The following is a 57,671-nucleotide window of genomic DNA, read 5'->3' as shown; positions in this document are numbered from 1 at the left end:
CACATCGAGATCGGCATGGGAAAAGGTCAATTTATTACGGAAATGGCGAAAGCTCATCCCGAAATCAATTATATTGGGGTAGAGATGCAGATCAGTGTCGTTTCGATCGCATTGGATAAAATGATCGAGCAGGAGATCCCAAACTTGCAGCTGCTGCATGTGGATGGTTCGGCTTTGACCAACTATTTTGAAGACAATGAAGTAGACCAGATCTATTTGAATTTTTCTGATCCATGGCCTAAGAAGAAGCATGAGAAGCGCCGTTTGACTTCTAAAGCCTTTTTAGCGGTGGACGAGCAAATTTTACGACCTAATGGCGAAATCCATTTCAAAACGGACAACCAAGGATTGTTTGAGTATTCTTTAGCGAGCTTTTCTCAATATGGCATGATCATCAAACAAGTTTGGTTGGACCTGCATAACAGTACCTTTGAGAACAATATCATGACGGAATATGAAGAAAAATTCTCAAGCCGCGGGCAGCGAATCTATCGGGTGGAAGCCCAATTTGTGGCAAAAGACCCGCAGGAATAAAGAAGTGACGAAAGACGAAGCAAATTTGCTTCGTCTTTTTTTTCTATTCTCAAAAGGCTTGCGTATTTCTTTTTAGGAGGGATAAGTCGTGGATATTCAAGCATTCTCAGATGAGTTGATTCACTATGGCAGACAAGAACGCATGCAGGATCTGGCCATTTTTCCGAGCGGTACACAGATGGAGGTGATTTTCAGTAAAAGCTATCTCAGAAAGACCTATCAAGTACTGACCAACGAAGAAGCCCAGCAGCTGATCACTCGCTTCAAATTTTTAGGAGGAATGGAGGTGGGAGAACGACGCAAAGCTCAGTTAGGAGCAGTCAGTTATCCGTTAGGCGATCAGCTGCAGCGGCTGCGCATCTCCGCAGTCGGTGATTACCAAGGGCGTGAAAGTCTCGTGATGCGGTTTCTTTATCCTTTGACTCAGGAGCACCTGCGCTATTTTTTTGCAGAAGACGTCCAGCAGATCCAACAGGCAACCAAACAAAGAGGGCTGTATTTGTTTTCTGGCCCCACTGGCTCAGGGAAATCGACCCTCATGTATCAATTAGCTCGGGCAACCAAGGGGCAAATCATTACCATCGAAGATCCTGTGGAGATCGAGGAGCCGCGCTTTTTACAGCTGCAAACCAATTTGAAGATCGAACAAGACTATGATGAATTGATTCGCTTGTCCTTGCGGCATCGTCCAGACCTGCTTTTGATCGGCGAGATTCGTAACAAAGAAACGGCGCAAGCCGCTGTACGAGCCGCTCTGACAGGTCACCGAGTATTTGCCACGATCCATGCCCGAGGTGTAGCAGAAACCAAGACGCGGCTGCTGGAATTGCTCGGGACAGACGATCGTCTGGCACATGCGCTGCAAGGGATCATTTATCAGCGATTGTTGCCAAATGAAGCGAATGAACCTCATGGATTGCTGGCATATCACTTTTATGAGGGGCAAGTGGAAAAACAGTGGCAGCAGGTATTAAAACAAGTGAAAGAAAGTGGGTGGATCAGCGATGAAGTTTATGAAAAAGAAACCCCAGCTACCACGCCGTGCAACTGAAGCCCTCTTAGTCACCTTCACGGTGTTATTGGAGAGTGGCTTTTCCCTACAAGAAAGCCTCCAAGTGCTGCTGCGCAGCCGCCAGTTTTCTGAACCTGTGATCGAACAGCTAATTGTCCATCTCGCCCAAGGGCAAAGCTTTGCAGCAGCGGTAGCGCCGTTGTCGATATCGGCTACTGAAAAAAGTCAGCTTCATTTAGCAGAAAATCATGGGGATCTCACGGCGACCTTGCGGCGGATGGTCGACTACCATAAATTGGTCAACAAGCAAAAACAGCTGCTGTACAAAGTAGCTGCCTATCCGCTTTTGTTACTGGTCTTTTTAATAACTGCGCTTTTTGGGATGCACCGCTTTTTATTGCCCCAATTGCTAGCCTCTGGCATGATCGACGAAGGTCATTGGGGCATTCGCGCCATCACTTGGGCACCAGCAGTACTTATCCTCTTCTTGTTGTTAAGTGTGCTGCTTTTTGTGATCAGCCGCTGGGTGTTTGCCCGCCGCACTGCCTTGCAAAAAGCTGTGTTTTTCAGCCACCTGCCATTGTTCGGAGCATTGTACACGAGTTATCACACGAGTTTTTTCGCATTGGAATGGGGCAAGTTGTTTCAGCAAGGGTTAGATATCCAACAGATCATCGAGTGTATGGAGCACACCAATAAAGCTACCTTGATCCAAGAATTAGCACGAGAACTGCGAGTGACCTTGACACTTGGGGGCGAACTCCCAGAAAAACTTCGTCATTTCTCGTTTCTCACACCCGAATTTTCTTTGATCGTCTTTCAAGGAGAAGTACGAGGAAAGTTAGGAGAAGAGCTTTTTTTATACAGTCAATTATTGATGGAACGCTTGTTTCAACGAATCGAAAAAGCCATTCACTGGGTTCAGCCTCTGATTTTTTTGTTGGTTGCTTTAATGATCGTTGGGATCTATGCCGCTATGTTTTTACCAATCTATGGAAATATCCAAGGAGTGATCGAATGATAGAAAAGAAAGTAGAATCTCCTCGCAAGCAGGGGATTTGGCGTGTCAAAAAAGGCTTTACATTGGTTGAAATGCTAGTCGTTTTATTAGTGATCAGTATTTTGGTTTTGTTGTTTGTCCCAAATCTTGCCAATCAAAGAGGAATCATTGATGAGAAAGGAAATGCGGCGATTGAAAAAGTAGTGGAAACCCAGATCGAACTCTTTCGTCTAAATGAAGATCGGGTGCCTTCGAAAGAAGAATTGATTGCAGAAGGGTATGTATCTGAGGAACAATATGCGATTTATGAGCAGAGAAAGTGAGAACAATGGCACTAGGGGATTTTCTGGGTTTACCTTGATGGAAAGTCTCTTGGTACTCTTGGTCAGTAGTCTCTTTCTCTTTTTCCCCGTCGTGGCTATCGAGTACTATCAACGCTCTGCGGAAGTTTTCGGCTTTTGTGCTCGCTTAGAAAAAGGACTTTATACCTTGCAGCAATCGGCCATCATCGATAACACACAAACCCGAGCAATCTATCAAGCAGAGCCAACACCAACTGTTGCATTTTACGGCGCTGCAACTGAGCCAGTCACCAAGATCGACGTTCCTCCTCAACTAGCGATGCAGGCGTTTCCCGATATTCTTTTTAGTAGTCAATCCGGCAACAACAGCAGTCTGCGAAGGATCATTTTCTATTGGCAGGAGAAAAAGCAAACCATCAGCTATAAGTTTTTATTTGGGAGTGGCCGTTATGAAAAAATCGTTGAATAGTGGGTTCATCTTAGCAGAAAGCCTGATTGGCTTTGGGGTCTTGGCAACTTGTGTGTTACTGTTTTTAGCAATGCAGACCGCTTCACTGACGCAAAGTGCGGCATTGCAAGAAAAAGCCCAAATGCTGCGGGTGCTGTATGAAGAAGTCCAGAACCACTCCTTTGATGCGCCAACCATTACCTACACGACGCAGCGTCAGGCAGTCTATCAAGTTCGCTTTTGGCAAGCAGCGCAGCATCAACAAGCACGCATCCAAAGCTGCGAGCAGCTCTGGGAGATCGTGTATGAAGAGTAAAGGCTTTACTTTGTTGGAGTGTCTGTTGTCTTTATGGGTATTGGCGATCTGCTTATTGCTGATCAGCGGGATCGTTAAGCACCTCGCACCCGTCAATCAGCAGATCATGGCTCGCAAAGATCAAGAATGGCATGTGTTTTTGTTTCAGCTGGAACGGGAATTAAGTACCTGTACCTATCTATCGGTCAGTGAGACCACACTGTATTTGAGAAGCAGTCAAAACAATTCGGTCACCATCGATCGCATCAATCGCGTGCTGCGAAAGCGGGACAACAATGGGTATCAACCACTATTGACAGAAGTAACGGATGTGTCTTTTGAGAAAATTGGCGCAGCGATCCGCTTTACCGTTTCCTTTGAGAATGGAGAGCAGAAAATTGGACAATGGAAAATTCACACACAAGAGGCGGCATAAAGGCGGTATTTTACTCACAGCATTGTTGTTTGTGCAGCTGTTGAGCTTGATGTTATTGCTAGTGTTAGAAAACAGCCGCACAACAGCCCTTTTTTATACAAAAACCATTGAAACCTATGAAGCCCGCATCATGAGCGAACTGTTTCATGCGGAATTCTTGCAAAACGAATTGGCAGATCAAGGGTCACGACTTTATAATGTAGGAAAGTTAACCTATGAACGGCAAGGACAACTCTTACAGATCGAGTGCCATGTCAAAAGCCGCCGCTTTACATTTACCTTTTTGTTACCCGAAGAAGAGCCTGAAATAGACACAGATGACCAAGAAGAATAGTACAGGAAAAGGATGGTTGTTTCGACCATCCTTTTTCATACAGAAATAGAAAAAGAATGTTTACAGCTTCACAAATTATTCTAAACGAAAGCGATTGATTATTTTGGATGAATCGGCTAAAATTAAACAGGTATATATGTTGTTATAGTTTTGAAAAGAGGTGCAAGATGTCCGCAGAAAAAATGGAAACGTCTTTTCATTTGACCGTTGAAGCGATCCAACTGCTTCAAAACGCATTGGAAACGTCTTTTTTTGATGCTTACGTAGAGACGATCGAAAATTTTGTTGATCAATACCAAGTTCGCGTGATCGATGGGGTACCAGATGAAGCAACTGCTGCTCGTTTAGAAACCATCTATCAAGAAATTCGAGCAATGGAACTATCGGCAGAAGAAAAACGCAAGCTTGCGCAGTTGGTTTTGTTGAAAGGCAGCCAAACGGAGCGCCTGCAGGCCAATCACCAACTGACACCAGATAGTCTTGGGTTTTTATTCGTCTATTTGATCGAGCAGTTGAGTAGTGCCGACCAACCAGTGAAACTTCTTGATTTATCGGTAGGCATGGGGAATCTCTTATTGACAGTCTTGCTGAATCTGCAATTAGCGAAGCGTCCAGTAGAAGGAACCGGTGTGGATATTGACGAAACCTTGTTGGCGATCGCAGCTGCGACTGGCGAATGGACCAAAGCGCCCTTGCATTTGTTCCATCAAGATGGCTTGCAAGAGCTTTTGATCGAACCGATGGATCTGGCGATCAGCGATCTACCGGTGGGCTATTACCCACAAGATGACAAAGCCCGCAGCTTCATTACGGCGGCTCCAGAAGGGCACAGTTACGCCCATCATTTGTTGATGGAACAAGCGATGAACTATGTCAAAGCTGGCGGTTACGGTTTGTTCTTAGTACCAAGCAACTTCTTGGAAACGGAACAGAGTGAATTTTTGAAAAAATGGCTGAAAGAAAAGGTTTATTTGCAAGGAATGATTCAGCTTCCTGAAGAACTCTTTAAAAATGAACATTCACGTAAAAGTATTTTGCTTTTACAAAACCATGGAGGGACAAGCAAACAAGCAGACGAAGTCTTGCTGGTCAAGCTAGCCTCACTGAAAGAACCAAAGAACATCACAAAACTTTTTGAACAATTTGCGGCTTGGAAAGCAGCAAATCTGTAATATAATTCGGATAAGGAGATCATCATGTCAAAAACAATCGCAATCAATGCTGGAAGTTCAAGTTTAAAATGGCAATTATATCAAATGCCAGAGGAAACAGTTGTCGCTAAAGGAATCGTTGAACGAATCGGTTTGAAAGATTCTATCTTTACCATCAAATATGGGGAAGATCAAAAATTCGAACAAATCATCGACATCAACGATCACGAAGTAGCTGTAAAAATGTTATTGGATCAACTGATCGAATTAAACATTTTAGGTGCCTATGATGAAATCACTGGCGTCGGTCACCGCGTCGTTCACGGCGGAGAAGATTTCCCTGATTCAGTTGTGATCACAGACGAAGTGATGGAACGCATCCAAGCATTGGCTGAATTTGCGCCATTACACAACCCAGCAAACTTGATGGGGATCACTGCTTTCAAAAAAATCTTGCCAGAAATCATCAGTGTCGCTGTTTTTGATACTTCTTTCCATGCAACGATGCCAAAACACAATTACCTATACAGCTTGCCATTAGAGTACTATAACGAATTTAAAGTACGTAAATACGGCTTCCACGGTACAAGCCACCGTTATGTTTCTGAGCGTGCAGCAGAAATGTTAGGTAAACCAATCGAAGAATTAAAAATCATCACTTGCCATCTAGGGAACGGTGCGTCGATCACTGCGGTTGACGGCGGAAAATCAGTAGATACATCAATGGGCTTCACGCCATTAGCTGGTGTAACGATGGGCACACGTTCAGGTGACATCGATCCTGCTGTTTTGCCTTACTTAATGGAAAAATTAGATTTGAATATCGATGAAATGGTGGATGTTTTAAACAAAAAATCTGGTTTATTAGGTTTAACTGGTATTTCCAGCGACATGCGCGATCTAGAAGCAAACTATGACAAAGAAGAAGTCAAAGTTGCTTATGACGTCTTTACTGACCGCATCCGTAAATACATCGGTGGCTATGTCACAACCATGAACGGTGTTGATGCGATCGTCTTTACTGCTGGTATCGGTGAAAATGATGCCCACGTCCGCAGCGAAGTTATCAAAGGCATGACTTGGTTTGGTTGCGAATTAGATGCCGATCAAAATGCAAAACGCGGCGAAGAATTAGTGATCTCAACTGAAGAGTCAAAAGTCAAAGTACTTTTGATCCCAACAGATGAAGAATTAATGATCGCTCGCGATGTGGAACGTTTACGCGGCTAAGCGAAAACATTCTTTAGAAATAGAAGCTGAAACACATGCAAGAGAAATGCTTGCATGTGTTTTTTTTGTAGGAAAGTCCGCAAAATGGGGCTAGAGAGAAAAATTGGTGAAGACCATTTTCTAATTTTTTAAACAGATAATTTAATAATTATACATATGAGAATTGGCTCATACTGCACCTAGGTGGAGGGCTTCTCATTTTGCTTTCATTTGAATTTAAATTTCCCTCCTTTTTTACAAGGTGTTCTCAGAGAAATACCCTTGTAAAAGTTGCCAAATGGGAATAAACTGGCATTTGTGAATTTTCAGAAAAATTCCGCTATTTTATTTTCATTAATTTTTATAAGGGGCCATTACATATGGAAAAAGAAAAAACATTCTTAGGTCAGCCGCGAGGGCTGTCGACTTTATTCTTCACGGAAATGTGGGAACGATTCAGTTATTATGGTATGCGGGCGATTTTGGTGTACTTCATGTACGATGCAGTTGCCAACGGCGGCTTAGGATTGCCAAAAGGAACGGCTGTGGCGATCATGTCGATTTACGGTTCCTTAGTGTATATGTCAAGTATTGTTGGCGGCTGGATCTCGGACCGTCTGTTAGGATCAAATAAATCCGTCTTTTATGGTGGGATCTTGATCATGTTAGGACACATCGTTTTGGCAACACCTTTAGGGATTCCAGCGTTGTTTGTGTCCATGATGCTGATCGTCATCGGAACCGGACTCTTGAAATCCAACGTGTCGGGTATGGTGGGGCATTTATACAGCAAAGACGATATCCGTCGGGATGCTGGTTTCTCGATTTTCTACATGGGGATCAATATTGGCGGCTTGTTAGCACCGATCATCGTCGGGATCTTAGGACAAGAGGTCAACTACCACTTAGGCTTTTCGATTGCTGCTATCGGGATGTTCATCGGTTTGGTGCAGTATTATGTGCAAGGAAAAACCACGTTGAAAAGTGTAGCGATCGCGCCAACGAATCCCTTATCGGCAGCCGAAAAGAAAACCTTCTTCCGAGCAGTCGTTCTGGTTCTTCTCGCATTGGCAGTGTTGTTTGGCGCAGCAGCTGCAACTGGCCATCTGACGGTTGATTTCTTCATCAACTTTATCAGTGTTCTAGGTATTTTCTTACCGATCTACTACTTTACCAAAATGCTCCGTTCGAAAGATGTCACACCAGATGAAAAGAAAAAAGTGTTGGCCTACATTCCGCTGTTTTTGTCAGCGATCGTCTTTTGGTCATTGGAAGAACAAGGCTCATCGATCTTGGCATTGTTTGCCGCTGACCGTACGCAATCAACGTTATTCGGCATCAATATTCCAGCAAGTTTGTATCAAACCTTAAATCCACTTTTTGTCGTCTTATTGACACCTGTCTTTGTCTGGTTGTGGACCAAACTAGGCTCTCGTCAGCCACGGACAGAAGTGAAGTTTGCCATCGGTTTAGTCTTAGCCGGTTTGTCCTTTCTATTGCTAATGCTGCCAAGCCTCTTGTTTGGAGTAGAAGAACGGGTCAGCCCATTATGGTTGGTATTGAGCTTCTTCATTATGATTGCAGGGGAAATGTGTCTTTCACCGGTGGGCCTGTCGGTGACGACCAAACTAGCGCCGAAAGCCTTCGAAGCACAAACCTTGGCGATTTGGTTGTTAGCAGACGCTTCTTCACAAGCCATCAATGCGCAAATCGCTCGGTTCTACACACCGCAAACAGAAGGGATGTACTATGGCATCGTCGGCGGAGTAGCCGTTGTTGTCGGTATCATCTTGTATTTAGCTAGAAAACCGATCCGCAACTTGATCGGCAACATTCATTGATCAAAAAATAAAAACTTGATTTTCCGCCTATGCATGGATTGAACAACCCATGCATACGGTAGGAAAATCAAGTTTTTTTGTTGCGAATCAATCTCTTAATCAATCAAGGGGCTCAATGGCTGGCGCGTGATCTGCTGCTGTGCAATGACCAGGGCTTCTTGGAAGTGCTGCTGTAAAAAGTAGCGGTCATGGCTGACCGCCAACAGGGTCCCTTGATAATCTTGCAGCATTTCTTCAATTTCTTCTCGGGCATAGCTGTCGAGATGATTGGTTGGTTCATCCAAAATCAGGACGTTGATTTTTTCTAAAAAGAGTTTCAGTAACGCCAAACGGATTTTTTCACCACCAGATAAATCTTTGATTCGTTTGGCCACATCACTTTGATAAAACCCACTTTTGGCCAATTGCCGACGAGCAGCCTCTTCGTTTCCTGTCAACGTCTGTACGTAGGCCAACAAGCGACTCTCAGGATCGGCAAACTGCAGCTGTTGGGGCAAATAGCCGATTTGTAAGCTGCTGCCGCGCTTGATAGTGCCGCCGCTAGGAAGCTCCTCACCGAGAAGTAATTTGAGTAAGGTTGATTTTCCGGTACCATTGTCGCCGATGATGGCTAGATGCTCCCCACGGTAGATTGCAAAACTACTGTCTTTGAATAGGAGCTGATCGGCATATTGCTGGTGCAAGTCGCGAACGATGAACACCTCTTTGCCTGATTTTCCGCCATTTGCCAAGCCTTGCAGCCGATTTTTCGGGGGCGCTGGCGGTTTGACCAGCGTAAGTTTCGCTAGGCGGCGTTCCAATTCTTTGGCTTTTTTGAAGAAGGATTCATTGTCTCCTTCATGGCCCCACTGACGAAACCGACGAATCATGACTTTCAGCCGCTGGACTTCTTTTTGCTGCAGTTCGTAATTTTTGGTCAGCTCCGCCAAGCGAGCTTCTTTTAAGACACGAAATCGGCTGTAATTTCCAGGATACTCAACCAAGGCGCCTTCTTCCAGTTCCCAGGTCTTGGTGGTGACTTGATCGAGAAAGTGCCGATCGTGCGAAACGACTAGAACCGCTTTTTTCGTGTTCTGTAAATAATTTTCTAACCAGCGGATACTGGAAAGATCCAAGTGATTGGTTGGTTCATCCAGTAACAGCAGGTCAGCATCAGCAACTAATACTTTGGCTAAAGCGACTTTAACCCGTTCACCGCCGCTAAGCTCTGTTAAGCGTGCGTTCTGTCGATGGGGAATTCCTAAGCCTTGTAAGATCGCGGAAATTCGGTCTTCTAATCCATAGCCGCCCAGCTCTTCAAAGCGCTGCTGCAACTCGCCATAACGGATCAGACACTTCTCTAAATCAGTATCGGGTTCTGCCATCAAGGCTTCGTAATGGCTCATTTGCTGCTTGAGTTCTTGAATGGTAGCAGCAGAATGGAGCAGGTAGTGGGTAACGGTTGCTTCAGAAACTGTCAGCTCTTGCTCGACCGTCCCGATCCTCAAGCCTTTTTGGCGGCTGATAACGCCGCTATCGACGCCTTCACTGCCAGTCAAGATTTGTAAAAAGGTTGATTTGCCCGTTCCGTTGATGCCGACTAGGGCAATTTTTTCCCCAGCTTCGATTTGGCAGGATAACTCCTCAAATAACGGATTCCCGCCGATGGTTTTTTTAATAGCAATTGCTTGTATGATCATGATCTCTCTCCTTGAGACCACTCAAAAAGGCCATGGATATCCATGGCCAGTGTTATTTAAACTCAGATTCTCTTGAGAAAAATACCTTGAGATGGCCATTGATTTTACGTGAATTTCACTGTTTTGGACAGACTCGTCCCGTCAACAGCAACTGTAAAACCAATTGCATGGCTAAATGCGATATGGTATCGTTGGTAATTTTCATTACTTGTTATTTTAGTCATGCGCATCATGGTAGTTTCCCCTCCTTTGTGTCTTTGTCTTTTCAGTGTACCTGAAAGTATTAGAAAGTTCAACCAGTACTGGCGGTTTCTTAGCGTTCCTCGATGCGTAATTCTGTCAGAGAGCTTTCTTTCATCTGACCGATGACTAATGGAACAGTCTCATGAACCACATCGCTGTATTCTAAGCCGAACCAGCGTTCAGGTGAAATGGTATGGCGTTTGATAAAAAGCTTCGTCTGCATGACTTGCTTCTGCCATTTGCTTAATGCAGTTGCATTCGACAGCTCTTCTTCGATCATCACGAATTGGAAATCGCCCACATTGCGTCCAGGCGTTAAGGAGTAGCGTTGCGGCTGCAGCGGCAAGCGACCATCTTTCATTAATTCTTGAATGATTTGGCGAATGTAGAGATTGACTTCTTGCGGCACCCGAAAGCCGAGATAAAGCTTTAGTTTAACGATAAAATCGGTATCTGCCATCGAAACTTCATATTTTTTCGTATAGGGTTCATCGGTGACTTCCACATTGACGAACCAATACACTTTGGCACGCTTCGGTCGTTTGTCTAAAATGGAATAGATGAACTGCTGACCGATCTGATCGTCTTGCAGCTTAGGAACCATGAAGACGACGTTCGTCTGAGATAACGGCAAAGAATCATCTTCCCGCAACTGTTTCAATTGAGGGATGTAGGTAGAAAGTGTAACTTCTTCGGCAGCATTTTCTTGAATACGATTGCCCCATTCCCAAATCAGCATCACGCCGATGATCACGCTGGCTAATAAGATGGCAACGTAACCGCCATGGAAAAATTTGGTCGCACTGGAGATAAAGAAAATCCCCTCGATCGCTGCAAAAAAGAGCGTGATGAACGGTGCCAAGAAACGGGTCTTCTTGTTTTGGTGCAAGTAGAAATACAGCAAAATAGTGGTCATCAACATCGTTACCGTAATGGCCAATCCATAAGCAGCTTCCATCCGAGTAGAGGTCTGGAAGAACAAGACCACGCCAGAACAGGCGATCCACAGCAAGGTGTTCAAGGCAGGAATGTACATTTGCCCGATAGACGCCCCCGGATAGATGATTTGCATCCGCGGCAATAGTTTCAACTTGATGGCTTCAGAAACCAAGGTAAAGGAGCCAGACAGCAGGGCTTGCGAAGCAATGATGGCAGCGAGGGTGGCAAAGCTGACGCCAAAGACTGTCCACCCTTGCGGCAACGCTTGGAAGAATGGATTCAAGTTTTCGATTTCTTGATAAGTCGGGTTTTGATAGACTTGCAGCAACCACGCCGCTTGACCAAAGTAATTCAGCATCAAGCAGATTTTGATATAGGGCCAGCTGGCATAAATGTTTTTCTTGCCCACGTGACCTAAGTCTGAGTAGAGGGCTTCCGCACCAGTCGTTGCCAAAAAGATATTGCCGAGAATAAAGAGACCGGCACTGTTATCGGGACTAAAGAGCAAATTGATCGCATAACGGGGATCAAGGGCGCGAATCACCGAAAGGTCACCAGCAAAGTTCATCACCCCGACGATGCCTAAGAAGGTGAACCAGCCTAGCATAATCGGTCCGAAGGCTTTGCCGACAAACTCAGTCCCAAAACGCTGCAGGGCAAAGAGGACCAATAAGATTGCTAAGGTGATGCCGACGATGATCGATTGGTCATTGCCGAAGCGATCAAAAAAGGCTGGAATCCCCCGTAATCCTTCGATGGCAGTGGTTACGGTCACGGCTGGCGTCAATACCCCATCTGCTAGCAGGGCTGCGCCCCCGATGATCGCTGGAATAATCAAGTAGCGGCTGTTTTTACGAACTAAGGTATAAAGGGAAAAAATCCCGCCTTCTCCATGGTTATCCGCGTTTAATGCGATCAAGACGTACTTGATCGTCGTTAACAAGGTCAGCGTCCAAAAGACGAGTGAGACGCTGCCTAAGATAAAATCGGGCGTTAAGGTGCGGAGTCCGCCATTATCCTCCACCAGGGCATTCATTACGTAAAGCGGGCTCGTACCGATATCACCGTAGACCACCCCCATGGCGACTAAAAGTCCGCCGGCGGTCACTTTTTTCATTTTACTTGAACTCATTGACTGTTTTCCCTCCATTTTAAACTGCAAAAAGACCTAAGCGGCCCCTTGCCACTTAGGTCTTGCAAGAAACATCTTAAACCAGCGGATTCCCGCTTGCTGTTGATCTAAGATCATGGAACGATCCATGTGCTACTCCCCTAAAGTGCTCTTATTATCTTTGTTTTTACAGCTCCTGTCAATTGATTTGTTAAAAATGGCAATAAACATTTTTCATTTCCTGCTTTTCAGCGTAAGATAACAATAGGTATGGAATAAGGAGGCAGGAAAATGATTGAGATCAAGAATCTGACGAAACAGTATGGACCAAAAAAAGCGTTGTCTGATCTTTCCCTGACGATCCGTCAAGGGGAGATCTTTGGCTTTCTGGGACACAACGGAGCAGGGAAGTCGACCACGATCAAAAGCTTAGTGAGTATTTTGCAACCGACGAGTGGGGAAATCTATTTTGATGGCCAATCCCTCGTGGAACATCGCGAAGCGATAAAAAAACAAATTGCTTATGTGCCGGACACGCCAGATTTGTTTTTACAGCTAACGGCAGGGGAGTATTGGGACTTGATTGCCGCCGCGTATGAGGTGCCAGCAGCGGAAAAGGCCGAGCGTTTGCAAAAATTAGGGCGCTTGTTTGATATGCTGTCTCATGAAGAAGAGACCATCGCCAGCTTTTCCCATGGAATGCGGCAAAAAACGCTGCTGATTGGGGCATTGATCCCCGATCCGGACATTTGGATCTTGGATGAACCGTTACAAGGCTTAGATCCCCAAGCGGCGTATGATTTAAAAGAAATGATGAAACAGCATGCTGCCAAGGGCAAGACCGTGATTTTTTCCACCCACGTCTTAGACACCGCCCAGCAGTTGTGTGATCAATTGGCGATTTTGAAAAAAGGCGAGCTGCTGTACAATGGCTCAGTGGCAGATTTGCTGGCACAGCATCCGTCGCTTTCTTTGGAAACGATCTATCTGCAAATGACTGGGAGAAGTCAAGAAGAAGCGATTCTTGCAGAAGCGGAGGAAGCGTAGATGCGAAAACAACAATTTCTGACGCTGACCTCCGTTAATTTGCGGTATGCCAATCCCCAACTAACAGACAAAGCCCGCAAAAAAGGCAAGGCTGGTTCGACCTTGACCAGTTATCTGTTGTTTCAATATGCGCTTTCTGGGGTAGTGTTTCTCCTAATCTATGGCTTGACGATGATCACATTGGATTTTAGTCAGATGCCGGGCTTTTTTACCTATTATGTCGCTTTGTTCGGAATCTTAGGCTTTTCCCAAGGGATTTCGTCCATTTACAATGTCTTCTTCGAAAGTCAAGACCTGCCAGCGTATTTGCCGCTGCCCTTTCGACAGAGTGAAATTTTTCTGGCAAAGATCGTGGTGGTATTTCTTACCGTTGCGCCGTTTATTTTTCCTTTGTTGGTCTTATTTCTCCTGACAGGGATTCGGGCAAACGTCTTTTTCTTGCTGACGATCTTATGGGCGTTCTTGCTGTTCGGCTTGTTTTTAGTCTTGATCTTCAGCATTTGCAGCTTGATCGTCTTCAGCCTGACCCGCACCAAGTTTTTCTTGAAGCATAAAAAATTGGTCACTAGTTTATTGCTAGGCGTGACGATGCTGGTTGTTGTGATCGGGGTCTTAATGATGAATCAGGTGAATACTTATGAGACAGACGTGGTAGACCGGGGAGCGATCAGCTTTTTATTGCCTTTTTATTATGTGATGGTGGCACCGTTTCAAACGACCGGTTTGCTTAGCTTGCTAGGGATCATCGCCACAGCAGGCGTGCTGCTTTTTGCCCTCTATCGATTGATCTTGCCGAAGTTTTATGAGCAAGTGGCAGCCGCGGCGCCTAACCAAGGGAGTGTTCGTCGGAAACATAAGCCCAATCAAGGCTTGGGCCAGCTGTTGTTTAATTACAATTCGCAGTTGATCCGTGATCCGAATTTGATCATGCAAGTCTTTTCTTCTTCGTTGCTGATGCCCATCATTTTCTTAGTGTCTTTTGTGTTTACAGGAGCGATTCAGTTAAGTGAATTGGATGAGCGGTTTATCGGTGTTGTTTTCGTGGCGGGGATAGCCTTGGCGGCACTGATGGTCAACCCGACTTCTTTTATCAGTAATTTGATTTCATTGGATCAGGAGAATTTCTTGTTTGTCCGCTCCTTGCCGCTATCGATGAAGCGCTACTTGCGGGAAAAATTCCGCTTTGGCGTCGTTTTGCAGCTGAGCTTAACGGCAGTCATCGTGCTGGCAGCAGTGCTTTTATTCAAAATGCCGCTGATTTTGGCTATCTCTTTCCTAGTAGGAGCACTTTGGAGCAGTTTTCTTTTGTGCTTGAAATATTTTGCTCGTGATTATCGATTGCTGCTTTTGGATTGGACCAATATCAGTCAATTGTTTACGAGAGGGGCGGGGAGTCTTGGGTTAGCCATTGGAACAGTCGCAACGCTATTTCTTTCCGTCATTGTTATCATCCTTTATGGCTTTGCTGCGACTTCGGTTGATTTTTGGTTATTGAATGGTCCGGTTTTCTTTGTGATCCTCTTGACCAGCGTCCTTTGGATAGCCCATTATCACCATAGATTTTGGCGTCGTTTTTCCTAAGGGAAGCGACGCTTTGCTTTTTTTATTTAAGGATGGGTAAATTAACTATTTATTCAGAAAATTCAGAAAAACTATTTACAATCAAAAGGAAACATGGTTAGATAGGAGTACCTATTACTTTGCTTTCATTTTTTGCTGTACAAGTTTGGATAACCGACTTGTCAAAGAGCTGTGACCAAAGGCAAAAAGACCAATGAGACCTAAGTGCTCGTTAACTCTTTTGCTTTTGTCACGGTTTTTTTTGCACAAAAAAACCTGCCAAGCAGCGGCAGGTCGTCTCACTATTAAGCTTTCGTGTGGTCTTTTGCTGGGACTTTGTTTTCTAGGTCTGTCCGTACAACTAACACATCACAGCCGGCATGGCGAATGACATATTCAGAAACGGAACCGATAAAGATTCGTTCCACGGCATTTAAACCAGTGGCACCGATCATAATCAAATCGATGTCGTGATCTTCTGGCAATTGTTTGGCAATGATCGGTTTTGGCGAGCCGTATTCGATCACAGTTTTGACCGCAGTTACTTGATGCTTGCGGGCATAATCCTCATAGTCTTTCAAGGTTTGTTTGGCCATTTCGGTTGCTTGTTCAGCAAGCATGCCGTCAAAAGAAGAAACGGTTTGAAAGGCACGAGTGTCGATCACATGTGCTAAAACCAATTCAGAATCATTCCGCTGTGCCACGTTCACGGCTTTTTTGAAGGCTAATTCTGACTCGCTAGACCCATCGACGGCTACCATGATTCGTTGATATTGTTGTAACATAAGAAACACTCCCATCTGTTATCTTCTACTTTTATTGTAATGCTTTTTTCTGGAAAAAGAAAACCTAATCTTTCTTTTTTTTCATTTTTTGTGCCAGCAAGATGCTGAAAGATGCGGAAGAGAGCAGCAATAAAGCCAAATAAAACAAGGCAATCAGCTCCTTATCGACAAAGCCCACAACCAATGCCACCACGCCTAAAAGGAAATGAATGAGACTATAGGTTTTTAAGAAGACCTTATTCGCCTCGGTGGTAGGGATCAAAGTGAAAAAAATCGCTTGTTTGGCATAAAGCAAATAACTGGTGCCGAATAATACGAGTGCCACGATCGTAAATAATAGAAGAATCATAAACATACGCCATCCTGTCCTAAGTTGATAAGTTTAGTATAGCGAACCCTAGAAAGAATAGCAAAAGCCACCCTTACTCTGATGTCAGGCAAGGACGTTTCACTGTTGCTATCGGTTAGAAAACGCAAAAAAGCCATCTGTTAAAAACAGATGGCACATTCTAAAAAGAATGGGTAATATCCGTTGATGCCGTTCTTTTTCCCATAGTATTGATCCCGCAAATTCTAGCAGGTGGGTTCCACGGTCTAAGCTTCGAACTACCAAAGGAAAAGGCATGTTACCAGCATTGACACAAGACGGATCCCAAGATATCAATAAAAATGTTCGGTCAACACACAAAAGGGACAACTCGTACATCACAGAATTCCCACCCTTATAGTAGCATAGGAATGACGAAGGTGCAATAAAGTTGTTTGAAAACGATACCAAAAAGTCGCTATTTTTTTTAAGTACCTAGTTTTTTTTCTTTCGCTGCTGCAATTGTTGGTACCGTTGACCTAAGGCTTGCTCATATTTACCAGTGGCTTTTGGTTGGTAATAATGAGTATTTTTCAGCTTATCAGGTAAGTATTGCTGATCGACCCAGGCATCATCAAAATTATGTGGGTATTGATAGCCGACACCCCGATTCAAGCTTTGGGCACCCTTGTAATGACTGTCTCGTAAATGATCCGGGACATCGCCAGCTTTACCGCTGCGAATATCTGCGATCGCTGCATCCAATGCCATGTAGGCAGAGTTGGATTTTGGTGACAGACATAGATCGACCACTGTATCGGCTAACGGAATCCGAGCTTCTGGCAAGCCCAAACGTTCAGCGGCTAACACAGCATTGACGGTTCGAGCAGCGGCTGCTGGGTTAGCTAAACCAATGTCTTCATAGCCGATGACCATCAAGCGCCGACAAATGATCGCCAGATCGCCTGCCTCTACTAAACGACCTAAGTAATGCAGCGCACCATCCACATCGCTGCCGCGAATCGATTTTTGAAAAGCAGAGATCACATCATAGTGCGCATCCCCATCTTTATCGTGGGTCAATGCTTTACGCTGGACGCACTCTTCGATGATCGCTAAGGTCAAATGAATAATGCCGTCTGGTCCTTTTGGGGTGGAACGAGCAGCGAGCTCTAAGCCGTTTAGCGCACTTCGTAAATCACCGTTGGTCGCTCGCGAGAGATGCAAGCGGGCATCATCGGTCAATACGATGGTTTCTGATCCAAGTCCGCGAGTTTCATCTGCTAAGGCTTGATCAATGGCGGTCAAAATGTCTTCTTCTTGGAGCGGTTTGACTTCAAAAATCTGTGTCCGACTGCGAATCGCTGGATTGATCGTAATGTAGGGATTTTCCGTCGTGGCACCGATCATAATGATCTTGCCGCTTTCTAAATGGGGCAGTAAAAAGTCTTGTTTTGTCTTGTCTAGTCGATGGACTTCATCAAGCAATAAAATGACAGTACCGCTCATTTTGGCTTCCTCTGCCACGATCTGCAGGTCTTTTTTTGTATCTGTGGCGGCGTTCAGCATGCGAAACGCATAGCGTGTCGAGCCGGCGATCGCACTGGCAATGCTGGTTTTTCCGGTTCCCGGCGGTCCGTATAGGATCATCGAAGAAAGCATTTTGGCTTCGACCATTCGGCGAATGATTTTCCCCGGGCCAACCAAATGCTGCTGTCCGACGACTTCATCTAAGTTCCGTGGCCGCATTCGATAAGCAAGTGGCTGCTGCATAAAACGATCCTCTCCTTTTCCTGTAAGTATAACATAAGAACGTATATTCTCATAAACAAGCTGATTTGCGTCTTTACAGAAACAAAAGGGCGCTTATTTTCCACTCAGTCAGCAAAAATCAGGTTCGTTGAAAAGAAATCGTTGAGATCGTCGTAACTCTGTAGTCAAAGATAGTAAGTTCGTCGAGAATTGTGTAGAATAAAGAGGGTGATGAGAATGGATGAATTAATGGCACTTTTTGCGACACAGCCGACAACGACCATCGCACGTGCCTTATTAGGAATGTATTTGGAACATGAGACCCCAGAAGGAACAGTAGGTGGGTATATCGTGGATTGTGAAGCGTATCTAGGTCCCGATGATTTGGCGGCTCATAGTGTGGGCATGCGAAACACACCAAGGGTTCGGGCGATGTATCAGGAACCAGGTACGATTTATTTATATACGATGCATACGCATCGAATCGTCAACTTTATTACGCAGCCAAAAGGCATCCCGCAAGGAATCATGATTCGCGGGCTAGAACCGGTGGATGGGATCGCTTTGATGGAGCAACAACGACAAAAAACAGGACCGGATGTAGCCAACGGCCCCGGGAAACTGGTACAGGCACTGCAGATCCCCGCTGAGCTTTATGGAGAATCGATTTTTACAAGCCCACTGCATTTGGTTCCTGAGCGCCGACGTACCCCAAAAGAAATTTTGGCATTGCCTCGGATCGGTATCCCAAATAAAGGGGAATGGACCCAGATGCCGCTTCGTTTTGCGGTGGCTGGCAATCCGTATTTGACAAATATACGAAAAACCGCTGTTCAGCAAGACCATGGATGGTGTTAAGAAAGAAGGAATAGTGATGGCGAAAGAAACGATATTGACTTACTTAGATCAGCGATTAACGAAAAAAATCACCGACTATGATGTGGCGATCGATTGGGATGCCAAAAATCATACGATCGAATTGGTGCTGCGCTTGTTTGCTGAAAATCCTCACCACGTGCAGATCGACGATGCACAAGGTGTGGCATCAGAAGAAGCGATCATTGAATTTGAAGATGGGATTTTGCTGTATGATCCACAAAAATCAACGTTTGATGAAGAAGATTATTTAGCGACGATCCCTTATGCAGGGAAAAAAGGGATCCAAAAAGCCTTGTTAGACGGATTGGTTGATTACATTCAAGAAATTTTAGAAGAAGGCCAAAGCGATCTGCTTGATTTCTTGAACGATGACAGTGAAGAAGCGATCTTTGAATTGCGATTCAACGAAGAAGAATTTGTGGAGAAAATGACGAACTATCAAGCGGGAGCTGGGGAAACCATGATCCCGTACCCTAGTTACTAAGGAGAACGAACATGAAATGGAATGAAGTAACCGTAGCGACAGCTAGCGAAGCAGTGGAAGCAGTCGCCAATATTTTAATGGAACACGGAGCAAGTGGGGTAGCGATCGAGGACGTTTTAGATATCGAAAATTTTAAAAGCGATGCGTATGGCGAAATTTTGGATAAAGAAACCTATACGACCTTAGAAGAAGGCGCCCAAGTCAGTGCCTATTTCCCAGAGACGATCTTTTTACCAGAAGTGCTGCCGACGATCAAAGCAGCCATCGACCGTCTGCCAGAATATGGTTTGGCGATCGGCAAAAACACCATCACAACGAGCGAGGTCGTGGAAGAAGCATGGGCGACGGCCTGGAAAAAATATTACCATCCAGTCCGTATCTCCCGCTATCTGACGATCGTGCCGAGCTGGGAAAACTATCAACCGCTGCAAGAAGAGGAAAAGATCATCACCCTTGATCCGGGGATGGCTTTTGGAACCGGCACGCATCCTACGACACGCTTGACATTACAAGCCCTAGAAGTCTACTTGCGAGGCGGTGAAACCGTCTTAGATGTCGGGACGGGTTCAGGCGTGTTGAGTATCGCCAGTAAATATTTAGGTGCCAAAGACGTGTTCGCTTATGATCTAGATGAAGTCGCTGTGAGGTCCGCCCAAGAAAATATGGCGATGAACCCTATTGCTCACGATGTGACCGTGCAGGCCAATGATCTCTTGCAAGGAGTGACGGTCCCTGCTGATCTTATCGTTGCCAATATTTTAGCGGACATCATTCTATTGATGATCCCTGATGCGTGGCGTCTATTGAAGCAAGAAGGGACCTTGATCGTTTCTGGGATCATTGAGACGAAAAAACAATTAGTGATCGATGCCATGATCGCACAAGGCTTTGAGATCGATCAATTGTTCAATCAAAAAGACTGGTATGCGATCGCCTTTAAAAAAACAGAGGTAGAGTAAGATGCAGCGATATTTTTTACAGGAGCCTTATGAAGCAAAAGCGGTGTTTGCCGTTTCGGGAGAACCCTTCCACCATATGATCCGAGTGATGCGCATGACTCCCGGGGCAAAAGTCGGTTTAGTGTTTGAGGATCATTTGGCGATCATTGCCAAGATCAAAGAAGCCGATGAAGAAACGGTGTACTTAGAGGAAGTCGAAAAAGAACAGCAGGACAAGGAATTGCCGCTGCAGGTCACGATCGCTAGCGGCTACCCGAAAGGCGACAAGCTGGACTTGATCGTTCAAAAAGGAACGGAGCTGGGGGCGGCAGCCTTTATCGGTTTTCCTGCGCAAACTTCGGTCGTGAAATGGGATCAAAAGAAATTACAGAAAAAGCAGCAGCGGCTGCAAAAAATCGCCCAAGAAGCGGCGGAGCAATCCCAACGGCAGATCGCACCAGCCATCACGCTGCTGGATAACGCCAAAGCATTTTGGCAAAGCCTCAGTCAGTATGATGCGGTCCTAGTGGCTTATGAAGAATCAGCCAAACAAGGAGAAGCAGCGATGCTGCTGCAAGTGATCACCGCATTGCCTGTTGGCAGCAAAGTTTTAGCGATCTTTGGTCCAGAAGGCGGTCTGACCCCCTCCGAAATCGAAGAAGCCCAGCAAAACAACGCCAAATTATGCGGGTTAGGCCCTCGAATTTTACGAACAGAAACAGCACCATTTTATTTTTTAAGTGCTGTCAGTGTGCTAACGGAATTAAAGAGGATGTGAGTTGATGAATAAGAACCAAGAAGCAATCAGTGTCCGTTTGTTGACGGCCGATCTGACCGACTGGGTCTTGAAGGATTTTATCAATCAATATAAGACGACCTTAAAGGAAGTCGTCGTTTTGCCTAGTGCCATTCGACGGGCGAAAATCTTGGCACAAGGCTCTTCCCTACAAATCGGCGCAGTGATCGATTACCCCCTTGCCCAAGGAACATTGGCAAAGGTGGCGTTTGAAATCGGTCGGGCGTTTATGGAAGGCGCCGATTTTTTGGAAGTCTGGCTGCCAGCTTCTTCCTTCATGGAAAATGATCGTGGCTTTGCGGAGTTGACTGAAACGATCCGCTCCTTGACCTTGACAGGAGGAGAGATCCGCTTAGCTGTGCAAACCGAGATCATGAATGAATTGACGAAGATCCAAGTAGCACAACGCTTGAAAGAAGAAGCTTGGTCAAAGATCGTGTTAGGGCAAAAACAACCGCTAGCAGAAGCATTGCATGACGTGAGCTTGTTTTCCTTAGATGGTGGTAGTCAACTGTCGATCCAGATCAATCCTGACACAGTAGATGAACAAGCGCTGCAATCACTACAGGCTGCTGGCGCTGAGAAAATCGGGCTCTCGTATCATGTTTTTGAAGAATTGCTTAAGGACCAGCCGTCGCCCGATGTGCTTTGAACAACAGCGATTGAAAAATAGCTGAAAAATTTGTATAATAATACTACTAAAATAAGAACTGCAGGTTAGACAGGAGTCCCATGCTTAGAACGTTTGTCCGCAAGGCTTTGGGTGCGTGACGAAACGTTAACAGCGACTTCTGTCTGCCTTTTTGATAGCACAAAAAAGAAAAGCAGGAGGCGGAATGAATGGCAAAAGAAGTTATATTGACCGGGCCCAATGTCATCAAATTGGTCGCTCATTATATGAGTGAAGAGCATGTTGCCTTTGTCCAAAAAGCATTAGATTACGCGACAGAAGCCCATAAAGAACAATTCCGTAAATCCGGCGAGCCTTACATTATTCATCCAATCCAAGTTGCGGGGATCTTGGCAGAATTGCAGATGGACCCTCATACCGTTGCAACTGGTTTTTTGCATGATGTCGTCGAAGATACCGATGTGACGTTAGCCGATCTGAAAGAAGAATTCGGTGCCGATGTAGCGATGCTAGTGGATGGCGTGACCAAGCTGGGTAAGATCAAGTACAAATCTCATGAAGAACAATTAGCAGAAAATCATCGAAAAATGTTGATCGCCATGGCGCAAGATTTACGGGTCATCATGGTCAAACTGGCTGACCGTTTACATAATATGCGTACGTTGAAACATCTGCGGGAAGACAAACAACGCCGCATCGCCCAAGAAACGATGGAAATCTATGCCCCATTGGCTCATCGTTTAGGGATCAGCCGCATCAAATGGGAATTAGAAGATATTTCTTTGCGTTATTTGAATCCACAGCAATATTACCGAATCGTGCATTTGATGCAGACAAAGCGAGAAGAACGGGAATCTTACGTTTCTGAAACCGTAGAAGAGATTCGGATCGCCACCGAGGAACTAGATATCTATGCTGAGATCTATGGCCGACCAAAGCATATTTACTCAATCTATCGCAAGATGAAAGACCAAAAGAAACAGTTCAATGAAATCTATGATTTGTTGGCGATCCGAGTGATCGTTGACTCCATCAAAGATTGTTATGCGGTTTTGGGAACGATCCATACAAAATGGAAACCAATGCCTGGGCGGTTCAAGGATTATATCGCGATGCCAAAAGCCAACATGTACCAATCGCTGCATACGACGGTCATTGGTCCCAAAGGCAATCCTGTCGAGATCCAAATTCGGACCCATGAAATGCATGAGATCGCTGAATTTGGGGTTGCTGCGCACTGGGCCTATAAAGAAGGCAAGACCGAAAAAGTCAGAGCCGACAAGATGACCCAACAAGTTGGCTGGTTCCGAGAAATCTTGGAACTGCAAGATGAAAGCTATGATGCTTCTGAATTTATGGAAGGTGTCAAAGGCGATATTTTCAGCGACAAAGTCTATGTTTTCACGCCAAAAGGTGATGTGACGGAGTTGCCTCAAGGCTCCAGTCCCCTGGATTTTGCCTATAGCATCCATACCGACATCGGTAACAAAACCACCGGCGCCAAGGTCAACGGCAAGATGGTCCAATTGGACTACAAGCTAAAAAATGGGGACATTATCGAGATCTTGACCTCACCAAATTCCTTTGGTCCAAGCCGCGACTGGGTCAAACTAGTGGCTACCAGCAAAGCGAAGAACAAGATCAAACGATTTTTTAAAGCCCAAGATCGTGATGAAAACATCATCAAAGGGCATGAGGCAGTGGTTCGTACCTTACAAGATATGGGCTTTGTGCCGAAAGAATTTTTGACGAAAAGCAAAATGGCGGAAGCTTGCGAACGGTTCAACTACCAAACAGAAGATGATCTATTTGCCTCTGTCGGCTATGGGGAAGTTAGTCCCACGACTTTAGCCAACCGTTTGACCGAAGAAGAACGGCGCGAGAAACAAATCGAGAAGCAAAAGCAGCAAGTCCAAGAGATGATCAATCAACCGACGAAAAAAGAACCAGAAAAAATGAAGGTTCGTCACGAAGGCGGCATTGTCATTGAAGGGGTCGATAACTTGTTGATCCGTATCTCCCGCTGCTGCAATCCGGTCCCTGGAGATTCGATCGTCGGCTACATTACCAAAGGCCGAGGAATCTCGATCCACCGTAGCGATTGTCCCAATGTTCAAAACAAAGACGCCGCGAACCGTTTGATCGATGTTGAGTGGGAAGATGCCACCGACATCAACAAAGAATACGATGCCGATCTTGAGATCTACGGCTATGATCGTTCTGGGTTGCTCAATGATGTCTTACAGACAGTCAACACTGTCACGAAGCGCTTAGTGAGTGTCGAAGCCAAAACCAACAAAGACAAAATGGCAACGATCCGCATCACGGTGGCGATTCAGAATTTGACCCATTTGAAATCGATCGTTGATAAGATCAAGCAGATTCCAGATGTTTACAGCGTCAGACGTACGAAGGGATGAGAAAGAATGCGGGCAGTGATCCAGCGAGTCAGTCAAGCAAGTGTGTCGATTGAGGAGAATATCGTCGGTGCGATCCAACAAGGGTTTATGGTTTTATTGGGGATCACCCATGAGGATACAGGCGACGATGTGGCTTATCTCGTAAGAAAAATCAAAAATCTGCGGGTTTTTGAAGACGAAGAAGGTAAAATGAATCGGTCACTGGAAAGTATAAATGGCGCCGTCTTGAGTATTTCACAGTTCACCCTCTATGGGGAGACCAAGAAAGGCAATCGTCCCAGCTTCATTCAAGCGGCACCGCCAAGTATTGCGATCCCGCTTTACGAAGCTTTTAATGAAGGCTTAAAAGCAGAAGGGATCACTGTTGCTACTGGAAAATTTGGTGCAGATATGCAAGTCGCCTTGGTCAATGATGGCCCGGTGACGATTGTGATCGATACGAAAGAAAAATAAGTGATACAAAACGAAGGATTTTCTCGCTGGGAAAGAGTGAGAGAATTCCTTCGTTTTTTTATACTCTCGAAAGCGCCAAGCATTTTTGATGGAATCCAAGTAAAATTTAAGTTGAAATCGGGAAATCTTACAAAACTGTTAGCAAAAATCCCATTCTTTTATTTGTTATTTAACATCTTTTTCTTGTTCTTTTATAAGGGTTTTTAAATGGAAATATCGTTTGTACTCGTTTTTTAATATTTAAAATTCGAAAAACGACCCTTTATTGCGATTGTTCTTGAGGGAGAAGTATGGAATAATTGTTAAAAAATAATGTCACTGGAGGAAAAAACAATGAACTTTTGGCAGCGTGCATTAAAAAGTATCACCAGAAGAAAAGGGAAATCATTTATTTTATTTTTAGTTCTATTTATTTTAGGCAATGTGATCGCTGGTGCTGTAGCAATTCAACAATCCACTGCTAACGTGGAACGAGAGACGAAACGCAAGATGGGGAACGTAGCTACGGTGGAAATGGATTGGGAAGGTTTTGAAAAAGATCATGCGGATGCTTCGGACGAAGAGCGGTCTCAAGAAGATTTTTATCCGAAACCACCAGCACTGGATGTTTATGAGCAAATCGGTCAATTAAGCTATGTCAAACATTATGACTATCAAATGATGGGCAGTTTAGAAACGAAAGAACTGAAAGCGTATGTACCAGAAGATGGTTCAATGGAGATGGGCGGTCAATACTTCACATTGAAAGGCGGCAATTTGACACAGCCAATAGATATGCAAGAAGGATTGATTCGTCTGGATGAAGGCGAAGGCCTAACGGAAAAAGATTTAAATGAACTGACGAATGCGGTATTAATCAGTAAAGAAGTTGCTGAACTGAACAACTTGAGTGTCGGTGATCAGCTCGTTTGGGATATCCGGACAAATTCCATGATGGGTGGTGGAAGCGAGATCGTGGATGACGAAGAAAACGATGGCACAGAAGAAACTAGTGATGACAGCAACAGCGCCAGCTTTGATTATCCTGTGACGATCGCTGGGATTTTTTCGGTAGTTAAAAAAGATCAGAGCAATCAAAATGATTCATCGGATCAAAGTGGTAGTCAAAACTCCGATACGATATGGCAAGTGATGGATCAAATCAATACGTTTTATGCCAGTAATAATTTAGTCCTCGATTTTACCAAGATCCAAGCAGAGAAGCTTTGGGGTGAAGAAATCGATGAAGATGCAGATACCTATTATCAACCGATCTTTGTCCTAAATTCAACGGATGACGTCGAAGCCTTTAAACAAGAATCCGGTGCATTATTGCCGCAATACTATCGTGTCATTGCCAATACGGATCAATACGAGCAGATCGCCGGTGGTTTTAATCGTTTAGGGGTGATCGCAAATTACATCGTGATCATTGCCTCGATCGCTACCATCTTTATTATTTCCTTAGTGGTCTTGCTTTTTTTACGAGATCGGAAACAAGAATTGGGCATCTATCTCTCCTTAGGGGAAAGCCGTGGGAAAGTCATTGGACAGATCGTGATTGAAGTCTTGCTGGTTAGTTTGGCCGCACTGCTATTGTCCTTAGTGACCGGGAACTTATTAGGTGGTGCCGTTTCAAACACCTTGATGCAAAACGATTGGATGAGTAATCAAAATGAGATGGGCGGTATTTACTATGGCGGCTTGATGGCAGCTGATATTGATTATATGGATATCAAAAATGCTTATCAAGTATCCTTCTCAGCCGGCTACATCATCACGTATCTGCTGTTAGGTCTAGGAACTGTCTTACTCTCAGCGATTTTACCGCTATTGTATATTTTACGCTTGAATCCAAAGAAAATCATGATGTAGGAGGAACCAACGATGACTTTATTAGAAACGAAAGCAGTCGATTACTATTACCAAGACGGCGATCAGCGCCGCTATATACTGAAAGAGACCTCTGTTTCTTTTGAAAAAGGGACTTTCTATGCCATCTTAGGACAATCTGGTTCGGGAAAAACGACGTTTTTATCCTTGATCAGTGCGTTGGATAGTCCGAAAAGCGGTCAAGTACTTTATGAAGGCACCGATATCGAAAAAATCGGGCATGAGAATTATCGCCGCGACGACATCAGTATCATTTTCCAAAGCTATAATCTGATTCCCTATTTGAGTGCAGTCGAAAATGTCTTAGTGCCGATGGCGATCACGAAAAATCAGCTACCAGACAATCAACGAGAAGTGGCGTACAATTTGCTGGATTATATAGGCATCACTAAAGAAAAAGCCGATCGTCTCGTCAATCAATTATCTGGTGGGGAACAACAACGGGTAGCGATCGCCCGGGCGTTAGCCACCAATGTCGATATCATTTTAGCGGACGAACCAACCGGGAATTTGGATGAAGAAATGGAACAAGAAATCATCGATATCTTTAAAGAGCTGGCACACGTCCACAACAAATGTGTGATCGTCGTGACCCACGCCAACGAGATCGCTCAACAAGCGGATGAAGTCTTGTATTTACGTAAAGGTGTGTTGAGCAAACATGAGTGATTTTTTATCAAATTTTAGCCCGGACAACTATGATGGCAAAAAGAAACCCACGCCCGATCGCGAGAAAAAAAACAGCGAACCTGTCGTAGATCAAAACGCAAGTGGCGCGGAGCAAGCGGGCAAACCAGCAGAGCCGACGACGGTTCACCAATCAGAAGAGTCGACCGCTAGTGAGCCACTGAGTCGTTCGGCAGCCCGTCAACAAACACAGACGACTGAAGCAAAAGCGGCGAGTTCTTCGACGGAAAAGGTAGCATCAAAGGAACCAGTCAGCCGGTTTGGGAAAGAAGAAACGGAATTTGATCCGACCTACAAAAAGCGTAAGCAGAAAAAAATCTTGCTGATTGCCCTACTGACCGCCTTGGCGGTTGCCGTGATCGGGATCGTCTACTATCAAATGACCCATGTGAAGGTGCCAGATTTCACTGCCCAAGATTTGTCAGAAGCGCGGACGTGGGGCATGGAAGAAGGCGTCGCTATCAAAGTGGAGCAAGAATATGATTTTGACAAAGACGTCAACCAAGTGATCGACCAAAGTGTTGATCCTGACAAAAAGATCAAGAAAGGTGCCACATTGACACTGACGGCGAGTCTCGGGCCTGATCCTGAAGAACGCTTAGAGCTGCCAGATTTTTCAGCGATGCAAGTGACCGAAGCAAAAGAATGGATCGCCAGCAATAAAGCCGAGAACCTCTCTTTGATTGAACAATTTGACGACAACGTAGCTGCAGAAGCCTTTATTAAACAAGAGGCGGCCAACAAAGAGCTTGACTTGGCGGAATACAAACGCAAAGACCGTTTGAGTGTCTATTATTCAAAAGGGAAAGAGGTCTTTGAAAAGAATATTGAAGTACCTGATTTTACGGGCAAAGCCAAGAGTGAAGCTTCTGAATGGGCGAAAAAGAATGACTTGAAATACAAAGAAGAAACCGTCTTTTCTGACAGTGTCGCCCTGGATCTGGTGGTTTCACAAGAACCAGTCAAAGGCAGCAAACTCGCGAAAAAAGATGAATTTGTGGTGAAGGTCTCAAAAGGCCAAGCATTGACCGTTCCAGATTTTTCACAATACACGATCGAAGAAGCCCAAGGACTAGAATCGAAAATCCCGCTGCAAGTCAGCACAGTCTATTCCGATCAAGTGGCGTATGGTAGTTTCTTGAGCCAGTCGGAAGAAGCAGGCAAAGAATACAGCGAAAGCGATACTTTGCCAACCGTCAAAGTCGTCTACTCATTAGGCCGACCATATTTAAAAGACATCCGTTTTCAAGCAACGGAAGGCGACTTGCCAAAACTATTCTTTGATGAATACAAATCAAAAGGCGCCAACGTCTATTATGAAATCTACTATGTCGATTCGGCGGAACCAAAAGGAACCGTTGTTGAAATGAGCCGCTACGGCGAGTTTATTCCCCTAGAAACGTGGATCACCATCGGGATCAGCCGCGGCAATCTGCAAGGCAGTACCCAAACACCGCCGGCAGATGATGGCGGTGACGATGTCGATGAACCGATCAGTACCGCTGGTTCAAACGCTACCGAATAATCCTTACTAAGTGCTTTTTCAAACCGCATCAAAAAAGCAAGCACCCTTCTTTTTGGAAGGGTGCTTTTTACTTACTAATTGTAAAAAAAACACAAGCGAGCCGCTTGAAATCGCTGGGTCGATAAAGTAAACTTGATGGTAACGATAAAAAATGGCTCCGCAGTGCCATCTATAGAAGGGACGAAACAAATGATAAAAAAATTACTCGCGAATGTTGGCAGCTATAAGAAGGACAGCTTGCTGACCCCTGTGTATGTAGCAGGAGAGGTTGCCTTAGATGTCATTATGCCCCTGATCATGGCCATGATGATCGACCAAGGGATCGAAAAAGGAGACGCCGGTGTGATTCTAAGAGATGGCGGCTTGCTTTTTTTATGTTCCTTGATCGCATTACTTTTAGGAACGCTTGGCGGACGAACGGCAGCGATCGCTTCGGCTGGTTTTGCCCGCAATCTGCGGCACAATCTGTTTCGCCGAATCCAAGATTTTTCCTTTTCAAACATTGACCGCTTTTCTTCCTCCAGTTTGATCACCCGCTTGACCACTGACGTGACCAACGTCCAAAATGCTTACCAAATGATTATTCGTATTCTGGTCCGTAGTCCGTTAGTTCTGATTTTTTCACTTGCAATGGTTAGCACCATCAGTCCAGAACTTATGACGATCTATCTGGTTGTTTTACCGATCTTAGCGATTGGTCTGGCTTTAGTTATACGTTTTGCCCACCCGCTGTTTCTAAAAGTATTCCGCATTTATGACCGCCTGAATAATGTGGTGCAAGAAAATTTACAAGGGGTTCGCGTCGTGAAATCGTATGTTCGGGAAGAACAGCAAGAAGAACTGTTTGGCGAAGTGTCCACCGATGTTTATCGGAATTTCACGCTTGCGCAACGAATCGTCTCTTTCAACATGCCATTGATGCAATTTTCTGTCTATACGTGTATGCTGCTCCTGTCATGGTTTGGTGCTCAGCTGATCGTGGAACAAAGCAGCCTGACCACTGGGGAGTTAGTCAGCATGTTCAACTACACGATGCAGATTTTGATGAGCTTGATGATGATGTCGATGGCTTTCGTGCAGATTTTGATCGCACGAACGTCGGCAGAACGGGTCGTAGAAGTATTAGATGAAGAAAGTGACTTGAAAAATCCCGCCGATCCAGTCAAAGAGATCAAAGACGGCTCCATCGTTTTTGAGAATGTCGGCTTTAGTTACGCCAATGACAAAAACAAGCTGGCGCTGACGGATGCAAATCTGCGTATCGAATCCGGGGAAGTCATTGGAGTCATTGGCGGGACCGGGAGCGGAAAATCCACCCTCGTCCAGCTGATCCCGCGCTTATATGATGTGATTGAAGGGCGTGTCATCGTCGGCGGTCATGATGTTCGCGACTATGATTTAGAAGCATTGCGGAACCAAGTAAGTATGGTCTTGCAAAACAATGTCCTTTTCAGCGGCACCATCAACGACAATTTACGTTGGGGCAATGAAGAGGCGTCGGATGAAGAGATCCAGCGCGTGGCAACGATCGCACAAGCCGATCCTTTCATTCAAGAATTTCCTGATAAATATGAAACGCAGATCTCACAAGGAGGAAACAATGTTTCTGGTGGACAAAAACAACGGTTGACGATTGCTCGTGCCTTGTTGAAGAAACCGAAAATCTTGATTCTCGATGATTCTACCAGTGCCGTCGATACCAAAACCGACCGCAGTATTCGTGAAGGCTTGAAACGAGAAATCCCGGGAACGACGACGATCATTATTTCCCAACGGATCAATTCGATCGAAGACGCCGATCGGATCATCGTAATGGATGATGGCAAAATCAACGGCATCGGTACCCATGAAGAATTATTGGCAAACAATGCCATCTATCAAGAAGTGTACCATTCGCAGCAGAAAGGATTTGGTGAAGGTGAAGAATAGACAAGCAGCAAATCCCAAGCGCACATTGAAACGCTTATTGCGGACGATGTTTGGCGACTACAAAGGACAACTCCTATTCGTCGTTGTTATGATCTTATTAAGTGCCTTTGCCAACGTTCGCGGTTCGTTGTTTTTACAAGTCGTGATCGACGATCATATCACACCGCTTTTAGGGCAAGCCAATCCTGATTTTGGCGGCTTGTTTCGGGCGATCGTTCAAATGGCGATCATCTACCTGATTGGGATCTTGGCCGCACTGATCTATAACTTTATGATGGTCAAGATCAGTGAAGGAACGCAGAAAAAAATCCGTGACCAAATGTTTACGCATATGCAGTCTCTACCCGTCGGTTACTTTGATGCCCGCTCAGATGGCGACATCATGAGTCACTTTACCAACGATACGGATACGTTGCGCCAAATGATCTCCCAAAGTATTCCAAACTTGATGATGGCGGCGGTAACCTTTTGTTCTGTCTTTATTGCCATGTTCTCCATCAGTGTCCCATTGACTTTGTTCGTGATGCTGTCGGTTATTTTGATGCTGAATGTGATCCGCATCATTTCTCGCCGCAGCGGCCGCTTCTTTGGCGCACAGCAACGAGATTTAGGCGCTGTCAACGGGTATATCGAAGAAATGATGCACGGACAAAAAGTCGTCAAAATCTTCAATCATGAAAAAATCGTCATGGAAGAATTTGATGCCTTAAATGATCAACTGCAAGAAAGTGCCACTAAAGCCAATGTCAATGCCAATACCTTGATGCCGATCATGATGAACTTACTAAATGTCCAATATGTCTTGATCGCCATCATTGGTGGCCTGTTTGCCATCAATGGTGTTTCTGGACTGACGGTCGGGATGATCGCTTCTTTCTTGCAACTGAGCCGTTCATTGAATGGCCCTATCAGCCAGGTGTCACAACAAATCAACTTTGTGATCATGGCGTTAGCTGGTGCCGAGCGGATCTTCCATCTATTAGATGAAACGCCAGAAATCGATCATGGCTACGTCACACTGGTCAATGCCAAATGGTCGCAAGGTCAGCTAGTTGAAACCAAAGAACGAACAGGCACGTGGGCGTGGAAACATCCCCACGAGGATGGGACCATTACTTATACGGAAGTGACGGGAGACGTGCGATTTGAAGATGTTGATTTCGGCTATGTCGACAATCAACTGGTCTTACATGAGATCAATCTGTATGCAGAGCCTGGGCAAAAAGTTGCTTTTGTCGGTGCCACAGGTGCTGGTAAGACAACGATCACCAATCTGATCAATCGGTTCTACAACATCCAAGACGGGAAGATTCGCTATGATGGCATCAATATTGAAAAAATCCATCTTGAATCCCTCCGTCGCTCATTAGGGATCGTGTTGCAAGACACCCATTTGTTTACTGGAACGATTCGCGAGAATATTCGCTTCGGAAAACTGGATGCTAGTGATGAAGAAGTGCTGGCAGCAGCGAAACTAGCCAATGCCGACATGTTTATCAACCATTTGCCAGAAAAATACGACACCGTGATCACGGGCGATGGCGAAGGGCTTTCCCAAGGGCAACGTCAGCTGTTAGCAATTGCGCGGGCAGCGATCGCTGATCCGCCAGTGATGATATTAGACGAAGCCACCTCAAGCATCGATACCCGTACAGAGCGGATCGTCCAATCAGGGATGGATCGTTTGATGTCTGGACGGACCGTGTTTGTGATCGCCCATCGATTGTCTACAATCCAAAACTCCGATGCCATCATGGTGATGGATCATGGCCGTATCATTGAGCGGGGAACCCATGAAACGCTGTTGGCGGAAAAAGGCACCTATTATCAGCTATATACTGGGAAAATCGAATTGGATTGATTCTGCCATTGCTACGGCTTGAAGCTGCAGCGACTGGCGATCTGCCTATTTTCCCCTTGTTTGCAACGACCGATTGGCAGTAAGCCAGTCGGTTTTTTTGCGCAGCTCGAAAAAATGGTATACTGTCACTGAGACAGCCGCACAACGGCGGCAGCACATAAGCAGTTGTGCTGCGAAAAATGGATTCCATGAGGTGAAAATATGAAACTAGCATTGGCAAAGATCGTTTTAGATGATGAGTGGTATGAAGTGGTCCAATCGGAAAAAGGGCTAGTTTATTTTGGTCGGCAGCAGGATCATCATGAATTACTCAAGTTCTTTCCATTGGCTGAAATCAGTAGTACAGTTGACCTTGATCCAGTAATTGAAGCGCAGCTGCAAGCTTATTTTGCAGGGGAACCAGTGACATTTACTTTTGCGTTTGATTTTGTCGGGACACCATTTCAACAAACCGTTTGGCAAGCACTGACCCAAATTCCTTATGGGCAAACCACTACGTATAGTGACTTGGCGCTGCGCATTCAACGACCGACTGCTGTCCGCGCTGTCGCAAATGCAGTGGGGCGTAACCCGATGATGATCGTGGTTCCTTGTCATCGGGTGTTAGGAAAAAACGGCCGCTTGACGGGGTACCGGGGCGGGTTAGCAACCAAACGCCGACTACTGCAACTGGAAGGGATTCCGTTTAAAGAGTAAGGGAAGCAAACTATTTATAGTAAAAAATACTAAAAAGCAATTTCATTTCCTTTTTTCTCTGGTATAATAAAATTGATTCCGGTTACAAGAAGGGGTGGAGGAAATGAACATCGTTGATTTGCAAAATGGTTCTGATATTCGAGGAATTGCGATCGCAACAGAAAAAGAGCAGGTGACACTGACAGAGCAAGCGGTTCGGCAAGTTGCTTCGGGCTTGCGCAACTGGTTGGCAACAAAGGGCAGCGGTCCTTTTCGCGTGGGAGTCGGTCGTGACAGTCGCTTGAGTGGCGAAGCACTGCAAGAAGTGTTGATGGCACAGCTGCAGCAAGAAGGCGTGGCAGTGATCGATTGCGGCTTGGCAACGACACCTGCCATGTTTATGAGTACACAGTTTGCGGATTTCGACTGTGATGCTGGTGTGATGCTGACAGCGAGTCATTTGCCTTATTACTTTAATGGAATAAAAATTTTCAGCCGCCAAGGCGGTGCCGAAAAAACGGATATCCACTATATTTTGACCCACACTACCGTTCATGAGGCAGCGGAAAAAGGAAGCTATCAGCAAAAAGACTTGCTGACGCCTTATGCCCAAGATCTACTGCAAAAAATTCGCCAAGGGATTGGAACCAATGAGGAAAAACCTTTGGCTGGATTAAAGATCATTGTTGATGCAGGCAATGGCGCCGGCGGCTTTTTTGCTGAAAAAGTATTGCTGCCGCTGGGAGCAGATACGAATGGCTCGCAATTTTTAGAACCGGATGGGCATTTTCCCAATCATATCCCGAATCCAGACAATAAAGAGGCAATGGCAAGTATTCGCGAAGCCGTCTTGCGGGAACAAGCTGATTTAGGCATTATTTTCGATACCGATGTCGACCGCTCGGCCGTCGTGACCAAAAGCGGTGAGCCCTTGAACCGCAACAATATGATCGCTGTATTAAGCAAGATCATCTTAGCGGAACACCCTGGCACGCGTATCGTCACCAATTCGCCAACCTCTAATCATTTAAAAACCTTTATCGAAGCACTGGGAGGGCAGCAAGTACGCTATATTTCTGGCTACCGCAATGTGATCAACAAAGCGATCGAATTGAATGAAGCAGGACTGGACACACAGTTAGCCATCGAAACCAGCGGGCATGCCGCGTTTAAAGAAAATTTCTTTTTAGATGACGGGGCGTACGTGATCGCCAAGCTCTTGATGATGCTGCCTCAATTGCAACAGCAAGGCACGACACTGGATGAGCTGATCGCGGCGTTGCAACAACCCGCCGAGACCCAAGAATTGCGCTTTGCGATCCAACAAGCCGACTATCAAGACTATGGTCGCCAAGTGATCGCGGATTTAGCCGATCATTTGCTGCCAGGCTGGCAGATCGATCCAGAAAATGAGGAAGGCATTCGCATCAACTTGGCAGCGCCCTATGGCCAAGGCTGGTTCTTGCTGCGAATGAGCCTGCACGAACCACTGCTGGTGCTGCAGATCGAAAATGATGAAGCGGGTCATCTACCGGCAGTCGTTCAAGCGATCGGTCGCTTCCTATCGCAGTATGAAGCCATCGATCAAAGCAAACTGACACAGTTTTTAGCACAGCAACCAAAAATTTGAAGAAAAGCAGGGAACTAAAATGGTGATCTTGATGCTGCTGATCATGGCAGTGACGTATGGTGTGAATTTTTTCTTGTTTCGTTACTTGAACAAACGACCAAAAATCGATGTCGTTGAACGGTTATCGATGTTATTAGGTGTCAACATGAGTGTGCTTTTTTTCGATGGAATCTTATTGTTTATCGGTAAATTACTGATCGAGACGGTAGAGATCATCGAATAACCCAATAGACATTTTTGCTTTGCCTCGCCACTGGCTTCTACCGCCAGTGGCGAGGTTTTTTAGGGTTTGCTAAAAACGGCGATTAATGTTCGCATTCGTTTTTGATATTTGATAAAGTAAAGAGGAGAAAATTACACAAAGTGAGGGAATTCACGGATATGGCAAAAATAATGGTAGTAGAAGATGAAGCGGTGATTCGCCAACTGATTATCGAAGAACTAGAAAAATGGCAGTTTGAGACCTTTGGCACGACGGATTTCCATCAAGTGTTGACTGACTTTGAAGAACAAGAGCCCCAACTGATTTTACTGGATATCAACTTGCCGGTTTTTGATGGCTACTATTGGTGTCAAAAAATCCGCGAAGCTTCCAAAGTACCAATCATTTTTATTTCTAGCCGCAACACCAATATGGATATGATCATGGCCATGAATATGGGAGCGGACGATTTTGTGACAAAACCTTTTGAGATCGACGTTCTGATTGCAAAAATCAATGCGCTGCTGCGCCGTTCCTACAACTATGTAGAAAGCAGCAGTGAAACGTTAGTGCATAACGGTTTGACCCTCAATATCGACAATAGCAGTATGTACATCAATGGCGAAAGCATCGATCTTAGCAAAAACGAATACCGCCTGCTGTATATTTTGATGAAAAATCACGGCAAGATTTTAAGTCGGGAAAAACTCTTGCGGGCCTTATGGGATGACGAGCGATTTGTAGACGACAATACCTTGACGGTCAATATCAATCGTTTGCGACGAAAAATCGAACAAGCGGGGATGAACGGCTACATTGAGACCAAGGTTGGTCAAGGGTATATCGTACCATGACAAAGTGGCGAGTTTTGCGCAGTTTTTTGAAAGATCGTTGGCTGCTGTTTATCGGTTGGCTAGTCTTTATCGTGTTGACGGTCTTAGTTTTTTGGCTGACTCCTCATTCCCCGATGGATTGGGGCACAGTCGGCTATCTCTTTTTGATGCAAAGTGTCTTGATGGTGTTCTTTTTAGCAGTCAGCTACTTATCTAAGCGGCGTTTTTGGCAAAAAATCACCCCCAAGCCTGGAGACAGCTTGCTGCAAAACTACTTGCAAGGAGCACGCTCGGCGGAAGAAGAACGGATCGAATCCTACATCAATCAGTTGATCCGAGAGCACCAAGAATTGATGCAGCAAGTCGTCAGCAATCAAGAAGAACAAAAGGAATACATCGATTCGTGGGTCCATGAGATCAAAGTCCCTTTAGCTGCATCACGATTGCTTTTGCATTCGATCGAATTTGATATTCCCGATGAAAAATTCATCTTACTAGAAAATGAATTGAACCGCATGAACGAATACGTCGAGCAAGTCTTGTACGTCGCCCGTTTGGACAGCTTTTCAAAAGATTATCTGGTGCAAGAAATTTCATTGAAAGCCGTCATCCAGCCAGTTTTACGCAGTCAGGCCAATTATTTTATCCAAAAGAACCTGCACTATGCCGTTGAAGGCGAGGATCAGCAAGTGTTGACCGACGAAAAATGGCTCGGCTTTATCTTTCGACAGCTGGTCAGCAATGCCGTGAAGTACACACCACAAAATGGGCAGCTGACGATTCGGATCGAAAAAGATGCCCAAGGGACCTATCTCCACTTGCAAGATAGTGGGATCGGCATTCCTAAAGAAGACATGCGGCGCATCTTTGATAAAGGCTTTACGGGCGAAAATGGGCGCCAAACGGACACCCACTCGACGGGATTGGGGCTCTTTTTAGCGAAAAGTTTAGCGAAGGAATTAGGCATCGAGCTAACGGCTTCGTCGACAGTTGGAAAAGGAACCACCATGACGCTGTTCTTTCCGTTGTTGAGTTATTATGAGGAAAAACGCTAATCTGCTTTTTTTCGAGTATCTTTTTGTGTTTTTTGACAAAAATCACTTGTCCCTAGAACGTTTTCACTGATACACTAAAGCCTGTGTTTAAAATTGAATGGTAAGGATGAATGAAATGGAGATACTCGTTGCATTAGTACCAATGTTTGCGTGGGGCAGCATTGGTTTAGTAAGTGCCAAACTTGGCGGGGATGCGAACCAGCAAACGCTAGGAATGACGATTGGTGCCTTTTTCTTTTCGCTGGTCGTATTTTTTGTGACGATGCCAGTGATTGATGGAAAGGTGATTTTGATCGGTCTTTTGTCTGGTCTCTTTTGGTCCGTCGGTCAAAACGGTCAATTCCATGGCATGAAATATTTAGGTGTGTCTGTTGGACTGCCGCTTTCAACCGGCATGCAGCTGATTTTAAATACAGTCGCAGGTGCATTGTTTTTTGCAGAATGGACACAGACCCGTGATTATGCACTAGGTGTTAGCGCATTGATCTTGTTGGTGATCGGGGCTTATCTGACCGCTCGTCAAGATGGCGAAAGTCCGGTAGAAGCTGGCAGCAAGATGCTTGATTTTCCTAAAGGATTTCGGGCATTGATTTCATCAACGATCGGTTACGGCGCCTATACGATTTTGATTACTTGGGCAGGATTGGACCCCTTGGCGATCATTTTGCCACAAAGTGTCGGGATGCTGATCGGTGCCAGCCTATTTGCTTTAAGGAAGACGAAGGTCGACCGTTTTGTAGGGAAAAATACTTTGTCAGGGTTGTTATGGGGCATCGGAAATGTCTGCATGCTGATCACGGTTCAGCAAGTCGGACTCGCGGTGGGCTTCTCATTGTCGCAGATGGGGATCATCATTTCAACGCTAGGCGGGATTTTTATCCTCGGCGAAAAGAAAACCAAGAAAGAACTGCGTTATGTGGTGATTGGTTGTCTGCTGGTGATTATCGGTGGTGTTTTGCTGGGGTATATGAAAGCAACATAAACTTATATTTTTGAGGAGGAGTTATGGATTTATTTCGAAAAAAAGTCATACAACGGGAAAGTGTGACGAATTTAAAAAAAGAGTTGAAGTTAAAAGATTTGATTATGTTGGGGATCGGCGCCATTATTGGCACAGGTATCTTTGTTGTTACAGGGACTGCTTCTGCTGAGTATGCCGGACCGGCATTGATTCTTTCCTTTGTTGTAGCTGGTATCGTTGTTGTGTTATCAGGGCTTTCTTTTGCGGAATTTGCTTCTCGGATCCCTGTTTTAGGGGGCGCCTATTCGTATCTGTATGTCGTTTTTGGTGAATTTACCGCGTGGCTGGCAGGCTGGTTTTTGATTTGCGAGTTCTTATTGGCCGTTTCTTCGGTGGCATCTGGCTGGTCAGGCTATGTGCAAGGCTTCTTGGCCAGTGCGGATATCCATTTACCAACCGCTTTGACGGGCGGTTATGATCCAAGCAAGGGGACCTACATTGATCTGATTGCTGGTTTAGTCATTATTTTTGTAACCTTATGGGTCAGCCAAGAAGCGAAAAAAGCGTTGCGTTTGAATAATGCCATGGTATGGGTGAAATTCGGCGTGATCCTCTTGTTTATCGTCTTTGGTGCCTTTTTCGTGGAACCAGACAACTGGCAGCCCTTTATGCCCTTTGGTTTTTCAGGCGTCTTTAATGGTGCAGCGTTAGTCTTCTTTGCTTTTCTTGGCTTTGATGCCGTCGCAATGGCGGCGGAAGAAGTTGAAGATGCAAAGAAAAATGTCCCTCGGGGGATCATTGGGTCCATTGCGATCGCAACAGTCCTCTATATCATTGTCACACTGATCATGACGGGAATCGTGCCGTTTGCTGAATTAGGAGTCAATGATCCGGTGGCTTTTGCGATGCGTTATGTCGGTCATGGAGTGGTCGGATCAATCATTTCCGTAGGGGCGATCTTGACCTTATTAACAGTGACGATCGCTATGATGTACTCCTTGGCGCGTCTGTTATATGCCATCAGTAAAGATGGGTTATTGCCAAAAGCCATGCAAGCCATCGATCCTAAGCATAAAACACCAAAGAAAGCGACCTACATCGCTGGTGTTTTTGCTTTCTTCTTTGCGGCAGCTTTCCCGTTGAATATCTTGGCAGAATTGACCAACATTGCGGCATTGTCGTATATGATCTTAATGTCCTTAGGGATCATCAAGCTGAGGAAGATGATGGGGCCACCTGCTAAAGGTGAATTTAAAGTACCTCTGGTACCTTTATTGCCTTTGTTGTCCGTTGCCAGCTGTCTCTTCTTGATGACCCGTCTAAAAACGGCGACCTGGATCGTTTTTGGGATCTCTTTAGTGATCGGAATCGCGATCTATTTTGTATATGGCTATCGTAATAGCGAATTAAATGAGAAAATCGACGAATAAGATAGCGAAAAGACAAAGACCCAGATGTGGTCTTTGTCTTTTTTTGTGTTAACTATAGCAAAGCCTCCCAAAGAAATCTTTGGGAGGTATTTTCTTTTGTCATTCACATTCCGATGATTGCTGAAAGTAAAATTTTACAAAGAGGATGATGCAAACGGAAATTTATTGTCAAGGGGAAGTTGGTCAATTATTCGGAGTGAATAAAGACAGAAATTTTCAAATGTAAATAAGCTAATTCTATTATTAAACAATTAAAAAAAATATTGACAACGCTTTCTGTGGGTGTTAATCTATAGTTGTAAATAAGGACTGTTACTCTTCGGGAGGCATAACCATTGTAGGTTTTGCTCTTGAGGAGTTTTTTTGTTTAACTGGAGGAATGACAATATGTTTGGATTAAAAAAGAAAATAAAATATGATGAAAATCTATATTCTCCTGTTGATGGAGAGTTATTGAATTTAGAGGATGTGAAGGATAAAGTATTTTCTTCTAAAATGATGGGAGACGGATTTGCTGTTAAACCAGAAATCGGAATAATAGCTGCGCCATGTGATGGAATAATAACGATGGTTTTTCCTACAAACCATGCTTTTGCGATCACTTCATCCGATGGTAAAGAAATTCTAGTTCATATTGGTATAGATACAGTAAATTTAAAAGGTCAAGGATTTGAAAGTTTAGTAAAACAAAATGAGAAAGTATCTTTAGGTCAGGATGTAATTAGATTTGATAAAAATAGTGTTGAAAAAAACCATGATATAACAACAATGGTGGTGATTACAAATGCGGTAAGTGGTAAAATAAATGAACAACTTTTGCATAAAAAGGTCAAAGTTAAAGAATTAGCAATGACATTCGATTGAGGTGTCAAAAAATGAGACTTGTAAAAAAGATTAATAACAATTTTGCGTTAGCCCTTGATAGTAGTGGAGAAGAGGTGATAGTTTCCGGTAAAGGGGTAGGTTTTCTGAAACTCCCTATGGACATTACGGATTTATCTATGATCAACCGAACTTATTATGATATTGATAAAAAATATATCGGATTGTTGAATGAATTACCAGAAGATATTATTAGTGTATCTGCGAAAATCACTGATTACGCAAAATCTAAGTTGAAGACCAGTTTGAATCCTAATATGGTTTTTACGCTAGCAGATCACATTAATTTTAGTATTGAACGAAATAAGAAGGGAAATATTTTTACCTTTCCTTTAAGTTATGATTTTGAACAGTTATATCCTAAAGAACTTGAAGTTGCTAAATATGCAATGAAGATTATAAAGAATGACCTCGGAGTTGAGTTATCTTCCTCAGAATCTATAGGTATAGCAATGAATATAGTTAATGCAGAGTCTTTTATTTCCAAAAAAGATGAAGAGAAAGAATTTATTGATTTGATAGAGGAGCTAACTAAAATAGTAGAAAATTACTTCGATATAGAATTAAATAAAAACTCTTTTAATTTTTCAAGATTTATAACACATCTACGGTATTTGTTTAAAAGACTCTCAGAAAAAAGACCGATGGCTAGCGAAAACCACAAAATGTATCAAGTATTAAGTATTAATAACCCTAGAACTAATGAATGTGTAAATAAAATAGAAAACTATTTTAGGCGTAAAAAGAACTGGAAACTAGATGATGAAGAAAAATTATATCTAATTTTACATGTGAATAGAGTGATAAGTAGAGAGGACTGTAACCGAAAGGGCATAACCTCAGACACAGAATAATGTGTTTGAGGTTTTTTATTTTATAAAAAAACATTATTAAATGCACATAACATGATTTAAAACAAAGAAAGGAAGTGGGAGAAGTGGCTAAGAAATACGAAGAATTGTCAAAAGTAGTTTTACAATCTATTGGGGGAAAGGATAATATAAATTATTTTCAACACTGCACAACTCGACTAAGATTTAATCTTAAAGACAGAGGCTTAGTAGATTTGGATACAATTGAAAATGCAGACAAAGTTTTAGGAACTCAATGGTCAAATGAAGAGTTGCAAATTATAATCGGACCAGCAGTTGCAGAAGCTTATGCAGAGATTTGTGAGTATGGAAATATAGAAACTGAAACAGCAATAGATGAAAATCTAGATGGAGAGCACAAAAAATTAACTGTCAAGTCATTTTTTACCGGAATGATGGATGGTATATCAGGTAGTATTACACCGTTGATTCCTATGATGATTGGTGGGGGTATGATTAAAGTCATATATTTGATTGCGAATTTGGCAGGAATTTTACCAGAAACTACCTCTACCTATCAAATATTGTTTTGGTTAGGCGATGCATTCATTTATTTTTTTCCAATATTTCTAGGTGCCACATCTGCAAGAAAATTTGGCGCAAATCAAGGAATAGGTATGTTATTAGGAGGGTTATTGGTATATCCAAGCTTTATTACAGCAGCAACAGATGGTGCAAGCTTAAGTATTTTTGGGTTACCAGTTTATGTAGTTAACTATTCAACCACTGTAATTCCTATTATTTTAACTGTTTACGTATTAAGTAAAGTAGAAAAAACAATTAGTAAATATTGTCCGGATATAATTAAATCATTTGTAGTTCCACTAGGCTCATTATTGGTTGTTGTCCCAATTATGTTAGTTGTGACAGCTCCTATTGGATATTATATTGGTACTTATATTGCCAATGGAGTTATTTGGATCTATGAAACAATTGGATTCTTAGGCGTCTCTATTTTATGTGCTTTACTACCGCTAATGATTATGACGGGAATGCATACAATGATGACTCCTTATTGGACATCTGCTTTTGCTTCATTAGGATATGATCCATTCTTTCTCCCAGCAATGATTTTGTCTAATTTTAATCAGTTTGCAGCAACATTAGCAGTATCTTTAAAGGCAAAAAACCCTAAAATAAAATCGACAGCATTATCGTGTGCTGTAACGGCGATCGTTGGCGGTGTAACTGAACCTGCTATGTTCGGAATTACATTAAAATATAAAAAACCTTTATATGCTGCGATGATAGGCAATGCGGCGGGCGGATTAATTGCTGGACTACTTAAGGTAGCCTGTTATGCGTTCCCTGGATCAGGAGGTATTTTTGCAACTGTTACTTTCGCAGGCCCAGGAAACAATTTAATATTTTTCATTATTGCAGCTTCGATTGGTATGATAGTAACTTTTGCATTAACTTATATTTTTGGAATAGATGAGAAAGAGGTATGATAATATGAATTTTCCTAAAGATTTTTTATGGGGTGGAGCTACTGCAGCAAATCAGTTTGAAGGAGGATGGAATGAAGATGGAAAGCTAGACTCAACAGCAGATCATTTTACATTGGGTTCTAGGAAGAGCCCACGATTATTCACAGAGAAGATCGATGAAAAAAAGTATTTCTATCCGTCTCATCAAGCTAGTGATTTCTACCACCATTATAAAGAGGATATTGCATTAATGGCAGAAATGGGATTTAAAATCTACCGTATGTCTATTAACTGGACAAGGATTTTTCCTAACGGAGATGATAAGACTCCAAACAAAAAAGGAATAGAGTTTTATAGAAATGTCTTCAAAGAATTAAAAAAATATAATATAGAACCTCTGGTAACCATTTCACATTATGAAATGCCTTATCACTTGGCAGAAACTTATGATGGATGGTATGCAAGAGAAACCATTGGTTTTTATTTAAATTATTGCAAAGTTCTTTTCACTGAATATAAAGGTTTAGTAAAATACTGGCTTACCTTTAACGAAATTAACAGTCTGATTTTAGATGGAAATGGCTATTTTTCTGGAGGAATCTTATCTTCTTCACAAAAGAATATGGAAGCTGGATTGGTAGGAGAGTTGGATGATCTAACAAAGGATCAGAAGTACGAAGATGTTGTAAAACAATATCAAGCGTTACACCATCAGTTGGTTGCAAGTGCGTTAGCAGTAAAACTTGCTCATGAAACAAGTTCCGACTATCAAGTTGGTTGCATGATAGCGGGTATAACACAATATCCTTATACATGTAAACCAGAAGATGTATTATTGTCTCAACAAGAAAGAAGAAATATTTTTTATTATTGTCCGGATATTCAAGTGAAAGGTAAGTACCCTAAATATGCCAAACGTTATCTAAAAGAAAACGATATACAAATAAAAATGAATCTGGAAGACGAGTGTATTCTTAGTGAAGGTACTGTCGATTTCTTCACCTTTTCTTACTATTCAACTGGATGTGTGACAACTGATGATCAAATTGCCAAAACAGCTGGAAATCTTGTTTTTGGAGTGGCAAATCCTTATTTAGAAAAAAGCCAGTGGGGATGGCAAATTGATCCCATTGGCCTAAGATACTTTTTGAATGAGATTTACGATCGTTATGAGATACCTATGATGGTAGTAGAAAACGGTTTAGGTCAAGAAGATAAATTAGAAGAAGATTTATCCATTCATGATGATTATCGAATTCAATATATGAAGGAGCATATTGCTGCTATGGGCGAAGCAATTGAAGATGGTGTGGAATTGATAGGATACACTCCCTGGGGATGTATTGATTTAGTAGCAGCTTCAACAGGAGAAATGAAGAAGCGCTACGGTTTCGTTTATGTGGATGCCGATGACGAGGGGGACGGAACTTTTAACCGATACAAAAAAGATTCATTTTATTGGTATAAAAAATTAATTGAAACAAATGGGAAAAGCTTATATTAAAAGTACAAAGACTTACAAAATAGCATTTAAGTTAACTATGTTTAGAGTAATCTAACTATAAAAGCGAATCTAATTATAGGTTTGCTTTCCTTTTTTTGTTTTTTAAATTGGAATATATAAGAGTAATTGCAATACAAAGAAATATCTATCATTTGATTTATTTTTCGTACAATGTACTGTAATTTGTATTATATTGACTTCATAAAGAAATAATTTAAGTTTATTAGACTCAGTAAAATAATTTTAAAGTTTGGATAATAATTAATATTAGATTTATGTTACAGCTTATTTTTAACAAATGTAAAAATACTTCCCAAAGAAATCTTTTGGGAGGTATTTTCTTTTGTTATTCACATTCCGATGATTGCTTGAGTCGATCATTGAAACAACAGTCTTTTTTATCTAACGTTCCCTACGATTCTGCTTTTTTTGAAAAAATTTGCAAATGACAGATTCACTAAAGGTTCATCCAGTATGCTTTTGTTAGAGAAAAAAAGAGAGGATGTTGGCAAGTGAATTATATGAAACGAGCATGGCTGAGTGTGACGAGAAAGCGAGGGAAATCTGCGATATTGTTTGCTGTTATTCTGATATTAGGAAATGTGATCGCTGGCGCAATTGCGGTCAATCAATCGACTCAAAATGTCGAAAAGCAGATCAAAAATCAATTAGGCTCACTGGCCACGATTGAGATCGATTATGAAAAGTTGGCAAATAGTGATGGTGGTGCGAGTATGGAGGAGATTCAGCCGCTGTCAGAGGACCTGATCAAGCAGATCGGTCAACGGTCCGAAGTCAAACAGTATGACTATTTACGAGAAACAGCGATTGCTGTTGAAAACTTCAAACCTTATCGTTTCAGTCCTGAAGAGGACGACGACAATGTCATGATTGTCGGAGGAATATCTCCTTGGGTTTATTTAACAGGAACCAATCTCTTAAAGCCGTTGGATTTTGAAGAAGATACGGTGGATTTAACACAGGGACGCTTTTTTACTGAAGAGGAACAGCGTACCGGAAAACGTGTGGGCTTGATATCGGAAGAGATGGCTCAGGAAAACGGCTTGACCGTGGGAGACACTATGGTCTTAGATGGTCAGTTTGTCGATTATTCGTCAGGGATGGACCCTGAAAAGCAAAAAGGCAATGATTACTCCATCGAAATCGTCGGGATATTTAAAAATACCAGCTTAGAAAAAGCAAATAATCAAGGACAAGATGGCATGGCCAGCTCGTTTGCATTTGATGATCGGCCCTTCAATCGTATCTATATGCCGAATGATGCCGTGAAAACGATTGTTGAAGAGGAACGTGCGGGACAGCAAGCGGCGTTTCCAGCGACAGATTTCGGTTCTGATGAGGAGTTCTTCACTCCACAATTCATTTTGAACCAACCAGAAGATGCAGAGCAATTCAAACAAGAGGTGACACCGCTCTTGCCAAATGGCTATAAGGTCAATGCCTCTACGGATGAGTATGACCGTGTGGGGACCAGCATGAATCGCTTATCACAGATTTCATCATATGTCGTAGTGATTGCGGTGATTGCTTCCTTGATTATTATCTCCTTGATCATTGTGCTGTTTACCCGCGATCGTAAATATGAGTTAGGTATCTACCTTTCGTTAGGAGAACGACGGAAATACGTGTTTGCACAGATCGTGCTCGAACTCCTGTTGATTGGTGTCAGTGCAATGTTGATCTCCTTGGTCACAGGGAATATGCTGGGCAAGATGGTTTCTGAATCTTTGTTATCCAGTAGTATGCTAGAGGCAAATCAAGCAGGGGTGGAGCAATTCTTTGTGGGTGTACCGAAAATCGATCAAGCAACGATCAACGAAGCGTTTCGCGTTCAATACACCCTGTCTTATATCATTGCCTTTTTAGCGACCGGGATCTTGACGATCTTGCTTTCGGCAGTGGTGCCGCTGTTGTATATTTTACGTTTGAATCCGAAAAAAATCATGCTGTAAGGAGCGAAGAACATGGCAATTTTAGAGACCAAAGAGATGACGTATTACTACCAAGATGGTGAGAATCGTCGGAAGATTTTAGATAAAACCAATATCTCCTTTGAAAAAGGTAAATTTTACACGATTTTAGGGAAATCAGGTTCTGGAAAGACCACCTTTCTTTCCTTGATCAGCGCATTGGATCAACCAACCGATGGGGAAGTATTTTTTGAAGGAAAAAATATCAAAACGATCGGCTATGAAGAGTATCGCCGCAACAAGATCAGTTTGATTTTTCAAAGTTACAACTTGATCCCATATTTGACTGCATTAGAAAATGTCCTTGTTTCGATGGCGATCTCAGACAACAAGCTCCCCGATCAACACGATCAAATTGCGTATCGCTTGTTAGATTATATCGGAATCACTTCCACGAAAGCTGATCGTTTCGTCAATCAGCTCTCCGGTGGGGAACAACAGCGGGTCGCCATCGCTCGTGCCTTAGCGACCAATGTTGATATCATTTTAGCCGATGAGCCGACGGGAAATTTGGATGAAGGCATGGAGCAAGAAATCGTGGATATTTTTAAAGATTTAGCTACTTTACACAACAAATGCATCATCGTAGTGACGCATTCGACTGAAATTGCCAAGCAGTCGGATCAGACCTTTTATTTGAAAAACGGCGAGTTGACGGCCTATGAGTGATTTTTTATCGAAGTTTGAAGAAGAACCGAAAGAGCCAGACAAGGAATCAGCTACAGCTAAAGCACCTTCTTCCCGTGCTTCCCGCAAAGAAAAAGGTTCAGCTTCTTTAGAAGAGGGGATCGAACACGATCCCTCCTTCAAAAAGAAACGGCGGAAAAAACGACTGCTGGGGCTTGGTGCATTACTCGGACTACTTCTACTCAGCGGCTTTTTATTTTTCCAATTGGCGTACGTCCGACTGGATAACTTTGTGGACAAAGAGATCTCAGAAGTCAGGGAATGGGCGGCGGAACATGATCTTGCGATCGATGTGACGCCTGCCTATGATGAAGCCCTAGCCAATCAAGTGATCGCCCAAGAAGAAGCCGCCAGAAGTCGAGTCAGAAAAAGAAGCACCCTGCATCTAACGGTGAGCCAAGGCCCAGATCCAGAAGAGAAATTGGCATTGCCAGACTTTATGGAAATGACGAGGGACGAGGCAGCAGAGTGGATCGAAAAAAATCAAGCCAGCAATTTGACGATCGTCGATGAATACCACGATGAGATCGAGGAAAAAGCACCGATTCGAGTAGAATTTACCAATAAAGAAGTCTCGCAAGAAAACTATCATCGTCGAGATGTCGGACGAGTCTTTTATTCCAAAGGCGAAGAAACCTTTGAAAAAGATATTGAAGTACCAGACTTTCGTGATAAAACCCGTGCAGAGGTAGAAACATGGGGGAAAGCCCATGAGCTGGAGCTTGAAATCAAAGAACAGGCTTCGGATACTGTGGAAGAAGGCAAAGTCATTGAACAAAGCGTGGCACCAAAAGAAAAAATTGCGAAACGGGATGCGTTTCAAGTAACGATTTCTCTAGGGAAAGGGGTCACCGTACCAGACTTTTCAACGATTTTACCAGATGATGCCCAGGCCGCTGTTGAGGGTGTCACTGTGCGGATGCGGATGCAGTTTACTCAGAGTCTGCCTTACGGACAATTGATCTCGCAAAGTGAGACCGCCGGGACCGTTTTAACCAGCAAAGATGACCAAGGCATTGAAGTCGTCTATTCAGCAGGTCAACCGTATATCAAAGATTACCGTCGAAGCGAGCTCCTTGAAGGGGATCTGCAAAAACTCTTCTTTGATGAATTCCGTTCAAAAGGGGCGAACATCAGCTATCAAGTCCGTTATGTCAATTCAGCAGAACCCTACGGGACAATCGTGGGGATGAGCAAGTTCAATCAGTTTTTACCGTTAGAAGATACGATCACTTTCGATATCAGCTTAGGCAATCAGACAGCCCCAGCGGCTACTGATCCAGAATAGCCGAGCGGATTTATCGATGACCTGCAAAAAGGAGGAAACCCATGCGTCATCAAGAGAATTTTCAAGACCTTAGGAAAAAGCTGTTTGTCTTTTTGTTAAGCGGTATGGTAGCATTGTTGCTACACATGTGGATTCATCAATCCAGCGAACACGTGCGGATCGTTTCAACAGAACGGTTTATTGGAGAACAATTGGAATGATCCTACAGGAATGATTGTGCTGACCGAAAAGTGATTGAAAAAAGAAATGATGAGTGTAAAAGGGGGACTGACCGATGCGGATCTTATTCGTAGAAGATGAGCCATCGATCGCAGAAGCGGTTGCCAGCTTATTGAAAAAACAGCATTATTCCGTTGATTTGGCGTATGATGGCGAGACTGGGTTGGACTACGCAGCAAGTGGGGTGTATGACCTTCTCGTTTTGGATATCATGCTGCCAAAAATCGATGGGATCACATTACTAAAGACGTTACGCAAGCAAAATATTCGCACGCCGATTATTATGTTAACGGCCAAAAGCGAAGTCGATGACAAAGTACTCGGCTTGGATGCAGGGGCAGATGATTACTTGACGAAACCCTTTCAAATGAAAGAGCTGCTGGCACGGATTCGTTCGCTAGGCAGAAGAAAAGATTTGGATTATCAAGAAGACCAGTTAGCATTTGGCAACGTGGTCTTGGCGCGTAATGAGCTGCAGTTGGCTACGACGACCAATCAAGTGGTGCTGTCACCCAAAGAAATGAAACTGATGGAGCTATTTTTATCCAGACCTAAAGTGATTTTATCAAAAGAAACCATCATCAATAAGATTTGGGGCTTTGATCCCGATGTGGAAGAAAACCGCGTTGAGATCTATGTGTCGTTGCTGCGGAAAAAACTGACGCTGCTTGAAGCGGATATCGGTATTCGCACGATCCGCAATGCGGGGTATATTTTGCAGAGCAAGGAGCCGCCATGTTAAAAAAATTACGGAATAAAATGCTGTGGTTCAATATGGCGTTGATTTCAATCATTGTCTTAGGTGCCTTTACCTTTATCTATATTTTGAATGCCACCCAAATTGAAAACGAGATCCAATCATTGATCTCGCAAGAAGCCAACACCTTAGCTGCGGTACCTATGGATGAGGAGGAAGTACGGCAATCACTGACAGAACCTGAGTATCCAATGATGTTGACCATCACGAATAGTACCAGTGAGTTCAGAGAAATCGCTCTAGTCGACGTGGATCAAATGGATGTCGTGATTCAAAGTATTGATGAGAGCGTCGATCAAAACGAGCTTTATGAAGCCTTGGTCGATGCAGCGGCGAAACAAGGGGAGATCCCTAACGAAGTGAAGGTGAATGGCCGAAATTGGCGGTATGCGCTCTTTTTGGTGACTTCCTTTAGTCATTATTCGATCAATCATGATTCGACGGGGGAATATTCCACTAGTATCAATAATTACGAGCCATTTTATCAAGTGCTGTTCTTTGACGTCACCGACTACAAAACCAGTCTAAGCAACTTAAGAACCACGCTTTTGATCATCGGGGTCTTAGCCTTAGTCAGTATTTATATCGCTAGCTTTTATGTCGCCAATCGGGCATTGCGTCCAGTTGAGCTGGCTTGGCGCAAACAAAAAGAGTTTGTTTCTAACGCTTCCCATGAGTTGAAAACACCACTGGCGATCATTCAAGTCAATGCTGAGGTATTAGCTGGCAGTCCAGAAGAAACCTTGGAAAGCCAAATGAAATGGCTGGAAAACATCCAGTTAGGTTCCGAACGGATGGATGAGCTAGTAAATAGCTTATTGATGCTGACCAAATTCGAAAGTGCCGAGCAAGAAGTCGTGCGTTCGGTGATTGATGCCAGTCAAGTCGTGCAAAGTGTTTATCAAAGCATGGAGGCCATTGCACTGGAAAAAGGGATCCACTATCAGGAACAGATCGCTAAACAGGTGCGCCTTGAAAGCAATGAGCAAGCGTTACGGCAATTGACCATGATTTTGGTAGACAATGCCTTGAAATATACACCTACTGGAGAAACCGTCACAGTGGCTCTCGTTGAACGCCAACGAAAAACGGTGCTGCAAGTGTCCAACAGTGGTTGCCCGATCCCAGAAGAAAAAATTCCCTATGTCTTTGATCGCTTCTACCGCGGGGATCCTTCTCGCAACCATCAAGACGGTGGCTATGGGTTAGGTTTAGCCATCGCCAAAGCCATCACAGAAATGCTGCAGGCACAAATCAGTTTGACGGTGGATCAAGAGGGCGTCAATCACTTTGAAGTTTTATTTCATTGAAAAATGAGCTTTACCGTTAGGAAATAAAAGATATGTCGCTGCGCTCATCAAATCTTTTGCCGCATTTCGAGAAAGTTTCGCTTTCTCGAAATGCGGCTATTTATGCAGCAAAACGCATTTTTAGGAGAAGGGGACACCAAGGGAAAAAGTTTTTTTATTTCTCCTTGCAATTTTCACAAAGTTCGGCTATGATAGGTGTGTAATCGGTTACACAGGAGGGGAGCAACATGCCAACAATTAAAGATGTCGCCAATTTAGCTGGACTTTCCGTGGCGACAGTTTCAAGAGCCATGAATGGGACTGGCTATGTGAGCGAAAAAGCCCGTGAGAAAATCCATCAGGCGATCAATGAATTGAATTATTCCCCCAATGAAGTCGCACGTTCGCTGTATCAGAAAAAGTCAAAATTGATTGGTTTGCTACTTCCTGATATATCCAACCCGTTTTTTCCGCTAGTAGCCAAAGGCGTCGAAGACTTTCTACAAAAAAAAGGCTATCAAGTCATCCTTGGCAACATTCAAGAAGACAATGAGAAAGCCAATGAATATTTACGTGCGTTTGAGCAAAACAATGTGGCGGGGATTCTTTCCGCTGTCGAAAATAAAAATCGTACCCAAAGCAATATTCCGATGGTCGTCTTGGATCGGATCGATCAAGATGTCGAATATGGGGTTTATTCGGATGACCTTCAAGGTGGCGAACTTGCTGCTGAAGCGATCTTAAAAGGTGACCCCAAAAAGGTAGTCGTGATTGCTGGGCCTGAATCTGTCACCCGTGCTCGGGATCGTTTATTGAGTGTTGAATACACATTGAAAAAAGCACAAGTTCCTTATGCACTAGTGAAATCTACATCCTTTCTCTTAGAGGATGCGACCTTGACAGCGAAACAAGTTTTTTTAGAACATCCCACTGTCGATAGTGTGATTGCCCCAAGTGATACCCATGCGATTGCCATCATGCAAGAGGCTTATCATCATGGCGTAAAGATCCCAGAACAACTTCAAGTGATCGGCTATGACGATATTCCCATCAGTAAATTGGTGGTGCCACGCTTGACGACGATCCATCAGCCTGCTTATCAAGTAGGTTACAAAGGAGCAGAAATGCTCTTTGCATTGATCAACGATCAATTTATTGAACAGAAAAAAATCATCCTTCCTGTTCATTTAGAAGAAAGAGAGACAGTAAGAAATGGAGGAACGCCAATTGAATAAGATCATCGTCATTGGTAGTATGGCAACAGATTTTGTAGTCACTACGAAGGTGAAACCCAATCAAGGAGAAACGGTTTTTGGGGAAAAATTTGACACGAATTTTGGCGGCAAAGGAGCAAACCAAGCCATCGCCGCTAGCCGTTTAGGCGCAGAAGTAGCAATGCTAGGCCATGTAGGAACCGATCGTTTCGGAAATGAAATCGTCGAAAACTTAAACGTGAACGGCGTTTCTACGGAGAATGTGGAACCCGTTACACATTTTCCATCTGGTGCCGCGCATATCATTTTGCATGAAAATGACAATAGCATCATTGTCATACCCGGTGCCAATAATGCGCTTGATTTAGCTCGCTTTTCCGAAATAAAAGGAAACATCACAGAGGCTGATTTAGTGATTTTGCAAAACGAGATTCCGCAAGAAGCCAATGAAGCCATCATCGACTGGTGTTGGGAAGCAAAAATCCCTGTTTTATATAATCCAGCACCTGCGAGAAAGCTCAATCCGCGTATGTTATCTAAGGTGGGGTATCTGACCCCTAATGAACATGAGTTTAAGTTACTTTTCCCCAATCAAAAGCTTGCTGACGTTTTAGCAGCCTACCCTAATCGATTGATCGTTACCCTAGGTGCCAAAGGAGCGATTTTCCATAATGGGAAGTCCGAGGTCTTAGTTCCTGCCTTTCCAGTTGCTGCGGTCGATACTACGGGAGCTGGTGATACCTTCAATGGTGCATTAGCAGTAGGGATTTTAGCAGGTGTTCCCTTAGAAAACGCCATTGCCTTTGCCAACTTAGCAGCAGCAATCTCCGTCAAAGGATATGGTGCTCAAGGCGGAATGCCTACATTAAAGGAAATGAAGGAGAGTCCATTGTATGAAGAAGCATGGGGCATTAAATAGTGAGATCGACAAATTATTGGCGGATTTAGGCCACACCGATCAGCTTACGATCGGGGACTTGGGGTTGCCAGTACCCACAGGGGTGAAAAAAATCGATCTGGCATTAAAACTAGGTAGTCCGAGTTTTGAAGAGGTGTTATTAGTAATGCAACAAGAGATGGCAGTCGAGGCGATCGTTTTAGCAGAGGAAATAAAAACGGAGAATGCGGAGCAGTGGCAATTGATTCAAAAAACGTTCCCGAATGTTCCGATTCGTTTTGTTCCACATGAGGCATTCAAAGAAGAAACAAAGGAAAGCAAAGCCATTATTCGAACAGGGGAAGCGACACCCTATTCAAACATTATTTTACAAGCAGCCGTTATCTTCTAAAGAGACAGGAGGAAATCATGTGCAAGTCGAGATGAGCAATATTGAGAAATCCTTTGGGAAGAATCAAGTGTTAAGGGATGTCTCACTAACATTGTACCCTGGAGAAATCCATGCCCTAATGGGAGAAAATGGGGCAGGCAAGTCAACGTTGATGAACATTTTAACTGGGTTACATGCCAAAGATGCAGGGACGATTTTGATCGATGGCAAAGAAACGAACTACGCCGATCCGAAGGAAGCCGAACAAGCCGGTGTGAGCTTTATCCATCAAGAAATGAATAACTGGGAACAGATGACTGTGTTGGATAACTTATTCTTGAATCGGGAATTGAAAACCACCTTTGGGCTACTAGATACGAAGAAAATGGCAAGCAAAGCGCAGGCAGTCTTTGAACAGTTAGGGATTCAGATCCCCCTTCAAAAAGAAGTGGATGAACTTTCAGTCGGGCAACAGCAAATGATCGAGATCACGAAAGCGCTGATGACTGATGCCAAGGTGTTGATCATGGATGAACCGACTGCTGCCTTGTCGGATAAGGAAATTAATAATTTGTTTCAAATCATTCGTCGCTTGAAAGAAAACGGCGTAGCGATCGTTTATATCTCTCACCGAATGGAGGAGATTTTCAAAATAAGTGACAAGATCACTGTGATGCGGGATGGTCTATCGATCGATACGAAAAAGACGCAGGATACAACGATGGATGAGGTCGTGAAGAAAATGGTCGGTAGAGAGTTAGCTGATTATTATCCAGAAAAACAAGCGCAGATCGGTGAAGTCGTTTTTGAAGTAAAAAATTTAACAGCAGCTTCTAAAGTTTACCAAGGCATCAATTTTCAAGTCAGAGCAGGTGAGATCCTTGGGTTCTCAGGTTTAATGGGTGCTGGACGCACAGAAGTCATGCGAGGAATATTTGGTTTAGATGAAATTGAAAGCGGTACCTTAATCGTCGAAGGGCAAGAAGTGAAAAATTCTTCGCCTTCAAAGGCAATCGCCAATGGCTTTGGCTTTCTAACAGAAAATCGGAAAACGGAAGGCTTGGTCTTAGACTTTTCCCTGACCGATAATATCAGTTTGCCCAGCATTGATAATTTTGTCAAAACAGGCATGGTCGATAGCAAGACTGAAGCCAGTTTCGTTGCGTTAATGATCGAGCGCTTACGCATCAAAACTATGAGTGCCCAGAATTTAGCCAGCGAGCTTTCTGGTGGAAATCAGCAAAAAGTGGTTTTGGCGAAGTGGATCGGTGTCGGACCAAAAGTATTGATTTTAGATGAACCGACACGCGGAGTAGACGTAGGTGCCAAACGAGAGATTTATCAGCTGATGAATGAGTTAGCGGAACGTGGTATTGCGATTTTGATGGTTTCTAGTGATCTACCAGAAGTGCTAGGTGTCAGCGATCGCATCATTGTTTTACACGAAGGAAAAATATCAGGGGAACTCTCTCGGCAAGAAGCCACACAAGAGAAGATCATGACGTATGCGACAGGAGGAAACTAATATGGAAAAAAGTGGTATGAAAACAAAACAACTCTCGGAATCAATTAGTAAATTGGGACCTTTACTCGCTTTGATTGCTCTAGTGGCTGCTGTCACTGCCTTAAATCCAAGCTTTTTATCACCCAGTAATTTGTTGAATCTTTTGCGGCAAGTCGCAGCGAATGGCTTTATTGCATTCGGAATGACCTTTGTCATTTTGACTGGGGGCATTGATTTGTCTGTAGGGTCCACCTTGGCACTTTCCAGTGCCTTGACAGCAGGAATGATGGCCAACGGGGTGTCACCTTTAGTCGCTATTTTGATTGGGTTACTAAGTGGAGCGATCCTTGGTGCGTTGAATGGACTACTGATTTCAAAAGGAAAAATGGCACCGTTTATCGCAACCTTAGCAACGATGACGATCTATCGGGGCGCTACCTTAGTGTACACCAATGGAAATCCAATCACTGGACTAGGTGACAGCTTTCTATTCAGCTTTATTGGTCGTGGGTATCTTTTCGGGATTCCTTTTCCAGTCGTATTGATGTTTCTCGTGTTCTTTCTTTTGTTCTTGTTGCTTCATCGCACCGCCTTCGGACGAAAAACCTATGCCATCGGTGGCAATGAAAAGGCCGCTTTTATTGCTGGGGTGAAAATCGATAAGATAAAACTGATCATTTATTCGATCTCCGGATTGATGGCTTCAATCAGTGGCATGATCATCACTTCTAGGTTGAATTCTGCGCAACCAACAGCAGGGCAAGCCTATGAAATGGATGCGATTGCAGCAGTCGTTTTAGGTGGTACGAGCTTATCTGGTGGAAGAGGCAGAATTTTTGGCACGTTGATCGGGGCATTGATCATTGGTACGTTGAACAATGGTCTAAATCTATTGGGTGTCTCAAGTTTTTATCAACAAATCGTTAAAGGGATCGTGATCGTAATTGCAGTGTTACTGGATCGGAAAAGGAAATAAAAAATAGGAGGATCTATTATGAAAAAAATGTTTTTATTGGCAGCAGGCGTATTGGTACTTTCTGGCTGTGGAGCGGCAACATTGGACAACGGTGGCAGTAGTGAGACACAAAGTGAGGAAAAAGCAGCTTCAGAATTGACAGTTGGTGTATCGATCTCCACCCTCAATAACCCGTTTTTTGTTTCCATGCAAGAGGGGATCAATCAATTGGCTGAGGAAAATGACACCGATGTACGCTTTGTTGATGCCCAAGATGATACTGCCAAGCAAAGCAATGATATTGATGATTTGATCCAACAAGGCGTGGATGTGCTTTTGATCAATCCCGTTGATTCTGCTGCTATCGTCCCAGCTGTTGAAGCCGCTAATAATGCCAACATCCCAGTTATTGCCATCGACCGTAGTAGCGATGGAGGAACGCTTTTGACGACTGTTGCCTCCAATAACGAAGAAGGTGGAAAAATGGCAGCAGAATTTATTCTCGAACAATTAGGGGAAAACGCAAAAGTGGTAGAACTTGAAGGCGTCCCTGGCGCTTCTGCAACCAGAGAGCGAGGAAAAGGCTTTGATGATTATGCTAAAGACAAACTGGATGTTGTTGAAAAGCAATCCGCAAACTTCAATCGAGCAGAAGGATTAACGGTTATGGAAAATATCCTCCAAGCCAACAATGACATTCAAGGCGTCTTTGCTCAAAACGATGAAATGGCTTTAGGGGCAGCCGAAGCGATGGGAAACCGAGAAGGCGTAGTGATTGTCGGGTTTGATGGTACTGAAGACGGCCTCAAAGCCATCGAAGAAGGTAGAATGACGGCAACGATCGCTCAAAAACCAGAGGAAATGGGCCGCCTTGCATTGCAGGCAGCGTTTGACCATTTCCAAGGAAAAACAGTCGCTGAACAAATCGATTCACCATTAGAGTTGGTGAAAAAATAGGTAGACGCTCAATGCAGTTCCTACTTTCAACATCGAAAGCCCCTCTTTGGCTGACCATTCAGGTCACCAAAGAGGGGCTTTCTTTCATGTGTGGCGTTTCGTTTACTTGTTGCTGGTTAAATCCAATAAGCGGTCTTTCAAGTCTTCTTCTAGATGACCCAATTCCACTTCGGCAGCACGACGTTTTTCTTTTCCTTCTTTTTGGATCCGTAATGTTTCTTGGATCGTTTCCACAAGGTCGTTTTGTGTTTTTTGCAAGGTTTCGATATCGACGATGCCGCGCTCGTTTTCTTTCGCTGTTTCAATAGCAGAAACTTTCAACATTTCTGAGTTTTTCTTCAATAGATCATTGGTGGTCTCAGAAACTTGGCGTTGTGCCGTAACTGCATCTTTTTGACGCAATAAAGTCAAGGCAATGACCACTTGGTTTTTCCATAGTGGGATCGCTGTATTGACAGAAGCTTGGATTTTTTCTGCTAACGCTTGGTTCGTGTTTTGGATCAGGCGAATTTGCGGTGCCTGTTGGATCGTGATTTGACGTGCCAAGCGCAAGTCATGAGTCCGTTTGTCTAAACGATCAAGAAATTGCGTGTAATCGTTGGCGATCTGTACGTCCATTTGATCATTCGTTTCTTCTGCTTTTTTCATGGCTTCAGGAATGATTTTGGTTTGCAATTCTTGCATCTTCAACTCGCCAGCGGCAATGTAGATGTTCAATGCATCAAAGTAATCTTTGTTCTTTTGATACAACTGTTCCAACATCATGTTGTCTTTTAGCAAACCGTCTTTTTCTTTATCCAATTTGACGGCGATCTTGTCAATTTGGGCACCGATTTTTTGGTATTTAGCGGTGATTTCAAAAATGGATTGTTTTACTTTACCAAACATTCGCTTGAATAAGTTGCCTTCCCCTGCACGCAGTTCGTCTGGATTGGCTTCTTGCAAGCGATACATCAACTCCGTCAATGAGTCGCCCACAGGGCCGATATCAGCTGCTTGGACATGGTTCAACATGGATTGGGAAAACTCTCCAAGTTTGGTTTGGGCAGCTGCACCATAGGTGATGACCGCTTGCTGGTCGGTCGCATCGATCTTGCTGGCTAATTCTTGGGCCTGTGCTTGACGCTCTGGCGGTAATTTATCAATCAAACGCGGTGCCGTTTGCTGTTCTTTCAGCTGACTGATTTCCGCTTGTTGAGTGGTGGTCAAAGTGTCGACAGGGGTTGAAAATGGGTTGTTCAATAAATCGTCAAGCGTATCCGTTACGGGTTTTACTTGATTTGGTGTTTCACTCATAATAACTCCTCCTAATAATTGTCTGCTTTCGAAAAAAATCTAGCCTGGGCTAGATTTTTTTTTAGATTCTTTTCTTGTTGCCAATCAGAATCTATCCCTATTCATTATCTCGTTTTATGCTTTGTTTGGCAATGGATAACTCAACATCCATGTCATCAAGATCGTCTGCTACAAATTGGGAGTAGTCTTTGGCGATCAAGGAAGCCATTTGCTCGATGATTTGGGTGCTTTCCTCGATTTTATCATAGGTCTCACGACTTTTGATCTCATGGCTATTGATTTCAATGAACTTATCGGTCAAATCGACCATGT

At 43.8% G+C, this 57,671-nt stretch carries 56 protein-coding genes and 1 other RNA gene (2 of these 57 cut by a window edge); 48 read left to right on the top strand and 9 right to left on the bottom strand.

What is annotated here, in order from left to right; all coding sequences use genetic code 11:
- The 11 genes from trmB to IGI82_RS16095 form a co-directional block, all read left to right on the top strand.
- Window positions 1-534, top strand: the 3' portion of a protein-coding gene (gene trmB / locus IGI82_RS16145) for a tRNA (guanosine(46)-N7)-methyltransferase TrmB (protein WP_015510485.1). The gene continues 123 nt to the left of window position 1, outside the view; 534 of the gene's 657 nt are visible here — the last part of the coding sequence; its start codon lies off the left edge, out of view; it ends in the stop codon at window positions 532-534.
- An 88-nt stretch (window positions 535-622) separates the two neighbouring features.
- On the top strand, window positions 623-1,585 hold the full coding sequence (gene comGA, locus IGI82_RS16140) for a competence type IV pilus ATPase ComGA (RefSeq protein ID WP_438842498.1): 963 nt from the start codon (window positions 623-625) through the stop codon (window positions 1,583-1,585).
- Window positions 1,539-2,567: a competence type IV pilus assembly protein ComGB gene (comGB, locus tag IGI82_RS16135; protein ID WP_438842497.1), complete on the top strand. Its 1,029-nt coding sequence runs from the start codon at window positions 1,539-1,541 to the stop codon at window positions 2,565-2,567. Before comGA ends, comGB begins: the two co-directional genes overlap by 47 nt.
- Entirely contained in the window at window positions 2,564-2,869 is a 306-nt protein-coding gene (comGC, locus tag IGI82_RS16130) for a competence type IV pilus major pilin ComGC (RefSeq protein WP_438842496.1), read from the top strand. Before comGB ends, comGC begins: the two co-directional genes overlap by 4 nt.
- Entirely contained in the window at window positions 2,844-3,317 is a 474-nt protein-coding gene (gene comGD / locus IGI82_RS16125; RefSeq protein WP_438842495.1) for a competence type IV pilus minor pilin ComGD, read from the top strand. Before comGC ends, comGD begins: the two co-directional genes overlap by 26 nt.
- On the top strand, window positions 3,298-3,612 hold the full coding sequence (locus IGI82_RS16120; RefSeq protein WP_438842494.1) for a hypothetical protein: 315 nt from the start codon (window positions 3,298-3,300) through the stop codon (window positions 3,610-3,612). The genes comGD and IGI82_RS16120 overlap by 20 nt, the downstream gene beginning before the upstream one ends.
- The gene (gene comGF / locus IGI82_RS16115) at window positions 3,602-4,027 is read left to right on the top strand and encodes a competence type IV pilus minor pilin ComGF (protein ID WP_005227741.1); all 426 of its coding nucleotides are present in this window, start codon (window positions 3,602-3,604) and stop codon (window positions 4,025-4,027) included. The genes IGI82_RS16120 and comGF overlap by 11 nt, the downstream gene beginning before the upstream one ends.
- Window positions 3,990-4,361: a competence type IV pilus minor pilin ComGG gene (gene comGG / locus IGI82_RS16110; protein WP_015510479.1), complete on the top strand. Its 372-nt coding sequence runs from the start codon at window positions 3,990-3,992 to the stop codon at window positions 4,359-4,361. The genes comGF and comGG overlap by 38 nt, the downstream gene beginning before the upstream one ends.
- A 167-nt stretch (window positions 4,362-4,528) precedes the next feature.
- A complete protein-coding gene (locus tag IGI82_RS16105) occupies window positions 4,529-5,533 on the top strand; it encodes a class I SAM-dependent methyltransferase (RefSeq protein ID WP_008382040.1) in 1,005 nt (334 codons plus the stop codon).
- 24 nt (window positions 5,534-5,557) lie between these two features.
- Entirely contained in the window at window positions 5,558-6,742 is a 1,185-nt protein-coding gene (locus tag IGI82_RS16100; protein WP_005233419.1) for an acetate/propionate family kinase, read from the top strand.
- 359 nt (window positions 6,743-7,101) lie between these two features.
- The gene (locus tag IGI82_RS16095) at window positions 7,102-8,562 is read left to right on the top strand and encodes a peptide MFS transporter (RefSeq protein WP_005227746.1); all 1,461 of its coding nucleotides are present in this window, start codon (window positions 7,102-7,104) and stop codon (window positions 8,560-8,562) included.
- A 95-nt stretch (window positions 8,563-8,657) separates the two neighbouring features.
- Here the strand turns inward: IGI82_RS16095 and abc-f are convergent, their stop codons facing one another.
- From abc-f to IGI82_RS16080, 3 genes are all read right to left on the bottom strand, one after another.
- The gene (gene abc-f, locus IGI82_RS16090) at window positions 8,658-10,241 is read right to left on the bottom strand and encodes a ribosomal protection-like ABC-F family protein (protein ID WP_115232873.1); all 1,584 of its coding nucleotides are present in this window, start codon (window positions 10,239-10,241) and stop codon (window positions 8,658-8,660) included.
- Window positions 10,242-10,345: 104 nt separating this feature from the next.
- Window positions 10,346-10,474 (bottom strand): hypothetical protein, encoded by a 129-nt coding sequence (locus IGI82_RS16085; RefSeq protein WP_005233423.1) that lies wholly within the window; start codon window positions 10,472-10,474, stop codon window positions 10,346-10,348.
- Window positions 10,475-10,554: 80 nt separating this feature from the next.
- On the bottom strand, window positions 10,555-12,555 hold the full coding sequence (locus IGI82_RS16080; protein WP_438842493.1) for a KUP/HAK/KT family potassium transporter: 2,001 nt from the start codon (window positions 12,553-12,555) through the stop codon (window positions 10,555-10,557).
- Window positions 12,556-12,825: 270 nt separating this feature from the next.
- Between IGI82_RS16080 and IGI82_RS16075 the strand changes: the two genes are divergently transcribed.
- Both IGI82_RS16075 and IGI82_RS16070 read left to right on the top strand, forming a co-directional pair.
- A complete protein-coding gene (locus IGI82_RS16075; RefSeq protein ID WP_005227750.1) occupies window positions 12,826-13,581 on the top strand; it encodes an ABC transporter ATP-binding protein in 756 nt (251 codons plus the stop codon).
- Window positions 13,582-15,162: an ABC transporter gene (locus tag IGI82_RS16070; protein ID WP_086298415.1), complete on the top strand. Its 1,581-nt coding sequence runs from the start codon at window positions 13,582-13,584 to the stop codon at window positions 15,160-15,162. It abuts the gene before it with no gap.
- Between the two features lie 284 nt (window positions 15,163-15,446).
- Here IGI82_RS16070 and IGI82_RS16065 read toward each other — a convergent pair whose 3' ends face one another.
- The 4 genes from IGI82_RS16065 to IGI82_RS16050 form a co-directional block, all read right to left on the bottom strand.
- Complete coding sequence (locus IGI82_RS16065) at window positions 15,447-15,926, bottom strand: universal stress protein (RefSeq protein ID WP_010749033.1); 480 nt, start codon at window positions 15,924-15,926, stop codon at window positions 15,447-15,449.
- 64 nt (window positions 15,927-15,990) lie between these two features.
- A complete protein-coding gene (locus tag IGI82_RS16060; protein ID WP_010749034.1) occupies window positions 15,991-16,281 on the bottom strand; it encodes a hypothetical protein in 291 nt (96 codons plus the stop codon).
- 167 nt (window positions 16,282-16,448) lie between these two features.
- Window positions 16,449-16,643: non-coding RNA, 6S RNA (gene ssrS, locus IGI82_RS16055), on the bottom strand.
- Between the two features lie 85 nt (window positions 16,644-16,728).
- Window positions 16,729-18,006 (bottom strand): replication-associated recombination protein A, encoded by a 1,278-nt coding sequence (locus IGI82_RS16050; protein WP_015510472.1) that lies wholly within the window; start codon window positions 18,004-18,006, stop codon window positions 16,729-16,731.
- A gap of 216 nt (window positions 18,007-18,222) precedes the next feature.
- Between IGI82_RS16050 and IGI82_RS16045 the strand changes: the two genes are divergently transcribed.
- The 35 genes from IGI82_RS16045 to IGI82_RS15875 all read left to right on the top strand — a co-directional run bounded on the left by IGI82_RS16045 (window position 18,223) and on the right by IGI82_RS15875 (window position 56,063).
- Window positions 18,223-18,843: a DNA-3-methyladenine glycosylase gene (locus tag IGI82_RS16045; protein WP_010749036.1), complete on the top strand. Its 621-nt coding sequence runs from the start codon at window positions 18,223-18,225 to the stop codon at window positions 18,841-18,843.
- 16 nt (window positions 18,844-18,859) lie between these two features.
- Window positions 18,860-19,348, top strand: a complete 489-nt coding sequence (locus IGI82_RS16040; protein ID WP_005227763.1) for a DUF3013 family protein — start codon at window positions 18,860-18,862, stop codon at window positions 19,346-19,348.
- Window positions 19,349-19,359: 11 nt separating this feature from the next.
- Window positions 19,360-20,307 carry a 50S ribosomal protein L11 methyltransferase gene (gene prmA / locus IGI82_RS16035; protein WP_142965622.1) on the top strand — a complete coding sequence of 316 codons (948 nt, stop codon included), beginning with the start codon at window positions 19,360-19,362 and terminating at the stop codon, window positions 20,305-20,307.
- A gap of 1 nt (window position 20,308) precedes the next feature.
- Complete coding sequence (locus tag IGI82_RS16030) at window positions 20,309-21,064, top strand: 16S rRNA (uracil(1498)-N(3))-methyltransferase (RefSeq protein WP_015510470.1); 756 nt, start codon at window positions 20,309-20,311, stop codon at window positions 21,062-21,064.
- Window positions 21,065-21,068: 4 nt separating this feature from the next.
- The gene (locus IGI82_RS16025; protein ID WP_244353204.1) at window positions 21,069-21,734 is read left to right on the top strand and encodes a deoxyribose-phosphate aldolase; all 666 of its coding nucleotides are present in this window, start codon (window positions 21,069-21,071) and stop codon (window positions 21,732-21,734) included.
- Between the two features lie 188 nt (window positions 21,735-21,922).
- On the top strand, window positions 21,923-24,133 hold the full coding sequence (locus IGI82_RS16020) for a RelA/SpoT family protein (protein WP_005227770.1): 2,211 nt from the start codon (window positions 21,923-21,925) through the stop codon (window positions 24,131-24,133).
- Window positions 24,134-24,139: 6 nt separating this feature from the next.
- Window positions 24,140-24,586 (top strand): D-aminoacyl-tRNA deacylase, encoded by a 447-nt coding sequence (dtd, locus tag IGI82_RS16015; protein ID WP_005227772.1) that lies wholly within the window; start codon window positions 24,140-24,142, stop codon window positions 24,584-24,586.
- Between the two features lie 312 nt (window positions 24,587-24,898).
- Window positions 24,899-26,440, top strand: a complete 1,542-nt coding sequence (locus IGI82_RS16010) for an FtsX-like permease family protein (RefSeq protein WP_115232867.1) — start codon at window positions 24,899-24,901, stop codon at window positions 26,438-26,440.
- A 12-nt stretch (window positions 26,441-26,452) separates the two neighbouring features.
- On the top strand, window positions 26,453-27,127 hold the full coding sequence (locus tag IGI82_RS16005; RefSeq protein ID WP_005227776.1) for an ABC transporter ATP-binding protein: 675 nt from the start codon (window positions 26,453-26,455) through the stop codon (window positions 27,125-27,127).
- Complete coding sequence (locus tag IGI82_RS16000; protein WP_438842492.1) at window positions 27,120-28,670, top strand: PASTA domain-containing protein; 1,551 nt, start codon at window positions 27,120-27,122, stop codon at window positions 28,668-28,670. Before IGI82_RS16005 ends, IGI82_RS16000 begins: the two co-directional genes overlap by 8 nt.
- A gap of 189 nt (window positions 28,671-28,859) precedes the next feature.
- Entirely contained in the window at window positions 28,860-30,599 is a 1,740-nt protein-coding gene (locus tag IGI82_RS15995; RefSeq protein WP_438842491.1) for an ABC transporter ATP-binding protein, read from the top strand.
- Window positions 30,538-32,460, top strand: coding sequence for an ABC transporter ATP-binding protein (locus tag IGI82_RS15990; RefSeq protein WP_375818386.1), 1,923 nt, complete (start codon window positions 30,538-30,540; stop codon window positions 32,458-32,460). Before IGI82_RS15995 ends, IGI82_RS15990 begins: the two co-directional genes overlap by 62 nt.
- A 201-nt stretch (window positions 32,461-32,661) precedes the next feature.
- Window positions 32,662-33,156, top strand: coding sequence for a methylated-DNA--[protein]-cysteine S-methyltransferase (locus tag IGI82_RS15985; RefSeq protein ID WP_060792562.1), 495 nt, complete (start codon window positions 32,662-32,664; stop codon window positions 33,154-33,156).
- A gap of 103 nt (window positions 33,157-33,259) precedes the next feature.
- On the top strand, window positions 33,260-34,765 hold the full coding sequence (locus IGI82_RS15980) for a phosphoglucomutase (protein ID WP_060792561.1): 1,506 nt from the start codon (window positions 33,260-33,262) through the stop codon (window positions 34,763-34,765).
- 19 nt (window positions 34,766-34,784) lie between these two features.
- On the top strand, window positions 34,785-34,988 hold the full coding sequence (locus tag IGI82_RS15975; protein WP_005227790.1) for a hypothetical protein: 204 nt from the start codon (window positions 34,785-34,787) through the stop codon (window positions 34,986-34,988).
- A 158-nt stretch (window positions 34,989-35,146) separates the two neighbouring features.
- Window positions 35,147-35,821, top strand: coding sequence for a two-component system response regulator SapR (gene sapR / locus IGI82_RS15970; protein ID WP_005227794.1), 675 nt, complete (start codon window positions 35,147-35,149; stop codon window positions 35,819-35,821).
- A complete protein-coding gene (gene sapS / locus IGI82_RS15965) occupies window positions 35,818-36,855 on the top strand; it encodes a two-component system sensor histidine kinase SapS (protein ID WP_438842490.1) in 1,038 nt (345 codons plus the stop codon). The genes sapR and sapS overlap by 4 nt, the downstream gene beginning before the upstream one ends.
- Window positions 36,856-36,970: 115 nt before the next feature.
- On the top strand, window positions 36,971-37,837 hold the full coding sequence (locus IGI82_RS15960; RefSeq protein WP_015510464.1) for a GRP family sugar transporter: 867 nt from the start codon (window positions 36,971-36,973) through the stop codon (window positions 37,835-37,837).
- Window positions 37,838-37,860: 23 nt separating this feature from the next.
- Window positions 37,861-39,246: an APC family permease gene (locus tag IGI82_RS15955; protein WP_213354811.1), complete on the top strand. Its 1,386-nt coding sequence runs from the start codon at window positions 37,861-37,863 to the stop codon at window positions 39,244-39,246.
- 387 nt (window positions 39,247-39,633) lie between these two features.
- A complete protein-coding gene (locus IGI82_RS15950) occupies window positions 39,634-40,110 on the top strand; it encodes a PTS sugar transporter subunit IIA (protein WP_438842489.1) in 477 nt (158 codons plus the stop codon).
- Between the two features lie 11 nt (window positions 40,111-40,121).
- Window positions 40,122-40,982 carry a PRD domain-containing protein gene (locus tag IGI82_RS15945; protein WP_438842488.1) on the top strand — a complete coding sequence of 287 codons (861 nt, stop codon included), beginning with the start codon at window positions 40,122-40,124 and terminating at the stop codon, window positions 40,980-40,982.
- Between the two features lie 83 nt (window positions 40,983-41,065).
- Entirely contained in the window at window positions 41,066-42,451 is a 1,386-nt protein-coding gene (locus IGI82_RS15940) for a PTS transporter subunit EIIC (protein ID WP_438842487.1), read from the top strand.
- A gap of 4 nt (window positions 42,452-42,455) precedes the next feature.
- Window positions 42,456-43,934 carry a glycoside hydrolase family 1 protein gene (locus IGI82_RS15935; protein ID WP_438842486.1) on the top strand — a complete coding sequence of 493 codons (1,479 nt, stop codon included), beginning with the start codon at window positions 42,456-42,458 and terminating at the stop codon, window positions 43,932-43,934.
- Between the two features lie 521 nt (window positions 43,935-44,455).
- Window positions 44,456-45,907 carry an ABC transporter permease gene (locus tag IGI82_RS15930; RefSeq protein ID WP_142967565.1) on the top strand — a complete coding sequence of 484 codons (1,452 nt, stop codon included), beginning with the start codon at window positions 44,456-44,458 and terminating at the stop codon, window positions 45,905-45,907.
- Between the two features lie 12 nt (window positions 45,908-45,919).
- Window positions 45,920-46,594 carry an ABC transporter ATP-binding protein gene (locus tag IGI82_RS15925; RefSeq protein ID WP_005227805.1) on the top strand — a complete coding sequence of 225 codons (675 nt, stop codon included), beginning with the start codon at window positions 45,920-45,922 and terminating at the stop codon, window positions 46,592-46,594.
- Window positions 46,587-47,900 (top strand): PASTA domain-containing protein, encoded by a 1,314-nt coding sequence (locus IGI82_RS15920; protein WP_438842485.1) that lies wholly within the window; start codon window positions 46,587-46,589, stop codon window positions 47,898-47,900. The genes IGI82_RS15925 and IGI82_RS15920 overlap by 8 nt, the downstream gene beginning before the upstream one ends.
- A gap of 41 nt (window positions 47,901-47,941) precedes the next feature.
- Window positions 47,942-48,100 carry a hypothetical protein gene (locus tag IGI82_RS15915; protein ID WP_005233508.1) on the top strand — a complete coding sequence of 53 codons (159 nt, stop codon included), beginning with the start codon at window positions 47,942-47,944 and terminating at the stop codon, window positions 48,098-48,100.
- A 74-nt stretch (window positions 48,101-48,174) separates the two neighbouring features.
- Complete coding sequence (locus IGI82_RS15910; RefSeq protein ID WP_074934044.1) at window positions 48,175-48,861, top strand: response regulator transcription factor; 687 nt, start codon at window positions 48,175-48,177, stop codon at window positions 48,859-48,861.
- A complete protein-coding gene (locus IGI82_RS15905; protein WP_438842484.1) occupies window positions 48,855-50,186 on the top strand; it encodes a sensor histidine kinase in 1,332 nt (443 codons plus the stop codon). Before IGI82_RS15910 ends, IGI82_RS15905 begins: the two co-directional genes overlap by 7 nt.
- Before the next feature lie 227 nt (window positions 50,187-50,413).
- On the top strand, window positions 50,414-51,400 hold the full coding sequence (locus IGI82_RS15900; RefSeq protein WP_438842483.1) for a LacI family DNA-binding transcriptional regulator: 987 nt from the start codon (window positions 50,414-50,416) through the stop codon (window positions 51,398-51,400).
- Window positions 51,393-52,298 carry a ribokinase gene (gene rbsK, locus IGI82_RS15895; RefSeq protein ID WP_034857599.1) on the top strand — a complete coding sequence of 302 codons (906 nt, stop codon included), beginning with the start codon at window positions 51,393-51,395 and terminating at the stop codon, window positions 52,296-52,298. Before IGI82_RS15900 ends, rbsK begins: the two co-directional genes overlap by 8 nt.
- The gene (gene rbsD, locus IGI82_RS15890) at window positions 52,273-52,668 is read left to right on the top strand and encodes a D-ribose pyranase (RefSeq protein ID WP_074934048.1); all 396 of its coding nucleotides are present in this window, start codon (window positions 52,273-52,275) and stop codon (window positions 52,666-52,668) included. Before rbsK ends, rbsD begins: the two co-directional genes overlap by 26 nt.
- A gap of 19 nt (window positions 52,669-52,687) precedes the next feature.
- Window positions 52,688-54,172, top strand: coding sequence for a sugar ABC transporter ATP-binding protein (locus IGI82_RS15885; protein WP_060792555.1), 1,485 nt, complete (start codon window positions 52,688-52,690; stop codon window positions 54,170-54,172).
- Between the two features lies 1 nt (window position 54,173).
- Complete coding sequence (locus IGI82_RS15880) at window positions 54,174-55,127, top strand: ABC transporter permease (protein WP_086337773.1); 954 nt, start codon at window positions 54,174-54,176, stop codon at window positions 55,125-55,127.
- A gap of 18 nt (window positions 55,128-55,145) precedes the next feature.
- The gene (locus IGI82_RS15875) at window positions 55,146-56,063 is read left to right on the top strand and encodes a D-ribose ABC transporter substrate-binding protein (protein WP_074934049.1); all 918 of its coding nucleotides are present in this window, start codon (window positions 55,146-55,148) and stop codon (window positions 56,061-56,063) included.
- A 102-nt stretch (window positions 56,064-56,165) separates the two neighbouring features.
- Here IGI82_RS15875 and IGI82_RS15870 read toward each other — a convergent pair whose 3' ends face one another.
- Together IGI82_RS15870 and IGI82_RS15865 are read right to left on the bottom strand one after the other, a co-directional pair.
- Complete coding sequence (locus IGI82_RS15870) at window positions 56,166-57,359, bottom strand: toxic anion resistance protein (protein WP_005227814.1); 1,194 nt, start codon at window positions 57,357-57,359, stop codon at window positions 56,166-56,168.
- Between the two features lie 97 nt (window positions 57,360-57,456).
- Window positions 57,457-57,671, bottom strand: partial view of a 5-bromo-4-chloroindolyl phosphate hydrolysis family protein gene (locus tag IGI82_RS15865; RefSeq protein WP_010749055.1) — the 3' portion only. It continues 427 nt past the right edge of the window; 215 of the gene's 642 nt are visible here — the last part of the coding sequence; the start codon falls outside the window, past its right edge — the gene reads right to left on this strand; its stop codon occupies window positions 57,457-57,459.

The sequence above is a fragment of the Enterococcus sp. AZ067 genome (assembly GCF_051715005.1).
GTDB classification, from domain to species: Bacteria; Bacillota; Bacilli; order Lactobacillales; family Enterococcaceae; genus Enterococcus_D; species Enterococcus_D casseliflavus.
Note: the sequence above shows the minus strand (reverse complement) of the source record. Positions and strands in the feature narration are given on the sequence as shown.

Excerpts from the sequence above, each read along its gene's own strand:
- IGI82_RS15930 (WP_142967565.1), top strand. The coding sequence starts at position 44,456 with ATGAAACGAGCATGGCTGAGTGTGACGAGAAAGCGAGGGAAATCTGCG.
- IGI82_RS15905 (WP_438842484.1), top strand. The coding sequence starts at position 48,855 with ATGTTAAAAAAATTACGGAATAAAATGCTGTGGTTCAATATGGCGTTG.
- rbsD (WP_074934048.1), top strand. The coding sequence starts at position 52,273 with ATGAAGAAGCATGGGGCATTAAATAGTGAGATCGACAAATTATTGGCG.
- IGI82_RS15915 (WP_005233508.1), top strand. The coding sequence starts at position 47,942 with ATGCGTCATCAAGAGAATTTTCAAGACCTTAGGAAAAAGCTGTTTGTC.
- IGI82_RS16105 (WP_008382040.1), top strand. The coding sequence starts at position 4,529 with ATGTCCGCAGAAAAAATGGAAACGTCTTTTCATTTGACCGTTGAAGCG.
- IGI82_RS15950 (WP_438842489.1), top strand. The coding sequence starts at position 39,634 with ATGTTTGGATTAAAAAAGAAAATAAAATATGATGAAAATCTATATTCT.
- IGI82_RS15920 (WP_438842485.1), top strand. The coding sequence starts at position 46,587 with ATGAGTGATTTTTTATCGAAGTTTGAAGAAGAACCGAAAGAGCCAGAC.
- IGI82_RS16120 (WP_438842494.1), top strand. The coding sequence starts at position 3,298 with ATGAAAAAATCGTTGAATAGTGGGTTCATCTTAGCAGAAAGCCTGATT.
- IGI82_RS16085 (WP_005233423.1), bottom strand. The coding sequence starts at position 10,474 with ATGATGCGCATGACTAAAATAACAAGTAATGAAAATTACCAACGATAC.
- IGI82_RS15880 (WP_086337773.1), top strand. The coding sequence starts at position 54,174 with ATGGAAAAAAGTGGTATGAAAACAAAACAACTCTCGGAATCAATTAGT.
- comGF (WP_005227741.1), top strand. The coding sequence starts at position 3,602 with ATGAAGAGTAAAGGCTTTACTTTGTTGGAGTGTCTGTTGTCTTTATGG.
- IGI82_RS16065 (WP_010749033.1), bottom strand. The coding sequence starts at position 15,926 with ATGTTACAACAATATCAACGAATCATGGTAGCCGTCGATGGGTCTAGC.
- IGI82_RS15955 (WP_213354811.1), top strand. The coding sequence starts at position 37,861 with ATGGATTTATTTCGAAAAAAAGTCATACAACGGGAAAGTGTGACGAAT.
- IGI82_RS16050 (WP_015510472.1), bottom strand. The coding sequence starts at position 18,006 with ATGCAGCAGCCACTTGCTTATCGAATGCGGCCACGGAACTTAGATGAA.
- comGB (WP_438842497.1), top strand. The coding sequence starts at position 1,539 with ATGAAGTTTATGAAAAAGAAACCCCAGCTACCACGCCGTGCAACTGAA.
- dtd (WP_005227772.1), top strand. The coding sequence starts at position 24,140 with ATGCGGGCAGTGATCCAGCGAGTCAGTCAAGCAAGTGTGTCGATTGAG.
- comGC (WP_438842496.1), top strand. The coding sequence starts at position 2,564 with ATGATAGAAAAGAAAGTAGAATCTCCTCGCAAGCAGGGGATTTGGCGT.
- IGI82_RS16080 (WP_438842493.1), bottom strand. The coding sequence starts at position 12,555 with ATGAGTTCAAGTAAAATGAAAAAAGTGACCGCCGGCGGACTTTTAGTC.
- IGI82_RS16025 (WP_244353204.1), top strand. The coding sequence starts at position 21,069 with ATGAATAAGAACCAAGAAGCAATCAGTGTCCGTTTGTTGACGGCCGAT.
- IGI82_RS16000 (WP_438842492.1), top strand. The coding sequence starts at position 27,120 with ATGAGTGATTTTTTATCAAATTTTAGCCCGGACAACTATGATGGCAAA.
- IGI82_RS16010 (WP_115232867.1), top strand. The coding sequence starts at position 24,899 with ATGTCACTGGAGGAAAAAACAATGAACTTTTGGCAGCGTGCATTAAAA.
- IGI82_RS15985 (WP_060792562.1), top strand. The coding sequence starts at position 32,662 with ATGAAACTAGCATTGGCAAAGATCGTTTTAGATGATGAGTGGTATGAA.
- IGI82_RS15945 (WP_438842488.1), top strand. The coding sequence starts at position 40,122 with ATGAGACTTGTAAAAAAGATTAATAACAATTTTGCGTTAGCCCTTGAT.
- IGI82_RS15925 (WP_005227805.1), top strand. The coding sequence starts at position 45,920 with ATGGCAATTTTAGAGACCAAAGAGATGACGTATTACTACCAAGATGGT.
- IGI82_RS15875 (WP_074934049.1), top strand. The coding sequence starts at position 55,146 with ATGAAAAAAATGTTTTTATTGGCAGCAGGCGTATTGGTACTTTCTGGC.
- IGI82_RS16040 (WP_005227763.1), top strand. The coding sequence starts at position 18,860 with ATGGCGAAAGAAACGATATTGACTTACTTAGATCAGCGATTAACGAAA.
- comGD (WP_438842495.1), top strand. The coding sequence starts at position 2,844 with ATGCGATTTATGAGCAGAGAAAGTGAGAACAATGGCACTAGGGGATTT.
- IGI82_RS16100 (WP_005233419.1), top strand. The coding sequence starts at position 5,558 with ATGTCAAAAACAATCGCAATCAATGCTGGAAGTTCAAGTTTAAAATGG.
- IGI82_RS16060 (WP_010749034.1), bottom strand. The coding sequence starts at position 16,281 with ATGTTTATGATTCTTCTATTATTTACGATCGTGGCACTCGTATTATTC.
- sapS (WP_438842490.1), top strand. The coding sequence starts at position 35,818 with ATGACAAAGTGGCGAGTTTTGCGCAGTTTTTTGAAAGATCGTTGGCTG.
- IGI82_RS16030 (WP_015510470.1), top strand. The coding sequence starts at position 20,309 with ATGCAGCGATATTTTTTACAGGAGCCTTATGAAGCAAAAGCGGTGTTT.
- IGI82_RS16095 (WP_005227746.1), top strand. The coding sequence starts at position 7,102 with ATGGAAAAAGAAAAAACATTCTTAGGTCAGCCGCGAGGGCTGTCGACT.
- IGI82_RS16020 (WP_005227770.1), top strand. The coding sequence starts at position 21,923 with ATGGCAAAAGAAGTTATATTGACCGGGCCCAATGTCATCAAATTGGTC.
- IGI82_RS15935 (WP_438842486.1), top strand. The coding sequence starts at position 42,456 with ATGAATTTTCCTAAAGATTTTTTATGGGGTGGAGCTACTGCAGCAAAT.
- IGI82_RS15975 (WP_005227790.1), top strand. The coding sequence starts at position 34,785 with ATGGTGATCTTGATGCTGCTGATCATGGCAGTGACGTATGGTGTGAAT.
- IGI82_RS15990 (WP_375818386.1), top strand. The coding sequence starts at position 30,538 with ATGCCATCTATCAAGAAGTGTACCATTCGCAGCAGAAAGGATTTGGTG.
- IGI82_RS15900 (WP_438842483.1), top strand. The coding sequence starts at position 50,414 with ATGCCAACAATTAAAGATGTCGCCAATTTAGCTGGACTTTCCGTGGCG.
- IGI82_RS15910 (WP_074934044.1), top strand. The coding sequence starts at position 48,175 with ATGCGGATCTTATTCGTAGAAGATGAGCCATCGATCGCAGAAGCGGTT.
- IGI82_RS15870 (WP_005227814.1), bottom strand. The coding sequence starts at position 57,359 with ATGAGTGAAACACCAAATCAAGTAAAACCCGTAACGGATACGCTTGAC.
- IGI82_RS15980 (WP_060792561.1), top strand. The coding sequence starts at position 33,260 with ATGAACATCGTTGATTTGCAAAATGGTTCTGATATTCGAGGAATTGCG.
- IGI82_RS16045 (WP_010749036.1), top strand. The coding sequence starts at position 18,223 with ATGGATGAATTAATGGCACTTTTTGCGACACAGCCGACAACGACCATC.
- IGI82_RS16005 (WP_005227776.1), top strand. The coding sequence starts at position 26,453 with ATGACTTTATTAGAAACGAAAGCAGTCGATTACTATTACCAAGACGGC.
- IGI82_RS16075 (WP_005227750.1), top strand. The coding sequence starts at position 12,826 with ATGATTGAGATCAAGAATCTGACGAAACAGTATGGACCAAAAAAAGCG.
- prmA (WP_142965622.1), top strand. The coding sequence starts at position 19,360 with ATGAAATGGAATGAAGTAACCGTAGCGACAGCTAGCGAAGCAGTGGAA.
- sapR (WP_005227794.1), top strand. The coding sequence starts at position 35,147 with ATGGCAAAAATAATGGTAGTAGAAGATGAAGCGGTGATTCGCCAACTG.
- IGI82_RS15995 (WP_438842491.1), top strand. The coding sequence starts at position 28,860 with ATGATAAAAAAATTACTCGCGAATGTTGGCAGCTATAAGAAGGACAGC.
- IGI82_RS16070 (WP_086298415.1), top strand. The coding sequence starts at position 13,582 with ATGCGAAAACAACAATTTCTGACGCTGACCTCCGTTAATTTGCGGTAT.
- IGI82_RS15960 (WP_015510464.1), top strand. The coding sequence starts at position 36,971 with ATGGAGATACTCGTTGCATTAGTACCAATGTTTGCGTGGGGCAGCATT.
- abc-f (WP_115232873.1), bottom strand. The coding sequence starts at position 10,241 with ATGATCATACAAGCAATTGCTATTAAAAAAACCATCGGCGGGAATCCG.